This is a genomic window from Thioclava atlantica, assembly GCF_000737065.1.
Lineage (GTDB): Bacteria > Pseudomonadota > Alphaproteobacteria > Rhodobacterales > Rhodobacteraceae > Thioclava > Thioclava atlantica.
The window spans coordinates 166,712-220,932 of sequence record NZ_AQRC01000004.1 but is presented as its reverse complement, the minus strand read 5'-3'; the positions used below and the strand labels follow the sequence as shown (position 1 = coordinate 220,932).

The following is a 54,221-nucleotide window of genomic DNA, read 5'->3' as shown; positions in this document are numbered from 1 at the left end:
CCATTCCCATGCGGTCTTCGCCTGCTATCCGCTGCTGGTCGCCGCGCTCTCGGGGCCGGTTCTGGGCGAGAAGGTGGGCTGGCGCCGGCTCGTCGCGATCGGCGTGGGCTTCGTTGGGGTTCTGATCATCCTGCAGCCCGGGATCGGGGTCTTCACGCCCTATGCGCTGATCCCGCTCGCGGCCGCGCTCCTTTTCGCGCTCTACTCGCTGATGACGCGCTATGTGGGCCGGGTGGATCCCGCCTCGGTGTCGTTCTTCTATACCGGTGTCGTCGGGGCGGTGGTGATCACCGTCGTGGGGATCTGGCACTGGCAGAACATGACGCCGGGCGACTGGGGATGGATGGCGGTGCTGTGCCTAACCGCCGCGACCGGGCACTTCCTGCTGATCAAGGCCTATGAGGTGGCCGAGGCCTCGGCGATCCAGCCTTTCGCCTATCTCCAGCTCGTCTTCGCCTCGGCGCTCGGGGTGCTCGTCTTCCGCGAAGAGCTGGAGCTCAACGTGATGATCGGCGCCGCGGTGGTGGTGAGCGCGGGGCTGTTCACGCTCTGGCGGGCGCGGGTGGCGGCGCAGGGCTGAGACGCGCCGGCCGCCGGATCACTCCGCCTTGCCGCGCAGGATGTCGGTGAACTTGACCTCGGGCTTGCCCAGGCGCGCGCGATAGGGCGGGATCGCCTCGGCCACGCGCATCGTGTAGTTCCGGGTCTCGGTGAAGGGGATCATCTCGACCCAGTCGACCACGTCCACCGTCGCGATCCGTGGGTCGCCCTGTTCCTCGATCCAGCGCCGCGGACGGCCCGGGCCGGCATTGTAGCCCGTCGCGATCAGCACGACCGAGGGGCCGAACCGGTCACGCAGCGTCGAGAGGTACGCCCCGCCGAGCTTGAGGTTGTAGGTCGCATCGCTGGTCAGCCGGTCGTGCGAATAGCTCAGCCCGGTCTTCTCGGCCATCATCTTCGCGGTGCCGGGCATCAGCTGCATCAGGCCTTGCGCGCCCACGCCGCTGGCGACGCCGGTCGCGAACTGGCTCTCGCGCCGGGCGACGGCGAGGACGAGTTCCTCGGGAACGCCCAGATCGTGATTGGTCAGGCCCGGGATCGGCCAGAGCGCCTGGGGCAGCAATTCGCCCTTGATCGCGGCGCGCTTGCCCACGATCAGCGCGAGATAGTCGTCGCGCTGCGCAAGTGCATATTTCGCGAGCGCTCCGAAGTTGCCCGGCCCGAGGCTTTCCTCGAGATGCAGCACGAAGCGCGCCGCAAGATCGCTGTCGCCTGCCTCGTAGAGCAGTTGTGCCGCCTTGAAGACCGAACTGTTGGTGAATTTGTAGTCATGCCAGTCGGGCAGATCGACGCCCTTGGCGATTTGCGCGGGCAGCGGCAGGCCGAGGCGCTCTGCCGACAAGAGCCCGTAATACGCGTCCTGATTCTGCGCGCCCTTGGACCAGGCGGCCTTCGCCTCGGCGGTCTTGCCCATCACTTCGAGCGCGCGGCCCTGCCAGTACCATGCCCGCGAGGACGAGATCGGACCGTCCACGGATTTCTCGAGATCGCGGAAATGGCGCAGCGCGGTGGCGGCATCGCCGAGCTTCAACGCCGCGTAGCCCGCGACCCATTCGAGATCGGCGTAATCCGCGCCGCCCGGCGGCAGATGGTGGCGCGCGGCGAGCTTGTAGGCGCGTTGCGGGTTGTTGTCGCGCAGGTCCCAGCGGGCCTGTGCGCCGCGCAGATCGGCCCAGAGCTCGGGCGACTCGAGATCAGATGCGCTGTTCGAGCGTTCGAGGATCAGGTCCGCCGCCCCGTCCTCCAGCCCCTCGCGCCAGCGCCACCAGGCGCGGTCGCGCGCAAGACCGGCAGAGGCGCGCACCATGTATTCGGGCACCGCGGCGATCAGGTCGTCGACGCCGTTTTCGCGTGCCTGCAGCGCGATGCGGGCCGCGGCGACCGCCCGGGTGCCGGGCGTCACCAGATCGAGCATCCGGCGGGCATCGGTGAGATGGCCGTGATCGAGCATGTTCTGCATTCGCCCGCCGTGATGCGGCGCGACCAGATCGGAATAGTCGGAAAGGAACTTCGCCTGTTCGCTGCTGCTCAGCGTGAGGTGGCGCCAGGCGGTCTCGGCGACCTTCGCCGCGGCGCTCTTCTGCCCGAGCGCCAGATGCGCCCCGATCAGCGCCAGCGCCCCGGTTCCGGTCTGGGGCGGCCCGAGCCGGAAATAGGCGAGCACCTGTTCGGGGGCGATCCCGTCGAGCGTCGCCTCGCCCTTCTCGCGCAGGAAGGGCATGCCCGGCCAATTGTCGCGTCGGGTGGCGAAATCCATGTAATCGGCGAAGGTGCCTTCGCCGGACCGCAGGCGCTGCCACTCGATGATGTCGAAACCGAGCGGGCCGACCCGCCGCGCGAGGTTTTCGGCGGTGTCCCAGTTGCCGGATCGGGCGGAGGCGAGCGCATCGGCCAGCGCCCCGGACGCCGCGCGCAGAACCGTCGGGGACAGCGCGAAGGTCGAAGCGGCGAGCGCCGCGAGGAATTGGCGTCGGATCATCATCGCTGCTCTTCGTTATGCGCGGGATCGTGCCGCTGTGTTCTTGGGATACGAGGTCGCACAGATGTGGATGATTCACAAGTTGGCAAGGGCTGCGCGAGCGCCTATAACCCGGCCGATTTCCGCCGAGACGAATCCCGTTCCCGGCGCCCACAACACCAAGGAGCGTGTCATGTTCAAAGGGTCCCTGCCTGCACTCATCACGCCGTTCAAGAACGGCGAGCTGGATCTGGACACGCTCAAGAAACTCGTCGAATGGCACATCGAGCAGGGCAGCCACGGCCTCGTGCCGGTGGGCACCACGGGCGAAAGCCCCACGTTGAGCCATGACGAGCACATGACCGTCATCACCGAGGTGGTGAAGGCCGCGAAGGGCCGCATCCCGGTGATCGCCGGGGCCGGGTCGAACTCGACCGCCGAGGGGGTGGAGCTGATCCAGCACGCCGCCAAGACCGGTGCCGATGCCGCGCTTGTCGTGACGCCCTATTACAACAAGCCCACGCAGCGCGGTCTGGTGGCGCATTACACCGCGCTGCACGATGCCTGCGAGCTGCCGATCATCATCTACAACATCCCGGGCCGGTCGGTGATCGACATGATCCCCGAGACGATGGGCGTGCTGGCGAAGCTGGAACGGATCATCGGCGTGAAGGACGCGACGGGCAAGCTCGAGCGGGTCTCGATGCAGCGCGCGACCTGCGGTGCCGATTTCATCCAGCTCTCGGGCGAGGACGCGACCGCGCTCGGCTTCAACGCGCATGGCGGGGTGGGCTGCATCTCGGTTACCGCGAACGTGGCGCCCAAGCTTTGCGCCGAGTTCCAGGAGGCGACGCTCGCGGGCGATTACGCGAAGGCGCTCGGCTACCAGGACAAGCTGATGCCGCTGCACATGGCGATCTTCCTCGAGCCGGGCGTGGCAGGTGCGAAATACGCGATGTCGAAGCTCGGCCTGTGCTCGGCCGAAGTGCGCCTGCCGCTGACCGAGTTGCTGCCGGAGACCAAGGCGGCGATCGAAGCGGCGATGGAGCATGCCGGGCTGATCTGAAGCCGGACCTGCGGGCGCCGTGAGTGCGCCCGTCCCGGATGCGGGTGCGCGCAAGGGCGCTTTGCATCCGGCCCCGCTCCCGCCGTGATGTGCCGGTGATGTGAGCTGGACCTTCTGCGCTCGGCGGGACGGTCCGAGCGCCTATCCCTGTCTCCTGAAGACAAGCGAGCCGGCGCGCTCAGGGCTGCGCCGGCTAAGAAATCTTGGCGGTCGGGGTTACTGCAAGGCGCTACGCAGATCGTCGAGGGCGATGGAGCTGAACTTCTGCGGCTCATCGGCGGTTGCTTGCGTTGCAGGCGCGCCGGCGTCGGGGGCTTTCTGCTCGACCGCGGCGCTCTGCGGGGAGGGGATCGAAGCGTTCGCCTGAAGCTGCGTCGCGGGTGCGCCATTCTCCGGCTGGAGATAGGCGAGGGTGACCGTGATCCGCCGGTTCGAGGGATCGCGGGGATCCTGGGGCTTGAGCGGGTCCGTATCCGACAGGCCCGAGATCCGGGTGATGCGCTGCGAGGCGACACCGGCGGCGACAAGCGCCCGGCGCGTCGCATTGGCGCGATCGGAAGACAATTCCCAGTTTCCATAGGTGCCGTTCGCGTTCTGATAGGGCACCGAGTCGGTATGGCCTGCGATCAGCACGTCATTGGGAAGATCGGAAAGCGCGCGCCCGAGTTGGTCCATCAGGGCCAGCGTGGGGCCGTCGATCTTCGCGCTGCCCGAGGCGAACATGGCTTTTCCGGCCTGATCGACGACCTCGATATTCAGCCCGTCGGGCGTGCGCCGGAAGATGACGTTCTGCTGGAGCGGGCGCAGATCCGGGACACGCTGGATCGCCTGCGTGATGCGGGCCTGCAGCGCGTCGAAGCGAGCATCATCGAGAGCGCGCGGCGTGGCGGCGGCGGATTTCGCGCCGTTCTCCGCGTTGTCCTGGGTCGTGGCCTGACCCTGCGCCGTTGCCGCGACTTTCTCGATCTTCGCCTCGGGCGCGTTTGCATTGGAGCTGGCCGAGGCGTTCGCCATCGCGGTCGACGGATCGGTCGTAGCTCCGACGCCGGGATTGGCGGGAATCGCATCATTCGCGCGCGAGGCGTTCATGACCCCTTTCGGGCCGATGGTTTCGCCCGCGAGCGGACCGGTGCCGCCGGGGGCCTGCATCTCGACCTTCGCGGGTGCGAAGTAATCCGCGATTCCCGTGAGCTGGTTCTCATCGGAAATGGACAGGATCCACATCAGCATGAAGAAGGCCATCATCGCGGTCATGAAGTCGGCATAGGCGACTTTCCAAGCTCCGCCGTGATGCTCGGACTCGTGATCTTCATCTGTCCGCTTCAGTACAATCGGTGCCTGATTCGACCGTGCCATGCCTTGCCCTTTCCCAACCCGCTGGTTCTCCGGACCAGCTGTCTGCTCGCGGGAAATGCTTCTGCGGCACTCCCTACGTTGAGGGTTGTCGGCTCAAATGGTGGCCAAAAAAGGGCGATATTCGTTCATGATCTGGAAACAAAACCGCGAAACAGCGGCTTCGGATGCCTTTCCGTGCCGCGTTCTTGCCGGTCGCTGATACGGGGATCAGGCGTCGTGAGGGGACTTGTCGCCGTCCTCGCGGCTGTGTTTTCCCAGCCCGACCTTCTTCGCATAGGCCGCCTTTCGCGCCGAATAGCTGGGGGCGACAAGCGGCATGTCCGCGGGCAGGTTGAAGAGGGCGCGATACTCGTCTTCGCTCAGCCCGTGTTCCGAGCCGAGATGGCGTTTGAGCATCTTGAAGCCGCGCCCGCAGCACAGGCAGTAGACCTTGTCTTCGGTGACGGCCTCTTTCACCGGGATCGCGGGTTGCGGCCTCGCCGGGCTCGGGCCTGGTGCAGTCGCATCCGCGGCAAGCGAGGCCGTGGCGTCGTGAAGATCATCGCCGAACTGCGCGGAAAGCTTGGCCACGAGGTCGACCACCTGATCCGCCGTCACGTCCTGACGGGAGGCATAGGCTGCAGCGACTGTCGCGATAATGCTTGCTGCATCCGTGGGCCGTTCCTTGGGCATCTTGTCTCTCCGCTGCTTAAAATTTGCACTCACCCCGGATGAATAGGGAAAGGTAGGGTTAACCCGTTTTTCTGTCAATGAACGTGCATCTCTGTTCTTGGTTTTCCTGACGAGACGTATGTTCTGCGCAGAATTGGTCCGGATGGCGCTTCGGGCGCGCGGCTGGGCCTCAGTGCAATTTGCCCCGCGTCAGCCAGCGCTGTTTGGCGAGTTGATATTCGGGTGCGCTGGTCGGGTAATCCGCCGGAAGGCCCCATTTTGCACGGTATTCCTCGACCGTCATTCCGAGCAGGTTTTTCAGATGACGCTTCAGCATCTTGATGGACCGGCCGGTCTCCAGACAGATCAGGCGATCCGGAAGCACACTTTCGGAAACCGGCACCGCAGGGATGCGGGAAGCCCCGGGCTCACCGGCCCGGGGTGGGGGTTGATGCGTCATGTTTGCCCTCACACTCTTTTGTCTCTAGGGAAAGATTGAAGAAATTCTTAAAGTTAGGTCAAAGAATTCGGGCTTTTCGACAAAATGCCGCGGCCAAGCCGCGATCTGGGGCCCGCGCTCGGCTTGTCAGGCATAAAAACGTGAATTATCGCATATAGCAGGTAGGGAAATTCGAAAACGCGAACAATTCAGGCTAGGCGGATTTACGCTCCGTCACCGTGCCCGGCATCTCGCGCTATTCGAAATAAAAGAGCGCTGCAGGGATAAGGCGAGAGAATGAATGCTCGCCCGCAAGCGCCGAGGGATTCGGGAGTTGCCTCTTGTCCGGCATGGATGCCACGCGGAGACAGAACGTCATCATCGTCGCGGAAGAAGAGGCGAAGCAACAGCAGTTGGCCCGCTTCTTTCTCGAGTATTGCGGCTGGGAGGCCTTGCCCTTCGCGTGCGCGCGAGAGGCCGAACAACACCTCCTGTCGGGCGGCAATCCACGGGTCGTGCTGATCAGCCTTGCGCAGCCGGACGGTGCGGCGGATCTGATACGCACCGCACGCGTCGGCCCGATGGAGAGCCTTGTCATTTTCATCGAGCCCTCTCCGGGCGGGGATCTTGCCGCCGAGATGATCCTGGCGGGCGCCGATGACGTGATCCGAGAGCCCTATACCGAGAGGGAGCTGGCGGCGCGGCTCTGGCTCCGGGCGGGGGATGGTCTGCCCCTGAACCTGCCGGGCGAGGAGAAACGCGTCGCCCGCCTCAGGATCGACAAGGATAATCGGCTCACCGTGCCCGATGCGGCGGAGGCTGTGCAGCTCACGCCGATGGAAGCGGAGATCATGCGCGAACTCATCCGGAGCGGTGGACGCATCGTCACACGCGACGCGCTTTCCCGCCGGATCGACAAATGCCTGTGGGTCTATGGGGACCGGAAATTCGACGTTCATATCACGAAGATCCGCAAGAAACTGCGCGATGCCTTCGGCGAGAGGTACGTGGTCGAAACGGTGCGCGCCGCCGGGTATTCCTTCTACGAGATTCCCGCGGGAAAACGACAGGCGCTTGCAACCCAGGGTTGATACGCCGAGTCTGTGTAACAGGTTTTGCGGGTGCGGCTGTCAAGCATCGAATTGTTAACAACACCTTGATTGATCTTGAGACCACAAATTGTGGACGTTGCGTCAATAAGCTGTGGGAAGCCAGAGGCGTGCACACAACCATTAGGGCGCCAAGCGCTGAAAAATAGGTGTCTCGGAGCATCGATCGCCGCCGATGAGGCGCTGGTCCGGCGGTTCTGTCGCAAGGCGCGTCCCGGCGCGATCCGGACTCACTCGCCTTGCGGTTTAACAATCCTCAACCTTACCCGACGGTGAATCGCTGATAATCTGTCGCTGCTGCAAATGAGGGGGACTCAGGGGTCTAGGATGTCTATGAAAAACAACGATTTGTTGGCGCAGATTTGGGAAGGTTCCGTGACGTGCACGTCAAGTGGTTCGGGCTCCCAAGGGCGCTGGCTGGCGGCTGCGCTTCTGCCTGCGCAGACGGTGGTGCTCTGCTCGACGCGGGAAGATGCCCGCTTTCTGGTGCTGCCCGAGGCGGAAGAGCTTCTGCCCGGGATTTCGCTCGGCGATGTTCTCGTGGAGGAGCTCGGGATCGAGGTTCCCTATGGAAGCCTCATCGTCATCGAGCCCGCACATGGAGCGGAGGCGAAGCACGGAAACGGGGACCGTGCGATGGACCTCCGGCTGCCGGCGATGGCGTCGCGTGGGCGCGATGGCTTTGCTGTCCATGAGGATGGCCGGGATCGTGGTGGTGCCGCTGTGAGCGGTCGCCTCTGAAGACGAGGGCTGCGGGAAGCGGTCCGATACGAGTTCTTCCGTGTCTGGTTGGCGGACCAAACAATGGTGACGAAAAGCATGAGTTCGCCGCGCCGCCCTCCAGGCGGCGCGGCCTCATGGCCCGTTAACCCAAGATTAACCAGAAAACCTGCGGATTAATGTCCCTTTAATCAAGTAAAGCTTCCTCCAAAGCTTTGCCCATGATCTTCTGTTCTTTGATAAAAGAGTGGATAGAGGCGGGCTAATGTTTGCATTGAGTTTCCGTGCTGCACTTGATGCGCCATTTCTTGATGTCGAGGAAGAACGGCAAGCCATCTCGCGGTGGCAGGAACATGGAGACCGGGACTCGCTCGAGATTCTTCTCCGCTCTCACGTCCGTCAGGCATATGCCCAGGCCCGTCGCTGGGCGACCAACCCGGTCGAGCTCGAGGATCTGGTGGCCGAGGGGATCATCGGCCTGATGCGCGCCGCCGAGAAATTCGATCTCACGCAGGATGTCCGGTTTTCGACCTATTCGCATTGGTGGGTGATGACCTGCGTGCTCAACGCGCTCGCCCGGATCAAGACGGTGATCGACGTGCCGACCCGTGTCTATCTCGATGCCCGCATGGGGCGGCTCGACAATCCCGAGGCCGGTCAGGTCCTCACCGGAGTGGTCGCCCTTGATGCCCGGGCTTTCGACGACAGCGATGCCGAGATGATGGAGATGATGCGCAGCCCGGATCTCACGCCCGAGGAGCAGACCCTCGCCGCCTCTGCCGCGCGGATGGCGCGTGAGGTTCTCGGGGATGCGCTGGACGATCTCGAAGAACCGGATCGCGAGATCGTTCTGCGGCGCAAGTTGCAGACGCCCCCCGATTCAATCGACGATCTCGCCCGCGATCTCGAGATGAGCCGGGAGCGTGCCCGCCAGGTCGAAAAACGCGCGCTCACCCGGCTCAAGCGCCATCTCGAAAAGCGCGGATTCAGCCCCGCGATGCTGAATTGATGAGCGGGACCATGTCACGTCACCTCATGATCGCAGGATACGGGCGCGCGGGAACGACGCTTTTCTACAATATGCTGCGCGAGACCCTGAAAGGGTTTGAAATACCGCCCCGTGAGACGAGCGCACTAGCGACGATTGCGCGACCGGGAAATTGGGTGAGCAAGCGCCCGCTCGATATCTTCCAGGTTCCGAATGTTGCGCGCGCGAACCGTCGCGAGAAGCGGCTCGATCTGATCGTGCCGCTGCGCGACCCGCGCGACATCCTCGTGAGCCGTCACTCCGCGGTGCCGGATGACTACTTCATTTCGGCGGATCGGATGTATTTCATTGACGGCGACGACGCGCCCGCGCCGATCATGCCGGGACTGTTGCAGATCCATGAGGCAATCGGGACCGTGCTGAATTCCGGCATCTTCCCCCAGGGGGTCTTCCTTCTCAAATACGAAGATCTGGTCAATGACCCCGACAGAATTCAGACGAAGCTGGGTGATGCGTTCGATCTGCAATTCGAGGGGAGCTTCTCCGACTATGGCTCGACGAAAGTTCCGAGCGCCTTGCAGGGGCCTCTCAACGGCGTGCGGCCGGTCGAGAAGGCGCGCGCGAAATGGCGCGGCGAAGAGCACCGGGCGCGCATTTTCGATCAGTTCTCGCGCTTTCCGGTGCTGTTCGATCTGCTCGTGCAGCTTGGGTATGAAAAGGACCGGGAGTGGTATGCTCCGTTCATGGAGTGGCAGGCGGCCTTCTCGGACCGCCGGGGCGTTAGGGTGCGGTTTGGGTGACGAGGTCAAATACATGGACGCGAAAGCTGCGACATTGCTGAATACGACGACGCCGATCTCGGGAGCGGGGCGAAAGCCTGCGGGATCGGAGCAGACCGGGTTCGGGACGCTCCTGCAGGGGGCGCAAACGAGTTCGCTTGCGCAGGGAAAAGGGGGCGCCGTGCTGGCGGTTTCGGCGGGCGGTGCGGCAGGGGCCACGCTCCTTGCGGACATTCCCGCGCTTCAGACCGAGCTGGTCGGAAAGCTTCAGAAGGTTCGGGACGGAGCGCTTGCGGAGTTGGCAAATGGCAAGCCCGTAGGGGCCGTGTTGAGCGAGCTGGGCGCGTCGCTCGCGAAGGTGCTCGCCGGGTTCGATGCCGCACATGGCACGAAGCTTCGGGAGGTTCTGGTCCGTTCGCTGAATGGGATCAGCCCGCAGGCCGGAAGCACGGTGGAAAAACCGGCTTCGGGCAAGCCCGGCGGGGCAAGCGAAAGCATAGACGAGGTCTTTGCGAGCCTTCTGATGTCGCTCGGCCTGCCGGGGATGGCGCCTGAACGCGTGCCGCTCCAAAAGGGGGGCGCGGAGGTGCAATCGGCTGCGGCGCTTCTGCCTGCGAGATCGACCGGGGAAACGCCTCCTCTTGCTGTCCACCCCAAGCCTGAAGCGGCGCAGGCACCCGCCGCGACCCCGCTCCCGCAGGGTCCTGCGGACCCGGCGCCTAATCTTCCTGCCGCGGAGCTGCGAGAAAATGGCATGGATCCGCGGGTGCGCGCGGTTCTGGAAGCCGCCACGAAGGGCGCCGGGAAAACCGGCAAGTCTGACGCTCAGGCGGCTGGCCTGCCCGTGGAGCCGGGCAAGGGCGATCCCAAACCCGGCAGCCTGTTCGCCGAGGCCGCACGCGCCGGGGCGCTGCCCGATACGGCCGTGGCTCGGCTCACGCAGCATGACGGAGGCGCCACGCAGCGCAGCGAAGCAGTAGCCCAGTCGGGGCAGCCTGCGGCCCAGCCCTCGCCCCGGTTCGCGGCCTTTCTCGCGACGCAATTGCGGCGCGCCGACCTGCATGAGGGACGCACCCGCGTTGCTCTGACCCCGCGCGGGCTTGGCGATATCGAGATCGACGTGGAGCGCGACAAGCGCGGTCAGATCAACGTGGTCGTGCGCGCCGAGAGCCCGGCGGTGTTGAGCGCTCTGCGCGGCGATCGCGATACCCTGGCGAATATCCTGGCGGGGCAGGGTATCCAGATGGATAGCGGCACGCTCGATTTCGAGCAGTTCGGCGGTCATGGCGGGCAGGGGGAAGAGCGCTCTGCCGGCACGGGAGCGAATTTCGAGGATGACGTCCCCGTGCTTGGCGCCGACTGGCAGCCGACCATCCTCGACGGACAAGTGGATATCAGGACCTGAGGAGCCACCAATGAGCATCTCTCCGACAAGCACGAATGCAGCTTCGGCTGCGACCGACAACACGGCGAATACCGCGCAATCGAAGCTCTCGGCGGATTACAACAGTTTCCTGCAGCTTCTGACGGCGCAGATCCGAAATCAGGATCCGCTTCAGCCGATGGACTCGACGCAGTTCGTGTCGCAATTGGCGCAGCTCAGCCAGGTCGAGCAGTCCGTCCAGACCAACACCAATCTCAAGACCATCGACGCCAAGTTGAGCGCGCTGGGGGGGATGTCGGATGTCGCGCTGATGGGCAAGACGGTGACGCTCGCCTCCGACAGGTTCGAGTTGCGCAACGGGGAGGCAAGCACGAGCTACGAACTCGCCGCCCCTGCCGACAAGGTGACCGCGATCATCAAGACCGCCGACGGGACGGAACTGCGCCGGATCAACGGTCTGTCGACGCGCTCGGGCGAGAAGATCGCGCTCACCTGGGATGGTCGCGACTCTGCGGGGCTGCCGGTGCCCGATGACACGTTCCGCATCGAGATCGACGCAAGGGATGCCGACGGCAATCCGATTTCCTACGACACCTATCCGAGCACCCGGGTCGATCAGGTGCGCTTCACGGGGCAGGGGCAGTCGCTGGTTCTGCGCAACGGCGAGGAGATTCCGAGCTCGCTCGTCCTCGCCGTGTCGGGCTGAGGCGGCGTCACGCCGCCGCGCGCCGCAGCGGCGATTTCAGCCGTTCTGCCCTTGCCGGAAAGGCGTGGCGCGGTTCACCTTCACGGCCTGCAGGCCGGGTAGCCGATCCGACAGACCACGCTCGAGAAGGGTGGCGATCTGGTCGGGAGCATCCGAACCGGGATCGAGCAACCGGCTGTCTGCCAGGGTGGTCAGAAGATCGAGCGTCTCGTCGCGCAATTTCGGCACGAGCGCGGAGCCGTCGGGAAGACCGTCGGCCTTGAGCACCAGCGTCACATCGGCCGTCAGATAGCTGACATCGCGCGCCCTGTAGATCGGAACCGTGATGTTGCCCAGAGCGATCTCGCGCGGGGCGGGCTCCGCCGGCGTTGTGGGCGCATCGGGACGCGGCGCGATCTGGCTGCCGCCGAGATATCCCAGGCCCGCGGCGACGATCGGCACCACGACGATGAGCAGCACGAGGATCTTCAGAGGGGGCATCGGGCGAGGTCAGTAGGGAAGCACGACGTCAAGCGCGTCCTGCCCGTAACGAGGCTGTTGCACCTTGCTGATCTGCCCGCGGCCACCATAGGAGATCCGCGCCTCGGCGATCTTCTCGTAGGGAATGGTGTTGTCCATCCGGATGTCTTGCGGGCGGATGATCCCGGCGACGCGCAATTCGCGCAATTCGTGATTGACCTTCACCTCCTGGCGCCCGGCGATCACGAAATTCCCGTTCTGGAGTTTCTGGATGATCAGGGCGGCGACCTTGAGGTTGATCGTCTCGTTGCGCTTGATCGAGCCGCTGCCATTGGCGCTCGATTTCGAGTTCAGATCCACGATGCTGCTTCCCGAAGGCAGGTCCTTCTGGCTGACGCCGGGCAGGACCTTGTCGATCTTGCCGCCGTAGCCGAGAAATGTGGGGAAGCCGACATTCTCGCTGCCGTCTCGGCTGCGTTGGGACGCGTTCTGAAGCTGTGCTTGGTCGTTGATATCGATATCGACCGTGAGCAGATCGCCCACCTTGTCGGCGCGTTGATCGCCGAAGAAACCCGCCGACCCGGTCCGCCAGAGCGATGCGGCCTCGGCCCGTTGCGGAACATGCGGGGGTTCGAGCGGCGGCATCGGGACGCTGACGCGATTGACCTCGGGAATGGTGTCGCCATCGACGACCATGTTGCTCACATGCGGGTCGCGGTCGAAGGCCGTGCCGGGGCCGCAGGCGGCCAGCGCGAGCATCGGCAGGAAATAGAGTGAATGTTTCAATTCTGAATCTCCACTTTGCCGTCGGGCTTGGCGATCCCCGTGACGATCTTGTTGCTCACGAGATTGACCACGCGCACGGGCTGATCCGCATGAGCGTCAGAGATCGCCTTGCCGGGCGCGGTCAGCGACATCGCGCCTTTCGAATATTCGATCGAGACCGGGTCGCCGCGTGCGATGATCACCGGCTCGGTGATGGATTGGCTCATCACCGGACGCCCCCGGGCGAGCACGCGGCGGACCTGCATGCCCGCCAGATGGTCGAGGCTGGTCACGGCATAGGCCCCGACCTGGCCATAGGGGAGGTCGACCACCTGGAAGTCATCGCCGGAAAGGATCGTGCCGGGAAGTAGCTGCTCAGTGGGCACCGGTACGGGCACGTTGAGCAGCGCGAGCCCGGCGACCCGGCGCACGTCGCCGGATTTCTCGACGGCATTCGCGAGAAACTGGCCGGTGGAGCGGTCCATCCAGAAATCGCTGATCATTTCCGCCTCGCCGGGGTCGCTCTCTTGCAGCGTGATCTCGAAATGCCCGTTCGGCGGCATTTCGAGCCCCCAGGACTGTTCCGCTTTCTCGGCCACCAGAACCCGCACGGATTCGGCGCTCGCGGATGCGGCGAAGATCGCGGTGACGAGCGTGGCGAGAAGGGCTGTCGCTGAGGCGATTTTCGAGGTCATGACATCACTTGATCTGGTTCGAGGTGGACATCATCTGGTCGGCCGTCTCGATCGCCTTCGAATTCATCTCATAGGCGCGCTGCGCCGAGATGAGGTCGGTGATCTGCTGGATGATATTGACGTTGGAGCTTTCGAGGTAGCCTTGCCGGAGGATGCCGACACCCGGATCTCCGGGCAGCGCCTGGGTGGGTTCGCCCGACGCGGTCGTCGCCTGCAGGAGGTTGTTGCCGAGCGGCTTCATCCCCGCCTCGTTGACGAAGGTCGCCATCGTGAGCTGGCCGATCTGTACCGGCGTCGGGTCCTTGCCGACATAGGCCATCACGAGCCCCTGCTGGTTGATCTCGACATTGGTGGTATTGGCGGGGACGTTGATCCCGGGGGCGACTTCATAGCCGTCGAGGGATACGATCTGGCCCTCGGGGCTGAGCTGAAAGGTGCCCGCCCGCGTGTAGGCCTGGCTGCCATCCGGCAGGTTGAGGGTGAAATAGCCTTTCCCGTCGATCGCGAGATCGAGCTGGTTTTCGGTTTGCACGAGGCCGCCTTGCGTGTTGAGCCGGACCACGCCCGCGCTCTGCACCCCGAGGCCGATATCGACCCCGACCGGGCGCGCGGTTCCGTCGGCGGAGGTCAGGGAGCCCTCGCGCTGCAGCGACTGGTAGACCAGATCCTGAAAGGCTGCGCGCGTGCTCTTGTAGCCGGTGGTGTTCGCGTTCGCGATGTTGTTCGAGATCACGTCCACATTGGTCTGCTGTGCCAGCATCCCGGTGGCGGCAATTCCAAGTGCCCTCATGTTTCAGCTCCTTTCGTGCCGGTCAGGATCGGCCAAGCCTGCGCAATGTTTCCTGACGAAGGTTGTCCTGTTCATCCATCAATTTCACGGCCCGCTCGTAGGAGCGCTGGATGTCCATCATCCGGGTCATCTCGACGACCGGCTGGACATTGCTTTCCTCGATGAACCCCTGGGCGACCTGCGTGGTCTCGGCCGGGGTGAGGGCGGGGGCGGCATTCCCGGGTGCGGCGAAGAGCCCGCCTCCCAGACGGCTGAAGCTTTGGATATCGGGCACGGTGAACACGCCCAGAGTTCCGATCGTGCCGCTCTCAGCGCTCGAGATCGTCCCGTCGCGGGAGATGGTGATCTCCTCGCCCGGAGGAATGGCGATCGGCGCGCCCGCGCGATCAAGCACCCGGTTGCCCGAAAGGGTCACGAGGTTGCCCTGCGGGTCGACGGCCAGTCGGCCATCGCGCCCGAATGCGGTCTGGCCCGCGGGGGTGGTATAGGCGAGCCAGCCATCTCCGTTGAGGGCAACGTCGAGCGGGTTCGAGGTTCTGGTCAGCGATCCCTGGCGATTGTCGAGATAGGAGCCCCGGTCGAGGACGTAGCTCACGTCATTCGCGGCATCCCCGCCGCCCTTCGCATTGAAGCTCTCGGTCAGCGAACGTTCGGCCTTGAAGCCGGCCGTGTTGGCATTGGCCATGTTGTTGGCCGAGATATCAAGGCTGCGCCACAGCGTCGAGGCGAGAGACAGCGATACGTAGTTTGAGCTATCCATGAATTTCAGTCCGCGCGAATTGTGCTTGTGGCTTTGTGTTTGGATTGCTGCCGATTTCACGGCAATAATGTTTGCTCTTCTTGAAATAATCAATACTATTCTTTGGTAGAGGAAAGAATTCAATCCCATGCAGGCAAGAGGCGACGGGAATGCGACGCGGTTTCCCCTTCATGAGCGGTGTTTGGGTTCTTTGCCTTGTGTGCGGAGCCGCCCGGGCTGAGCCCGTCCCCGCGCCCCCCGCTTTCGATTTCGCGCAATACACCCAGGCCGGGTTTCTTGCCGACCGTGACAGGCTGAACGCGGATTTCGCTGCCGCAGAGCCAGGACCGGCGCGCGCGGTCGCGCGGCTCGATCTCGCCGAGTTCTATCTCGCGCATGTCATGTTGCCGGAGGGCCGGTCGATCCTCGGTGACGAAATGCCGGAAGGGCTGCCCCCGGCCGAGCGCGCCCGGTGGCGGGCGATTTCGGCGGGGTTCCGGATCATGGAGGGAGCGGGGGTTCCGCCGGGCGAGCTGCTGCCGAACGCGGAATGGGCGAACTGGCCCGAATATCATCTCTGGGCGGCACTGAACGCGATCACGCAGGGCGATGCGGTGGAGCTCGAGGGGAACCTTGCCGGGGCGACCGATCGGCTCGAGGCCTATCCACCCGTTTTCGTGGAGGCCTGCCTTCCCGCACTTCTGGAGGGCGCGATCGCGGTCGCGAAATGGCCGCTCGCGGAACGGCTGAGCAAGGCGTTCGACGACTATCCCGAATTGAAGGCCGAGCCGGTTTACAGCTTTCTTCTGGGGCGGGTGGCCGAGCGGTCGCATCATCCCGAAAAGGCCTATGCGGCCTATCGTGAGGCGGCCAAGGGACAGGACCGATATGCGCAGCGGGCGCGGCTCGCATCGGTCGATCTGGGCCTGAAACAAGGATGGTTGACGCCCGATCAGGCCTTGTCCCAGCTCGCGGAGGCCAATCTCGCATGGCGGGGGGACAGGTTCGATCTGCAGGCTCTCGAACGGCGCGCGGAGCTGGGAGAGAAGGCCGGCCGCGAGGCGGATGCGCTCGAGGCCTATGGCGAGATTCTCACCCGCTTTTCCGATCGCCCGCAGGCGCAAGCCACCGCCCAAGCGGCGGACCGGCTGCTCAAGACCTTTTATGCGCAGGGGGCAGAGGGGAAGATCCCGCTCGCCGAGTTCGCCGACGCGCATCAGCGGTTGGAGCCCTATTTCGAGTTCCGCCCGGATTTCCAGATCTATGCCGAGGAATTCGCCGACCGGCTGCTCGATCTCGGGGCGACGACCCAGGCGGCCGCCGAGTACCGAAAAATCCGCGAAGCCTCCGAAGCTCTGGACAAGAGCGATCCCGAGGCGGTGTCGCAGGACAGAGTGGCGCATCTGGCGCTGAAGGAGGCGGAGGCCCTCGCCCGCGGAGGCCAGTTCGAGCGTGCGGCCAAGGTTCTCGAGGTGTCCGAGAGGCCGACCGATGCGCAGGGGCGCGATCAGTTCAATGCGGTGCAAGCGCGGGTGCTGGCCGAGGCCGGGAATACCGATGCGGCCCTGATGACCAAGGTGACCTCGCACTCGGTCGAATATCTGCGGCTTCTGGCCCGGCTCTATTGGAAGAAGGGCGATTGGAAGGAGGCGGTCCGCTACTATCGCGAATTGTGGAAGCGCGCCTCGGACGGTTTCTCGGAGACGGATGCGGTCGAGCTGCTGCTTGCCGCCTATCGCTCGGGCGATCTGACCACGGCGCGCAGCGTCGCGGCGGTTCTTCCCCGTCTGGCGGGGCGGGACGATCTGAACAAGCTCGTCGAGAACCTTCTGGCGGAACCCGCGGCGCTGAGCCCGCTGAAGGATGCCGCGGCGCGTGACCGGCTGCGCAATGCCGATGATGCGCTCGAGGTGGTGGGGACGGAGGCCAAGGGGACGGGGGGCTAGATGTCCTTGCTATGCATTGGTGCTTTTCCCCCGCGTCCCAAGAAAAAGCCTGTCTATTTTTAACGTCAGTTAAACATCAGGCGCATATCTCTCAAATAAGAACCCTTTCTCTTCGGGCATGAGAGGATAAAGCCATGAGTATTTCGAGCGCGATGCAGACCGGCGTGAGCGGTCTTAACGCGAATTCTGTCGCAGTTGGCGAGATTTCCGAGAATATCGCGAACGCGAATACCACGGGCTACAAGCGCAGCTTCGCCCAGATGGTCACCATGACGCCGAGCGGCGGGCTCAACGCCCCTTCCGGGGTCAATGCCGTCGTCACCTCCGATCTGAAGAATGGCGGCGCGGTGATCCCCACCAGCTCTCCGACCGATCTTGCGGTGAACGGGGACGGGTTCTTCGTGGTCTCCAACACCCCCAATACGAGCGTGCAGTCCGATTACGTCATGACGCGCGCCGGATCGTTCCAAGCCAACGAGAATGGCGATCTCGTCAACTCGGCAGGATATTTCCTTTCGGGTTATCCCTATACCGACGGCAAGCTCGGCTCGATCGACGGTAACAGCTTCAACGGGTTGAAAACGGTGAACGTGACCGAGGCGACCCTGAGCGCGAAGGCGACCAGCACGATCGGCGTGCAGGGCAACCTGCCCTCGCAGGAAACCGGCAACGCGACGCCCGGCGCGCCCTTCAAGTCCTCGTCGCAATATTACACCCCGCTGGGCGCGGTGAAGCGCCTCGAATATTCCTGGCAGCCGACCTCGACCCCGAACCGCTGGGACATCACCGTCGCCGATCCCGACGGGACCCCTTACGGCACGGTCACGGTCGATTTCGCCGGCGGCGGTGCGAATGCGGGCGCTCCCGTGAGCTATTCCGGGGTGACCAGCCTCGCGACCGCTCCCGCGGCCTTCTCGATGGACACGACCACCGGCGTGATGACCCTGACCGTGGATGACGGCGGCACCACGCAACAGATCGATGTCGGGCTCGGTGCCCCGAACAGCTATGACGGGATCACCCAGTTCGCGGGCGATTTCACGCCGCAGAAATTCAGCGCGGACGGCTCTTCGGCCGGGGCGCTCACCCGCATCGAGATCGACAATAGCGGCACGATGTTCGGAATCTTCGACAATGGCCAGCGCCAGCCGCTCTACAAGATCCCGCTCGCCCATGTGGAGAACCCGAACGGGATGCAGGAAGTCGACGGCGACGCCTATCGGCTCACCCGCAACAGCGGAAGCTACACGATTCACAAGGCGAACGAGGGCCCCGTGGGCAATATCACGTCGGGCGCGCTCGAGGGCTCCAATGTCGATATCGCGCAGGAGCTGAGCGATCTGATCCGCACCCAGCGGGCCTATTCCACGAATGCGAAGATCGTCACCACCATGGACGAGATGCTCGACGAGACCACGCGTCTCAAACGCTGATCGCCGCGGCGCTGAGAACAAGGGAGCAAGCCGATGAGCCTGAGTGGCGCCCTCCTCGCGAGCACCAGCGGTCTGCGCGCGGCGCAGATGCAATCGGAAGCGACATCGCGAAATATCGCGAATGCGAGCACCGAGGGCTATGTGCGCAAGGAACTGCCGCAAGTCACTGCGGCGGGCGGCCTCGTGCAGACCGGCGAGGCGCGGCGCGAAGTCGACGCCTCGCTCAACCGCATGTACCGACAGCATTCGTCGGTGATGTCGCGCGAGCAGGCGATCTACGAGGCGGTGGGCGAATATACCGCGACTCTCGGTCAGCCCGGGGACGGGTTGTCGCCGGCGGACCGGCTCACCGATCTGCGCACCTCGATGATTGCGCTCGTCAACAATCCCGGCAGCAACGCCGCGCACAACGGGGTGGCTTCCGCAGCGCAGGAGATGGCGACCTCGCTGAACCAAAGCAGCGACATGCTCTCGCGTATCGGGGGCGAGGTCGACATGGAGATCAAGTACGACGTCTCCGATCTCAACGAGACCCTTCACAAGATCACCTCGCTCAACAAGCAGATCTCGGGCGCGCAACCCGGCTCGCTCGGAGCGGCCGATCTGAGCGACCAGATGGATGTGCTCGTGGAAGGGGCCTCGAAGCTGATGGACATGCAGGTGCGCCGGTCCGTCGACGGGCGCGCCACTCTCTACACCGCCGGGGGGACGCCGCTCGTCGATGGGGATCAGGCCAGCTACATTTCCTATGATCAGGTCGCAGGACGGCTTTTCGCGGGCAAGACGGATATCACCCCCGAGGCCACGGATGCGCGCGGCTTCCAGAATGGCAGCCTTGCCGGTCTCTTCGCGGTGAAGACGGATATCCTGCCGCGCTTCCAGCTTCAGCTCGACGAGATGGCGCGCGGTCTCGTGCAGGGGTTCGAGGGGGCTGACGCCTCGCTCGCTCCGGGCCAGGCCGGGCTTTTCACCGATGCGGGCGCCGCCTACGATCCGGCCAAGCTGGAGGGGCTCGCGGGGCGGATCTCGATCAATGCCGCGGTGGATCCGTCGCAGGGCGGCCAGCTTTCGCGTCTGCGCGACGGCATCGGAGCGACAACGCCGGGTGCGGCCGGGGACTCGACCCAGGTCGAGGCCTTCGTGTCCGTTTTCGACCAACCGCTTTCGGCCGCTTCGGGAACAGGGCTCGAGGCATCCTTGTCGCTCAGGGATTACGGAAGCAGCATGATCTCGGCGCAGGAGTTCGAGGGCACCCGCGCGCAGGAGCGCTTTGCCGCGGCACGAACCGCCGCGGAAACGGTGAACGGCACCCGGCAGGGAATCCAGGGCGTGAACATCGATGACGAGATGCAAAAGCTCATCACCATCCAGCAAAGCTACGCCGCCAATTCGAAAATGATGACCGCGGTCATGAAGATGATGGACACGCTGCTTGCCGCGGTCTGAGGAGGCTGAACGATGATCCCCCTTATCCGGAATTCGCTGTCGACCCTGCAGATGAGCCTGGTCTCGCGACGGTCCGTCGAACGCACCACCGCCGATTTGCAGCGGACGAGCCAAGAGGTCTCGACCGGGCGCAAGGCCGATCTCTATGCGGATATGGGGTCGAAATCGGCCTTCGTCCTCGCACTGGAGGATCGGGCGTCGTCCAATTCGCATTTTATCACCTCGAACAAGCTTCTCGGGAGCAAGCTCGAGATGATCTCTTCCGGGGCGGCTTCGGCGCGAGGGGCGGCGCAGGATGTGCTCGGGCTCGCTCTGGCCAATCTCGAACATTCGAGCAGCACCGCTTCGACCTTGCAGCAGCAGGCACGCGCCGCGCTGGACACGATCATGACGAGCCTCAACATCTCGCTCGACGGGGATCACCTGTTCTCCGGCGTGGCCTCCGACCGGCCCGCGCTGAGGGGGTATGACAGCGTCAATTCGGCGACGGGCCTGTCGCCGCAGGATGTCATCTCGGGGATCGTGGGCAGCGGCCCTGCCGACGGCACTCAGGCGACGTCGATGCTTGCCCAGATCGACAGCGTTTTCGACGAGACGAATGCCGACCCGGCGAAGCGCTTCAGCACGACCTTCTTCCAGGGAGATACGCCGAGCACGCCGGCGCCTCGGAAAACCGCGCTGATCGGCGATGGCGAGACACTGCAATACGGCATGCAGGCAGACGATCCCGAGTTCCGCAGCATCATAAAGGGGCTCACGCTGCTTGCTTCGGTCGATGTCTCGAAGATCCAGGATCAGAATGCCTACAAGAGCTGGATGGCAGCGGGGGTCGGCGCGCTCAGCGACGGCGTGGAGGGTCTGCGCAATTCGGAGACGGCACTGGGCGCGAAGCAGAAGCGGCTCGACGTGAAGCTGACCCAGCAGCAGTCGATGGACGCGGTTCTCAATAGCCGGCTGTCCGATTACGTGTCCGTGGATCCCTACGAGGCAGCAACCCGAATGACTGCGCTCCAGACCCAGCTCAACGCGAGCTATAGCGTGGCCGCGCAGATGTCGAAGCTCTCGATCCTGAATTATCTCTGAGCCGGAGGCTTATCTCGCGGCCACCGTGCCCAGGGGTTCGGCCTTCCCATATGCCGCAAGTTTCACCTTGCTGGACGTTTCCAGCTCGCTGAACTTGTAGCCCCGGCCGTAGACCGTCTCGATATATTGGTGGCCGCTGGGGGAGGCGTCGGCGATCTTCTTGCGCAGCTTGCAGATATAGACGTCGATCACCTTGTCGAAGGGCTGGTCGTCGCTCATCCCGTAGACCGCGTCGTAGATCGCCCCCTTCGAGATCACCTTGTTCGCATTCAGCGCCAGGTGCTGGAAGATCGCGTGTTCGCGGTTGGACAGCTTGAGCCGCGCCCCCGAGACCAGCGGATCGCGCCCGTCGAAGAAGGCGGTGATCTCACCCACGCTGATGCTTTCCGCCGCGTGGCCGTAGGCGCGCCGGATGATCGAATTGATCCGCGACAGCACCTCGATCCCCTTGATCGGGCTGACCATGACATCGTCGGCACCGGCATCGAGCGCTTCCGAGGCGTCGCGCGAGTTCTTGAAGTCGCGCATCACCAGAACCGGATTGCGACAGCCTGAGCTGCGGATGGCGCGGATATGCTCGGTAACCTCTGGGCAGTCCCCGATCAGGATTGCCCGCGTGTCGACGCCTTTCTGGTTCAGCGTGCTGAGATCGGAATAGAAGAAATGCGCGCCGATGATGACGGGTTGCAGCCCCACGCTCTCCAGCTCGCTGAGCAGGCCGCGAATGCGGCCATCGCGAGGCTCAAAGACGTAAATATGCATGCAAGCCTCCATCCCGGGCAAGTTTCTCGCACAAGCGGCAAGGCCACGCTAAGTTGATCAAAAGGATTAGTCAAGAATAGTAGGTATTGATATTGGACATTCTTTGACGTTTGCTTTATTTTAACGAGGAATGTGGACGGGGTGAGGGATCTATGCTTGCTGCTTTGCGCCGAAAGGGGCCCCGGGCGTTGTTTGGGTCCGCTGGATTTCGAGGGGTGCTTGCTTCGCTCTCGATCGTTGCGGGGGCGCTCTGCGCAGTCCCGGCATCCGCTCAGGTCCGCATCAAGGATATCGCCAGTTTCGAGGGTGTGCGAGAGAACCAGCTCGTCGGATATGGCCTCGTGGTCGGCCTGAACGGGAGCGGCGACAGTCTCAATGGCAGCCCGTTCACGAAGAAGTCGATCGAGGGGATGCTCGAGCGGCTCGGGGTCGGCAATCTCTCCGGCGATGCGATCAAGACGAAGAACACCGCGGCGGTGATGGTGACCGCCAAGCTGCCGCCCTTCGCCCGGCGCGGGTCGACGATCGACGTGACGGTGTCCTCTCTCGGCAATGCGAGCAGTCTGCGCGGCGGCACGCTCATCGTCACGCCCCTGGTGGGCGCGGATGGCGATATCTATGCCGTGGGGCAGGGCCCGATCTCGGTTGCGGGCTACAGTGCGAAAGGCAACGCCGCGAGCATCGTGGACGGTGTGCCGACGGTGGCGCGGATCGAGAATGGCGCGATCGTCGAGAAGGAGATCAATTTCGAGCTGAACTCGCTGAACTCGGTGCGACTGTCCTTGCGCGAGCCCGATTTCACGACCGCCTCGCGGGTTGCCGGTGTGATCAATGACAAGCTCGGGCATCACACAGCGGAGATGCTCGATCCCTCGACCATCGAGGTGCGTGCGAACGGCAAATATGGGGTGCCGGAAATGCTCGCGATGATCGAGAACCTCCCGGTCACGCCCGATACGGTCGCCAAGGTGGTGATCGACGAGAAATCCGGAACGATCGTGATCGGCTCCAAGGTGCGCATCGACCAGGTCGCGATCAGCCAGGGCGGGCTGACCGTCAAGGTCAAGGAAAGCTATGCCGTCAGTCAGCCGAAGCCGATCTCGATCGGGCAAACGGTCGTGGTGCCCGAGACCAGTGTTCAGGTCGAAGAGAGGAGCACCAAGTTCAGCTTGCTCAACGGCGGTGATGTGAGCCTTCAGGATCTTGTGGACGGCCTCAACGCGATCGGCGTCGGCGCCCGACAAACGATCTCGATCCTGCAGGCGATCAAGGCCGCCGGGGCGCTCCATGCCGATCTGGAAATCATCTGATGCACCCGCTCGATCCGTCAAAGCCCTCGACGCCCCTCTCTGCCGGCCCTTCGGCAGGGCAGTCCGCGACCGGCCCGAAAGAGGGGGACGCGAAGGCGATCGCCAAGGATTTCGAGGCGACGTTCCTGCAGCAGGCCGTGGGCGAGATGATGAAGACCGTCAAGATGGGTGGGCTGGATGGCGGGCATGGAGAGGAAATGTGGAAATCCTTCCTCGCCCGCGGCATCGCGGACGAGATCGCGGCTTCCGGCCGCACCGGGATTGCGCAAAGCGTCGAACGGATGATCCGCGCCTATGGCTCGAACGGAGGTGAGCATGGCTGATGCCACGACATCGCGTTTTCGCAAACGCATGCAGGCCCGGCGCGAGACGTCCGCATCGGGCCCCGTTCTTACCGAGGAGGACGACGCCAACCTCGCCGCCTTCGAGGCGAATATCGATGCGACGCTCGATCTGTTGCATGACGAGATCGCCGCGGTCGAAGCGGGGCATCTAGACCGGGTCACCGAGCTTTACGACCGCAAGGCGGATCTGCTCAAGCGGATCGAACTGAAGATACCCGTCGTCGAGCCGTTCCTGGCGGCGGCGGTCGATGCCGCGCCCGCTCTTCGCGAAAAGCTCAGGCGTCTGAAAGGGGCGGTGCAGGAAAACAGCGTGCTTCTGTCGCGGATGTCCGAGGCGACCCGCGACATCGTGCGCGAGATCGAAAAGATCAGAAACCGGCACAGTCTGGATGGTCTGTACGGCAAAAGTGGCAAACCCGTCACAGGCCAGGACGGACAGCAGCTGCGCATCGACAAGGAATTGTAGGTTTCCCGGAAACGTTAACCTTCCGTTAATTTCCGGCCCAAGATCACTCTTCACGGCTCAGGCCGTTTTTCTGTCAGAAGACGAAAATATAGATCTTTGCAGAATGAGGAGTGACCAGAAATGTCGTCCATTCTTACCAATACCTCCGCGATGAATGCCCTCGCTACCCTGCGTTCGGTGAACAAGGGGCTCGAGGACACGCAAAACCGCATCTCGACCGGCAAGAAGATCAATTCCGCCAAGGACAACGCCGCTTATTTCTCGATCTCGGAATCGATGAACAGCGACAGCGGGATGTACAAGTCGATCAACGAGGGCCTGACGCTGACCAAGAACTCGGTTTCGACCGCGCGTCTTGGTGCCGAGTCGGTGAAGGATCTCGCTCAGCAGTTCGTCGAGCGCGTCTCGTTCGCCCAGGGCGCTGCCGTGGATCACGATGCGGTCCAGAAGGAACTCAACAACATCGTGACCCAGATCGGGACCACGATCCAGCAGTCGACCTTCAACGGCGACAACATGGTGAACACCACCGGCTCGGTCTCGGTCGTGACCGGTATCAGCCGCGCGAGCGGGTCGTTCCAGACCACCTCGATCACCTTCAACGCCGTGGACCTGACGGCGATCAAGTCGGCTCTGGGTGCGATCGATATCTCCGACGCCACCGGTTCCGCGAACGCGCTGTCGAACGCGATGACGACCGCCGAAAACCAGCTTTCGACGGCGATCGACAATGCGACCTCGCTCGGCGTGGCGGAGAAGTCGCTGGAAACCCAGCAGAACTTCCTCGGCAAGCTGACCGACAAGCTCGACACCGGCGTCGGCAACATGGTTGACGCGGACATGGAGAAAGAGGCCGCGCGGCTTCAGTCCTACCAGGTCCAGCAGCAGCTCGCGACGCAGTCGCTCTCGATCGCGAACCAGGGTCCTCAGAACCTCCTGAGCCTGTTCCGCTGATCCGGGACGATCACATGAATGGAAAGGCCCCGTTCAACGCGGGGCCTTTTCTTCTGTCGTGCGTGTCTTGTCTTTGCCTGAGAAGTTTAAAAACGCCTTTAACCGGCGCATGGTAAGTTCGGCGCAAGAGAAGAAAAGAATATTGGTAGGAGAGCTTGCATGAGTGTCGCGGCCTATAAGCGAACCATTTCCGAAACCGAGTCTCCGAGGCAGATCGAGCGCCGTATCCTGTCCCGTGTCACCGGAGAGCTCGAGGCGCATATGGCCGAATATGACAGCGCGGCGAGCCATGAACGGGTGGGGCTTCTGGCGCAGGGCTTGCGCAACGCCTTGTGGGAGAACGAGCGGATCTGGATCGCCCTTCGCGACGACCTTTCCGAGCCGGAGAACCGGTTCCCGCCCGCGCTGAAGGCGGCGCTGATTTCGCTGGCGCTCTGGGTCGAGCGGCAGACGCAGATGGTCATGGGGGGCGGCGGCGAGGTGACGCCGCTCGTCGAGGTCAACCGCAACATCATCCGCGGCCTGAGCGGCGACGCCGGCGGGCCGCTGGCCGCGGAATAAGGGGGGGGCGCGCCATGGCATTGCGACTGACGCTGAAGCCGAACGAGCGGATCGTGGTCAATGGATGCGTGATCCGAAATGCCAACCGCCGCCAGATGCTTCTGATCGAAAGCACGGCCGACGTGATCCGGGCCGAGGATCTGCTCGACGAGGAGTGCGAGCCGACGCCGGTGAAGCAGGCCTATTTCCTGATCCAGACGGCTCTGATCAGGGCCGATACGCGCGAGACGCTGGTGCCGGTCATCCAGGAGAAGCTGGCCGATCTCGCCACGATCTTCAGTTCCGCCGTGGTCGGAGGCGTGTTCGAGGCGGCGAACTGGATTTCCCAAGGCGATTACTACAAAGCGCTGAGCGCCCTTCGCCCTGTCATGCGCCATGAGGAGGAGGTCCTCGCGCGTCTTTCCGGGCATGCGGCCCCCGTTTCGGCTTTCGAGGATGAGGGATGCTGACGATTTCGGGAATGAGCAGCCGCCTTGCGTTGAGCCTGATCGACCGGACCCAGGCCAAGCAGCTGCAACAACTGGCGCAGGAGCCTCAGCACGCCCGCGCGATTTCCCGCTTCCGCGAGAAGATCGCGGATATCCATACCGCATCCGACCTCGTGAATGATTACGATACCTATAGTTTCGTGATGAAAGCCTTCGATCTGGAAGACCAGATGTTCGGCAAGGCGATGATGCGCGAGATCCTCTCGAGCGACCCCGCCGACAAGTCTTCCCTCGTCAACAGGCTCACCGATCCGCGGTTTCGCAAGCTCTACAACGCGCTCGGCTTCACCGCTGGCGGGACGCAGAACACCAATACCGCCTCGACCGCGTGGCAGGACACGATCGTCGATCAATATGTCAGCCAGCAGTTCATCAATGGCGAACGCGAGCAGAATGCGACCGTCGGCTCGGTCCTGGAATTCCGCCAGAAGCTCGGGGGGGTGTCGTCGTGGTATTCGATCCTCAAGGACAAGGATATGGCGCAGTTCATGCGCACGGCCCTTGGAGTCCCCGATGACGTGATCCGCCTGGATGTCGAGCGGCAGAAGGAAATTTTCGAGGGCAAGTTCGATCTCGGAAAGCTCAAGGATCCGGCGGCGGTCGACAACCTGATCACCCATTTCGTCGCAGCGTCCGATGCGAAGGACTTCGCGAATAACGGGGGGGCGGGCAGCGCGGCGGTGACGCTGATGCAGAGCGCCATTCAGGGAGGCTCCGGCCAGTTCGTCCCCGCGACCTTCGACCTGACCGCGATCGCCACCTTCTCGGCCTCGCGGTACCGGTAAGGTGCCCCGCCGGCAGCGGTTGGGCCGCGAACCGCGGCTTTCGCATGGACCTCAGTCGATGATCACGTCGTCATCGTCGAGCGGGATGCGGATCTCGTCGTCGCGGGCCAGTTCGAGCGCATAATCCACGAGGGCCGATTGGGCGTCCTGCACCTCGCGCCCGCGCACCGGACCCATCGCGGTCATTTCCTCGTTCAGCATGTCCCGCGAACGAGCGGGCAGCGCGGCCAGGAAGTAATCGCGCACCTCCTTTTTCGCGCCGCGCAGCGCGAGCGGCAGCGTTTGCCCCTCGACCCCGCGCATGACTTTGACGAGGCTTTGCGGGTCGAGCTTGCACAGATCGTCGAAGGTGAACATCTTCGCCTTGATGGCGCCGAAGGCTTCCGGGATGCGCTGCTCGAGACGCTGCGTGATCTCGTCGAAAAGTTTGCTGTCGAGCTTGTTGAAGAGATCGGCCATGCGCTGCTGCGGATCGGGGCCGGTATGTCGTGTCGCAGAGCTCATGAACTCCTTTTGCAGCGTCTCCTCGATATTCTGGAACACGTAGCGGGGAACGGTCTCGATGCCGATCATCCGCTCGACCACTTCCATCATCCGCTCCTCGCCCAGAAGGGGCAGCACTTTCGATGCCACCTCCGGCTTCACCTTGCTGAGGATCGCCGCAACGGTCTGGTCATGCTCTTCCTTGAGGTAATTGGCGATGACCTGTTCGTTCAGGGCAGAGAAGTTTTCCCAGACATTGCGCCCCACCAGCGGGCCCTGGATCTCGCCCATGATGTCGGAAACCCGCTCTTCGGGCAGGAACCCCTTGAGCATGTTCTCCGCCATCTCCATCGAGCCGACGAGGCCGCCGCCCTGTCCGGCCGTCTCCATGAATTCGCTCATCACTTCCTCGACGAGATCGGCGGGGATCGTGCCTAAAGCCGAGATCGCGTGGGTGATCGAGTGAATGTCGTAATCGTCGAGCTTCTGCATCAGCCCGGCGCCATGTTTTTCGCCAAGGCAGAGAAAGAGGATCGCCGCCTTCTCGGGGCCCCGCAGTTTCTTGTAATCCCGGGAAGATTTCATTGTCGGCGCTCGATCTGTTCAGAGTTCTGTCCGAGGATATCAGTCTATCCTTTAGTTCTCAATCGAACTTCGCACTTGTTCTTTGGCGGCGGCGAAATTTCAAAGAATAAACGGCAGATGTCGGGGCTGGGAGGCAACGGGCGGCGCGACGCTCAGCCACCCCCGCCATAGGCGACATAGGATTGCATCATGCTGCCCGCCAGCATGTACCAGCCGTCGATCAGGACGAAGAAGATCACCTTGAAGGGCAGGGAGATCATGACCGGCGGCAGCATCATCATGCCCGCGCTCATCAGCACCGAGGCCACGATGAGGTCGATCGCGATGAAGGGCAGGTAGATCAGAAAGCCGATCGTGAAGGCGCGCCGCAACTCGGAGATCATGAAGGCGGGCACGAGGGTGCGCCAGCTCGCCTCCTCCGGCGTGGCGGGCAGGGCGGGCGCGGGCGATGGATCGGCGCTTGCGCCGTCCTTGCCCGTGGAGCGCACGATATCGGCGAACAGTTGCAGGTCCTTGGGGCGGGTATTGGCGAACATGAACGCCTTGAAGGGCGCGCCGATCCCGACAATCGCCTGCTCCTCGGTCACCGTATTGTTCAGCAGCGGCCTGAGCCCTCCGGTCCAGGCATCGTCGAAGACCGGCTGCATCACGAAGAACGTCATGAACAGGGCCATGGCGCTCAGCACCATGTTCGGGGGCGTCTGATTCAGCCCCAGAGCGGATCGGAGCATCGAGAAGACGATCACGAAGCGGGTGAAGCTCGTCATGACGACGAGGACGCCCGGCGCGATGCTGAGCACGGTCATCAGCGCGATAAGCTGAATGATGCGCCCGCTCAGGCTTGCGGCGGCGTCGCTGCCCGGGGCGGCGTTGTTCAGCCCGCGCGCGAGATCGCCCAGCAAGCCCCCGGCCTCCTGTGCCTGGGCGCTGCCGCTCAGGGCGAGCGAAGCGGCGAGGGTCAGGCCGATCAGGAGCGCAAGGCCGGGTTTTGCCACCGGAGATCGCTTCGCGAGACCCGTCATCGTTTGGGAACGTAGTCTTTGACGATCTCGGTCAGGGTGACCCCGAGACGGTTGTCGCCCACCTTCACGAGATCACCGCGGGCGACGAGGCGGTCATTGATCACGACGTCGATCGGCTCGCCGATCTTCTTCTCCAGTTCGATGACAGAACCGCGGCTCAGGTTGAGAAGCTGGGCGATCGGGATGCGGCTCTGGCCGAGCACGATCTGGACGGACAGCCCGACATTGAGCATCGCGTTCACGTTCTGACCGTCTCCCTCGCTCGCGGCGTGCTTGCCAGCAAGGCTGTGAAGCAGGGTCTCTTCGGCAGCGGCACGGGCTTCGGTTTGCGGCTCCTGAGGGTCGGTGTCGGAAACGTCAGGGGTCTGCGGGGGCTGGGGCGGCTCGATGTCGGACATTTACACGGCTTTCCTGATTGGTGTGGCTTGGGGGGCAAGGGTCTGGCGCAAGGCGAGGAGGATGCTCCTGCAGACCGTCTCGAAGCTGTAATCCATCACGCCATCCTCCCAGTCGGCATGGATGTCGCCATCGGCGAGGGCCGGGTCCGCGACGATGTCGAGGGAGGGGCTGTTCGAACCGGCGCTGGCCTCGATCACCGCTTTCAGCCCGGTGAAATTCGCGGGCGACAGGCGGATCGTCAGGCTCGGTTTGCGAAGGGCGATTTCCATCGCGCGCCGGATCTGCGTCTCGACGCGCGCGGTCGAGCATTTCTCGATGAATTCGGGAAACACCCTCTCGCAGACCCGGAGCGTGAAGCCGCATAGATGCCGCTCGAGCGCAGCCTGATGCGCAAGCTGGTTGTCCAGAAGCGCCGTGATCGCGGGGACGAGTTTTTCGAACGCCTCGGTCTGCCGCTGTTCGAGCGCGGCCTGCATCCCTGCCGTGGCTTCGACGCGCCCCCGGGTCAGTCCGCCTTCGAAGCCGGCGGCGCGGGCCGCCTCTGTCGCCGCATCGAGATCGGCCTGGGTGAATTTCTTCAGGCGCTCGGCCTCGATGCGGGCATCCTCCGCCTGCATCTCCTCGTCGAAGTCTCGCTGGAACACAGTCATGCTCATGCCTCGTTCAGGAGCCAGCCGCGCAGGACCTTGAGCGCCTCATGCGGTTCTTCCTCGACGATCTGCTGGATCGCGGAGACCTTGCGTTTCAGGATCGCGCCATTGATCGCGAGGTTGGTGACCAGTTCGTCGCCGTCATCCCGGGCGGGGTCGTAGCGCTGCGGACGCTGGACCGGCGCTGCGGTCTCGGGCGCGTCTCCTGCCGGCGCGGTCTGTGCCCGGGTGGCGACGGCAGTGGTGGGCGGGGCGGGCAGGCTGCCGCCTTCCGGCGCGCCGGCCTCCGGTCCGCCCTCGGGCGCCGCGAGCGCCCCTGCGCCAGTCGCTTCGCCCAACCGCGCGCGTTCGCGATCGGCCCGGTTCAGCAGCGGACGGAGCCCGAAGACAAGAACAGCGACCACGATCAGGAGGGCAAATAGCCAGCGCAGGATCGAGACGATATTGTTCGAGAGGCGCTGCATCAGGGTCGGGCCGGCCGGCCCGCCGACCTCCATCGAGTAGTCGATGAACCGCAGGCTGTCGACGGAGACGGTATCGCCGCGGTTCTGGTCGTAGCCGATTGCCGATTTCACCAATGCGGTGAGCCGCGCGATCTCCTCGGGGGAGCGCGGTTCGTATTTGAGGGAGCCATCCTTCTGCACGTTGTAGATGCCGTTCACCAAGACGGCGACTGAGACACGCTTGACCGCCCCCGCCTCGGTGGTGACCTCGCGCCGGGTATTGCCGATCTCGTAGCGTACCGTCTCGCCGTTCTTGCTGCGGCTGTCGGTGGTGTTTCCCGCCCCGGGCCCGCCGAGCGCGCCGGGAATGTTGTTGCCGGTGTTGACGCCGGCATCGCCGTTCTGGGTGCCCTGCTGCTGCTCGGTGTTGTTCTGGGTCGAGCGGATGACCTGCTGGTCGGGATCGAAGCTCTGTTCGACCACGACTTCGCGCTGGTTGGACAGATCGACATTCACCTGAACGCGCGCATTCCCCGCGCCGACGCGCGCCGTCAGGATCTGTTCGATCGAGCGCGCCATCCGGTCCTCGGTCGCGGCCTTGTTGGACTGAAGTGTAGCCTGGCCGGCAGTATCCGAATTCTCCGCGAGAATCGTCTCGCCGCTGGCCGAGAGGACGGTCACGCGGTTGCCGTCGAGATTGGGCACCGCCGCGGCGATCAGGTTGCGAATCGCGAGCGCCTCCTTGCGGCTGATCCCGCGGGTGGAGGCGGCGCGCACGATGACGCTGGCGCTCGGATCGGGACTGGTGCGCGAGAATGCCTCGCGTTCCGGCAGAACCAGGTGGACGCGGGCGCTTCGCACTCCGTCGATGGTCTGGATCGAGCGCGCCAGTTCGCCTTCCATCGCACGCAGCCGGTTCACATGCTGCATGAAGGTGTTCATGCCGAAGCCGCTCGTGTTGTCGAAGAGCTCCCAGCCCGGCTCGCCATCCACCGGCAGGTTCTTCTCGGCAAGCGCCATGCGCGCGCGTGCGATATCCGCTTCGGGAACCGAAACGGCGCTGCCATCTTCCGAGATCCGCGTCTTGAAGCCCGCCTGATCGAGGGCATCCACGATGCCGGCCGCGCTCGAGGGCGAAAGCTGGCTGTAGAGCAACTTGTAGCTCGGGGCCGTCACGACCGAGAGGCCGAAGACAAGCGCGAGAACGCTGACGACACCGACGGCTCCAAGCATGAGGAGCCTGCGCCGCCCCAGGGATTGAAGGTTCCTCAAGAATTGCTGCACGGTGAACACCAGTTATTCTTATTTCATGGCTTAGAAGCTATTCTATCTTTGTATTGCAAGTAAAGTGCGGATGTATATACTTCGGGGCATCCAGTGAAGAACAGGTTTTATCTTTAAATTCGTCGAAAAGAGGCGCGATTGCCGATGACAGATGCGGCCGTTGAGGGAGAAGAGGTTGGAGAGACGCCCGAAACGCGGTGGCGGTTCTTGCGCGATCACAAGCGTGTCGTGATCGCGGCCGGCGCCCTCGCTTTCGTCGCCATGCTCTGCGGCGGGCTTGTCGCGTTCGGCGGTGTCTCAGCGCTCACCGGAGGAAAAGCTGCGGATTCGGCGGGCCATGGCGCGTCGGGCGCCGAGGCATCGGCCGGTGCGGATGCGCTGCTGGATTTCGACGACATCGTGGTGAACATCACCGGGATGACCGCGACCGGCGCGCCGGCCGCGCGCTACCTCAAGATCCACCTGGCGCTGGTCTATCCCGAATCCCAGGACGCCGAAGCGGTCATGAGCGCGAAGAAACCCTTCATGCGCGACACCTTCACCGGGTTTCTGCGCCAGATGACGGAAGAGGACCTGCGCGGGAGCATCGGGCTGGTCAAGCTCAAGTCGGAACTGCTCAAGCGCGCCCGCGCGGTCGTGGGCAACGACACGCCCAAGGAAGTTCTCATCAGCGATCTGGTGGTGCAGTGACGATGGCGGGGCAGGCGGAAATGGCGACGACGACTGCGGAAATCGAAGACGAGATCATTCGCATGTCGATGCTCAATTACGAGCGTCTGCCGATGCTGGACGTGATCTTCGAGCGCTTCGTCCTGTCCTTTTCCAGTTCGCTCAAGTCGGTCACCGGATCGGTGCTCGACGTGTCGCTCGGCGAGGTCGAATACCTGCCGTTCTCCGAGGCGATGAAGAGCCTTCCGAAACATGGCCTGATCGCCGTCGCACAGGCCGATCCCTGGGACGACCAATTCGTCCTGTCGCTGGACTCCGTCTTCTTGTTCTCGGCGCTCGAGCTGATGCTCGGCGGGCAGCCGTCGGGCAGGGCGAAGGATGCGAAGCACGGCTTCACCACGATCGAGCGCCGGATGGGCGAGAAACTCGCCGAACTCATCCTTGCCGACATGGCGGTGGGATTCCGCCAGATCTGCGAGGTCGTCTTCCAGGTCGACCGGATGGAGAGCAACCCGCAATTCGCCAATATCGCCCAGCCCAGCAGTCCCACGGTGCGCGTGCCCCTGAAGATCAATCTCGACGGTCATGACGGCGAAGTATTCCTGGTCCTGCCCTATGCGACGCTCGAGCCGGTCCGGCCGCTTCTCACGAAGATCTTCTTTGGCGAGCGGCTCGGTGCGGACAATTCCTGGCGCGCGCAACTGACGCAGAAAATCGAGGGCTCTTCGGTGGTTCTCACCGCACAGCTGCACGAGGTCGTGTTGCCGATGCGCGAGATCCTGGAATGGAAAGTCGGGGATACGTTCGATCTCCGGATCGACGATACCCATCCCGTGCTCGTGCTCTGTGCCGGGAGCCCGGTTCTCGAGGGAGAGATGGGCAAGAAGCAAAACGGATCGGTGGCGCTGCGCGTGACGGCGAACCTCATGGGAAAGGACGAGTGGAGCAATGACGTCGATGCTGATTAACGCGATTATTCTCGTGTCCCTTGGCGGGCTGATGGCCTATGGCGTGCTGATCACGCGGCGGGTCAAGAAGCTCATGCTCGTTCTCGAGGAGATGGAGCCGCTCGTCACCGCCTTTTCCGCCGCCGTGGACAAGTCGCAGGAATCCGTCGACCGGATGAAGGACGCGGTGGCCGCAAGCCGCGAAGCGCCCTCGCCCGATCCGGCACCCTCGCAAGGAGCGGCGCCGACCCTGACCTTCAATTCGCGTCGCTCGGGGCCGAAATCGCCGATGGGTCTGACCCGGGTCACCGGCAAGGCCGAGCTGGTGAAAAGCTTCTTCGATCAGACGCGGGTGCGGCGGGAGGCGCAGGGGCAATGGTGAAGAGCCGCAGTCTGCAAGTTCTGGTCGGTGCGCTGCTGCTGTCGGGGGGCGCCAAGCTCGTGACCAGCCTTCCGTCGGGCATGATCCCGTTTCCGGATTCGCTGCTGCCGGCCGCTCTCGCAAGCGGCGCCGAAAAGGAAAGCGCCACCGCGGCGCTGGCATCGACTGGCAAGCTTTCCACCGCCCCGGGGGCCTGCAGCCCGACACCAGAAGAGCTGTTGATGTCGGTGCGGCAGGAGCGTGATCTCCTCGCGGATCAGAAGAAGAAACTCGACGCCCGCAGCGCCGAGATCGAACTCGCCAAGCAGGGGCTCGACACCCAGTCGAAGCATCTGACCGAGCTGAAGGACAAGGTCACCACGCTTCTCGACAAGGTGGAGAAATCCCATACCGAGGACGTGGATCGACTGGTGTCCATCTACAAGAACATGAAACCGGCGGCGGCGGCGGCGATCATGAACGATCTCGACATCGAGGTGACGGTCATGGTGCTGGCGACGATGAAGGAGCGCGAGGTCGCGCCGATCATGGCCGAGATGAACCCGGTGCGCGCACGCGCGGTCTCAAAGATCATCCTCGAGCGCTCGAAGCTGCCCGGCGACCAGAAGCTGGTCAACGTGAAGCTGAACTGAACCGCGCGGGCGTCTGAGCCACGCCCGGCCGCGGGAGCTTCTCTCTTGTCGCGAGGGGGAGAACCGCGCGGTCACCCCCGGCCCGTCACTCCTCATCGACCCGCAGCACGGAGCCCTTCGGCGGCGCGCGGCGAATATTGCGGCGCAGGTCCATGACATAGCCGATGATTTCCGCGACGGCCTGCCAGTGCTCGATCGGCACCATGTCATCCACCTCGATGGTGGCGTGAAGCGTGCGGGCGAGCGGCTTGTTCTCGACGATGGGCACCTCGTTGTCGCGCGCGATCTTGCGGATCCGCGCCGCCACCGCATCGGCCCCTTTCGCGACGCAGACCGGCGCGGCGTCGCTGCCCTGTTCGTATTTGAGCGCCACGGCGAAATGCGTCGGGTTCGTCACGACAACGCTGGCGGTCGGGACCGCTTGCGCCATGCGCTGGCGCGCCCGACGGCGCGCGATCTCGGCCCTGCGGCTCTTGATCTGCGGATCGCCCTCGGAATCCTTCATCTCGTCGCGGATCTCCTTGAGCGACATGCGCAGTTTCCGGCGCCACTCGAACCGCTTCCAGATGATGTCGCCGATGGTGACGGGCACGAGGAAGATCATCGCCGCGCCCAGCAGCCACCCGGCCCAATGCGCCGCGTAAACCGGTATCTGCTCGGGCAGGAAATTCTCGCCTTGCCAGATGCCGGTGACGGCGCGTTTCGCCACCCAGAGTGCCAGCACGCCGATGACGAGAACCTTCGCGATGCTTTTCGCGAATTCGACGAGAGCTGAGGGCGAGAACATCCGCTTGAGACCCGCGAGCGGCGAGAGTTTCGAGAGCTTCGGCGTCAGGCGCTCGGAGGCGACCACGGTTTCGCCCTGGATCAGAACCCCGAACAGCGCGGCGAGGATCATCACCCCGAAGATCGGGGCGGCCCAGACCACGATCTCGCGGATCAGGTTGCCCAGGATGCCGCCGATATCGCGCAATCCCGCTCCGCCCTGACCGATCTCGACCTGCCCCGCCCCGGAAAAGATCTGACCGAGCGAAGTGACGGCCTGGCCCGCCACGAGCGGGAGAACGAAGACCACGATGACCAGCAGGGAAAAGACCGACATCATGTTGCCGGTCTCGCGCGAGGCGGGAACGTCGCCCTTCTCGCGTGCCGATTTCAGCCGCTTGTCTGTCGGCTCTTCGGTCTTGGAGGATTTGTCCTGTTCGTCGCCTTCGGCCACACCCGGCTCCTTATGGAATGACGAAACTCCCGAGCCAGCCGGTAAACTGGCCCAGGAAGACGTGCAGCATGCTCGGGGTTGCGACCGCCAGGATCAGGAGGCCCGCCGCGATGAGCGTGGGGGCCGCCACGAAGAAGACCGGAAGCGCGGGCATCATCCGGTTTGCAAGCCCCATCCCGAGATTGAGGATGATGCCCATGACGAAGAAGGGCGCCGCGATGGCCGCACCGATGTAAAGGCTTGCCGAGGCGGCCTTGACGATCTGTCGGGCCATGTCGCCGAGCAGAAGCGTATCCGGCGGGAAGACCTCGTAGGAATAGAGCAGCGCCCGGATGATGACGTGATGCGTGTTCGTGACGAAGATCAGGGTGACGCCCGAAAGGAGGAGGAAACTCGCGACCATGGTGGAGCCCTCGAAAGAGCCGAGGCTGGGGGCGAAGGCATTTGCGAGCCCGGAGACCTGTCCGGCCTGATGACCTGCGAATTGCAGGGCGCTGAGCAGGACCCGCGCGGTCAGCCCGATCCACAGGCCCGTGGTAACCTCGAGGCCGAGGAGGATGGCGAAGGTCACGAGATTGTCGGGCTGGATCGGGGCCACCGGGGTCGCGGGATAGAGCGCGAGGCTGAAGACCAGCGCGATGGCGAGGCGCGTTCGTGTCGGCACCTGCATCTCCCCGAAGCCGGGCATGAACATCAGCGCGCTGCCCAGCCGGGCGAAGACGATGAGGTAGCCGAAAAGCTGGCCGTCGAGAAATGCGCCGAGCTCGCCCATGGGTCAGGCCCCGATCGTCCCGACCGTCTTCATGGCGGCCTTCCGATGCACCTCGTTATGCGAGATCACCTGCGTCATCGGGCTCACCCGCTCGAGCATCGAGCGAACATAGCCGCGCACTTCGGGCGCGACCATGAGCGCGGGCCATTCGTCGCGCGCGGCGTGGCGTTGAATTTCCTGCCGCGCTTCGAGGACGAATTCCTGAACGCGCTGCGGCGACATCAGGAAGGTCCGTTCCTTCCCGTTGATCTTCACGGCCTCGGCGAATTCGTGCTCCCAGGCCCCCGACATGGTGAGCACCGGCACGAAACCGGAGCCGTCCGCGAGCGCGCGGCAGATCTGGTTGGCAAGGCGCGCCCGGACCCGCTCGGTGATCACCGCGGGGTTCGTGCTCGAGGGGGCAGCCTCGGCGACGGCCTCGATGATCAGGGGCAGATTGCGGATCGAGATGCGCTCGGCCAGAAGCGATTGCAGGACTTGCTGGAGCAGGATCTCGGGGGCGGGGTTGGAAATGTCGCTCGCGAGTTTCTGGTAATCCCGGTCGAGCTCGGCGAGGAGTTTCTTCACCGCCCCATAGGTGAGCAGTTCGGACATGTGCTCCTTGATGATCTCGGTGAGATGGGTGGTGATCACGCTCTCGGGGTCGACGACGGTATGGCCCTGCTGTTCGGCCTCGGAGGCGCGCGAGGGGTCGATCCAGACCGCGCTCAGGCCGAATGTGGGCTCCTTGATCCGCTCTCCGGGAAGCTTCACCTGATCGCCGGCCGGGTCGATGACCATCACCAAGTTGGGACGAAGTTCGCCCCGCGCCGCTTCGACGCCCTGCACCAGAATCGAATAGGTGTTGGTCGGCAGCATCGGGTCGTCCTTGATGCGCACCGAGGGCAGGACGAAGCCGTAATCCTTCATGAACAGGTTGCGCAGGCTTTTCACCTTGCCGGGCAGGGCCGCATCCATGCTTGCGATCAGCGGCACCAGTCCCGCCCCGAGGCTGAGGCGCAACTCGTCGAGCTTGAGTTGCTGTTGCGCGCTCTCGGCCGCCGTTTCCTCGGACTGGGCTTCCTTCGCCTGGGCTGCAGCCTCGGCGCTGGCGCGGGTCGCGGCTTGGTCCTGCATCACCCAGCCGAGGCCTGCGAGCAATCCGGCAAGCGCGACGAAAACCACGATGGGGAAGCCGGGCAGCAGGCCGATCCCGAAAAGGAGGACCGCCGCCATGTAGAGGGCCTTGGGGAAGTTGCTGAGCTGCCCGAGCACCGCCTCGTTGGCCGCGCCCTCCGTGCCACCCTTCGTGACGATCAGGCCCGCGGCCAGCGAGACCACGAGCGCGGGGATCTGGGTCACGAGCCCGTCGCCGATCGTCAGCACGGTATAGTTGCCCGCGGCCTGGCTGACGCTCAGCCCATGCTGGACGACGCCGATCAGAATGCCGCCCACCACGTTGATCAGCGTGATGATGATGCCGGCCACCGCGTCGCCGCGCACGAATTTCGATGCTCCGTCCATCGCGCCGAAGAAGCCGCTTTCGTCTTCGAGCTCCTTTCGGCGGCGCTTGGCTTCCACCTCGTCGATCAGCCCCGCGCCGAGATCGGCGTCGATCGCCATCTGCTTGCCGGGCATCGCGTCGAGCGAGAACCGCGCGGAGACCTCGGCGATCCGGGTCGAGCCCTTCGTGATGACGACGAAATTGATCACGACGAGGATCGCGAAGATGACGATGCCGATCACGAAATCCCCGCCGACGATGAAGCGCGAGAAGCCCTCGATGACGCCGCCCGCCGCATCGGTCCCGGTATGGCCGTTGCTGAGAATGAGCCGGGTCGAGGAAATGTTGAGCGACAGCCGCAGCATCGTCACGACGAGCAGGAGAGTGGGGAAGGAGTTGAATTCGAGGGGCTTCGGAATCCAGAGCGCCACCATGAGGATCAGCACCGAGAGCGAGAGCGAGATCGCGAGGCCGAAATCCAGGATGATCGGCGGCAGCGGGACGAAGAGCATTCCAAGGATCAGCGTGACGCCGATCGCGAAGCCGACATCCCGGTTCCTGAAGCCGAACCCCGCGAGGGTGCTGCCGATGCTGGTCTGGTCTGGGTTCATCTGTCGCTCAATTCGTTCGCGTGAATTCGGGAAGCACGGGCTGCAGATCGTTGGTCGAATAGATCGAGAGCCGCATGTCCTGGTCTTCGGTCATCGCAGCCGACCAGAACACAGGGACTTTCCTTCCGTCGGCTTGCGGCAGGGTGTTCGGCTCGTGTGCAACCGCCGCGCCCGCGAGCTGGATGAAATAGGCGCTGCGCTTCTGCGCCACCGCGAGATTGCGTTTGAGCGTGTTCAGATAGGTCTCGCGCGCGTCGGGCGTGAAGGAATGATAGGACCCGGCCGCGAGCCACCAGTCCCCGGTCCGCCGGTGCAAATCGACGAGAAACCGCGCGGCATAATCCACATTCGCCGCCGGATCGAAGGACTGGGCGAGCGAGTCGAAGGCATCCGGATGCCATTTGCGGTTCACCTGCATGCAGCCCGTATCGATCGAGGAGACGCCCTCGGCCTGTTTCTGATGCACCCAGGCAAGGGCGGCCTCGCGGCTGTCGAAGACCCGCCCCTCGCCTGCGGCATTGACGCTCCAGGGCCAGACCGTCAGCCGACCCTCGTTGCGCAAGCCGGCCTCCTGAAGCCCGATCGCGAGCAGGAGGTTGTCGGGAATTCCATAGCGTTCCTGAGCGGCGAAGATCTCGCGCAGGCACCGCTGGTCATTGTCGATGGCGATGGCCTCCTCGGAGACGCTCGGACGGCTGGACGTGTAGAAGCCCGCCCAGCCCTCGGCCCGCGCCGGTCCGGCGGCGATGATGCCCGAGAGCACCAGAGCCGCGAGGCGCCGGAACCACCGCGGCTGCGCCATCACACGGGTCCGTTCATGATGAGATCGAAGACGGTTTGCGACAGATGGGAAAGCGTCGCGTAGATGAAGGGCAGGGCAAGCACGAGGCCCACGAAGATCGCGACGATCTTCGGGACGAAGGTGAGCGTCATCTCTTGCACCTGGGTCAGCGCCTGGAAGATGGCGATGCCGAGCCCCACGATGAGCGCGAGCGCCAGGATCGGGCCGGCCCCCAGCAGGACCGTCCAGATCGTGTCCGACATGATCGCGTAGACATCGGCTTCTTCCATGTCGCTCCCGCCCGGCTCAGATCGGCATCCGCATGATTTCCTGATAGGCTTCGACCAGCTTGTCGCGCATAGCCACGGTGACCTTGACTGTGGATTCCATCGCCATTGTCGCCTCGACGACCTGCTGCGTGCTGGCCTTGCCCACCAGACCGGCCTGCGCGGTCGAATCGGCGCTGCGCATGGTCTGCACCGCCTCTTCGGCGGCGCTCTTGAGCATGTCGCCGAAGCTCTGCCCGGCTTTCTCGCTTTCATGCGCGGCGGGGGCGCCGCTCAGGTTTCGGGCCGCGCCATAGGCACCGCGGATCGCCGCATTGGAGAGAACTGGATCGCTCATGCTTCACCTATTTCAGGAGATCGATCATCTCGCGCCGCATCTGGCGGCCGGTTTCGAGCATGTTGAGGTTGGCCTCGTAGCTGCGCGCGGCTTCGCGCATGTTGCTCATCTCGATGATCGGATTGACATTGGGCATCTTCACGAAGCCCTCGGCATTCGCGGCCGGATGGGACGGGTCGTATTTCAGCACGAAATCGGAGGTGTCGCGCCCGATCTCGGCGACGTCGACCATCGTGGCGCCCGTCGCGTCATCGACCATCTCGCCAAAGGAGATGGTCTTGCGGCGATACGGGTCGGCGCCCGGCGTCGACCCGGTCGAATCCGCATTCGCGACGTTCTCGGAGACGACCTTCAGCCGTTCGCCTTGCGCCCTGAGCCCGCTTGCGGCGATTTCACCGATTGATTTCAGAGGGTCCATGATGGGTTTTCCTCGCGTTATTCCTTGCCGCTGGCGGCATTGAGCAGTTGGTAGGCCTTGCGATAGAGGTTCGTCGCCAGCCGGTATTGCTCGGCGTTCTCGCTCGCCATCACGGATTGCTGTTCGAGCGTCACGTCATTGCCGTCGAGACTGCTGTCCCAAGCGCCGCCGGCGCGGACCGTTTCGACGGTGACCTCCTGTTGCGCTCCGCCCGCTGCGCGGGTTCCGGAGTTGCTCTTCTCGAGAAAGCTCTCGAAGTCGGTCACGTCGCGCGCGCGGTAATTCGGCGTGTCGGCATTGGCGATATTCTCGGCCAGAACCTTCTGGCGCGCCGCCAGCCACTGCATCCGATCCGAGGCGAGATTAAAAAAGGATATCGTATCAAGTTTCACGTTGGATCGCTCCGTTTTCATGGATAGTATAGCGTAGTGAGTATGGATTGATAGGCTTTATCCTTGTGAACACGATTTTTTCTTCCTTGAATTGCGCGGTCGACGAGGCCGACGGGGCAAGAATTGTCGGATATGTCCGCTCGGTGACCGGCCTGTCGCTGACCGTCGCCGGCCTCGAGCGCGCCATGGGGATCGGGCAGCGCTGCATCGTTCACGGCCGGCGTGGTCCGGTGCTTGCCGAGGCAGTGGGACTGGGCGAGGCGGGGACCCGCGTTCTGCCGTTCGGAAGCTGGGACGGCGTGTCGGTGGGCGACCGGGTGGAGCTCGATCAGCATGGCGATCTCATCCATCCCGACGAGAGCTGGATCGGCCAGGTCGTGGATGCGCTCGGCCGACCTGTCCGCAGCGGCACGTCCTGGACACCGGGCGAACATGCGCGCGATCTGAAGGCCTCGCCGCCGCGCGCCTTCGATCGCAAGCGGGTCGGGGCGAAGCTCGAGACGCAGATCAAGGTATTCGACATTTTCACCCCGATCTGCCGCGGCCAGCGCATGGGGGTCTTCGCGGGATCGGGCGTCGGGAAATCCACGCTGATGGCGATGCTCGCACGCAACACCGATACGGATGTGATCGTGATCGGACTGGTGGGCGAACGCGGCCGCGAGGTGCAGGACTTCATCCAGAACGATCTGGGTCCGGAGGGGATGGCGCGCGCGGTCGTCGTCGTGGCGACCGGGGACGAGCCGCCCCTGCTGCGCCGCCAGGCCGCCTGGACGGCCACGGCGGTGGCCGAGCATTTCCGCGATGAGGGCAAGCAGGTGCTGCTCCTGATCGACTCGGTGACGCGCTTTGCGATGGCGCAGCGCGAGATCGGCCTCTCCGGGGGGGAGCCCCCGACCACGCGAGGCTACCCGCCGACGGTCTTCGCGGAACTCCCGCATCTTCTCGAGCGGGCCGGCCCCGGGGTCGAAGGGAGCGGCGACATCACCGGGCTCTACACGGTGCTGGTGGATGGCGACGACATGAACGAGCCGATCGCCGATACCGTGCGCGGGATCGTGGACGGGCATATCGTGCTGGACCGGCACATCGCCGAACAGGACCGCTACCCCGCGGTGAACGTGCAAAAGAGCATCTCGCGGATGCTGCCCGACTGTCACACCGAAGCGGAGTATCGCATCATGCAGGCGGCCCGTCGTGCGCTCGGGAAATATGCCGATATGGAGGATCTGATCCGGGTGGGGGCCTATCGCCCCGGCGCCGATCCCGATACCGATGCGGCGATCCGGTTTCACCAGAGCGCGACGGTCTTCCTGTCACAACGCAAATCGGAGCGGCTCGGATCGATGCGGGCTTTCGCCGAGACCTACAGGTTGCTTCTGGAGGCAGGGTTCGACGTGCCCCTCCCCGAAGAGGCCGAAAGCGAAGGCGCCTGACCTCTCAGCGCGGTGACAGCGCGGCGATCTCAGACAGGGGAACGCTCCAGTCGCCAGGATGCGTCTGACGGTGAAGCGTGAGATTGCCGTACCAGCGATCAGGGCATCCCTCGCGCCCCCAATACCACATGCAAGCCGCGCCTTTCGGGATCAGCACATGGGCGTCGGGATGCGCCAAGGCACCGCAGATATGGGCCGTTGTGTTGTCGATGCTCACCACCCGGTCGAGCGCCATGATCTGCGCGGCAAAGCCGTCGAGATCGGCAAGCTGATCGATCTCGGGGTCGTCGAAAAGCGTCAGATCGGGGCGGGTGCGGGCGGCCTCGGCGAGCTCCGCGCCGCGGGCCCCGTATTGCAGGTTCACCGCGAGCATCCCGGCGGGCAGCGCCGCCAGCAGGGTCTCGAGCGCGATCGAGCGGTGCGCGCCGGTGATCGGGTCGCTGCTGTGCCAGGCGATACCCACGACCGGCCCGCCCTGCGCCCTCGCGCGATACCGGGCACGGATCGCATCGACGCGGTGAGTGTCCGGGCGCAGGTAGGCGCCCAACGGGTGATCCGCGAGGGCCTCGACGCTGAGATAGCGTGCCAAGTCACCCACGAAGATCATCTCTTCGGGCGCGACCCTCAGGGTTCCGGTCTCGAACTCGGCCGTCTCGGCGAACTCGACCTCAAGCCGGCTTCGCTCGAGCAAGGGCTTCAACCGCGGATCGCCGACAAAGGTGATCCGAGCTCCGGCAGGCAGGGGCGCGCGTTCGATGATCGGCAACAGGGCGAGCTGATCGCCGATCCCCTGTTCGTCCACCAGAAAGAGGCGCTGGCGCGTGGCGAGACGTTCGGGCGCGGAATTCTCGTAAGGGATGCGGCGGCGGTTGGCGTCGGGTTGGCGGCCTGCGTAATGAGATGCGCCCGACACGAAATCGCCCTGTCCCATCAGGAAGGTTCCATAGGCGCGCTGAACCCAGGGACCCGCCCCGTCGAGGACATGAAGCGCCTGGCGAAAGGCGATGCCGGCCTCATGCAGCTCGTTGCGATCGAGGTGGCACTGGGCGGCAAACCCAAGGGCGCGCTGATAGTAGACCGGGTCGCGGAAGCGGTGCGAAAGCGCGTCGAGGGCGCCCTTCGGGTCGCCATGCGCCCGCAGCGCGGCCATGCGCAGCGTGACGATTTCATCGCGATGCCCACTTTCTTCTTCCGTATCAGGCAAGAGCGCATCGGCGCCGGCAATCACGCCCGCATAGTCCTGTCGGAAGAGTTTCGCCTTGAGCAGGCCGATCCGATGAGGGATCGGCGTGGGCGCGAGGCGCGCGGCTTGCTCATAGGCGGGCGCGGCCTCGGCGTTGCTTTCGCCGCGTGCAAATGCCTCGGCGGTGATAAGCCAGAGCTCGGCTGTCTTCATGCGCTCGGCCATCTTGCGCAGACCTTGGCCGGCGGTGGTCGAGCGATCGAGCCGTCCCATCAGATCGGCGTAGAGGCGGGCCATCGCGACGTCTTCGCTGCCATGCTCGATCGCACGCGCGAAGAGATCGACCGCCCCGAAGATATCGGCTTGCAGAACCCGCGCCTTGCCCAGTCCCGCCAGGGCCACCGGATCGGCGGGCGCGATCAGGAGCGCGCGCTCGAAGAATTGCGCCCCTGCCGCGGCCTCGCGGCGATCGAGGGCCACGGTCCCGAGCACGATCCAGGGGTGACGATTGGAGGGGTGGGTCTGGCTCACCTCATGCGCCAGTCGCGCGGCTTGCAGGCCATCGGCTGCGGCCAGCGCCTCGTAGGCCCCGTGCATCGTCAGGGCCGCCGCCCCGTCGGAGATCCCGTAATGCTTCACCGCCCGGGCGGCGCGGGCACGCCGGTCTTTGCGGGAGAGGGTGGTCTGGGTCATGCGCGTTCCCTCGGAATGGCGAAGTAGTCGATCGAATGGACGTAGAACACGCTGTCGATCAGCACGTAGTCATGCCCGCGGCACCACTCCTGCGCGAAGGCGAGGAGGTTGTCGCGCCGTGTCTCGACCCAGATCAGGGGCCGGTCGCGCGCGATCAGCGCCTCCGCACCCGCGAGCACGTCAAGCTCCATCCCCTCGGCGTCGATCTTGAGAAAATCGGCCCGGGCGTCGGCCATGAGCGCGTCGAGCGGCACGACCTTCAGGTCGCCCGCGTCATCGGCGATCAGCGTCGTCGCGCCGAGGTTGTTCTCCTGCGTGGTCTCGGCGCGGAAACTACCTGCCTCGCGCCCGGCGCCGTACCCCATGCCGCGTCGGTCGATCAGCGCCTCGATCCCGTTCGCGGCGATGTTGCCTTCCAGGATCGCGAGCGCCTCGGGATTGGGCTCCACCGGATAGATGCGCGCGGGGTTCAGATGCTGGGCGTACCAGACGACGTGATTGCCGATATTCGCGCCCACCTCGACGATATGCGGCGCCTCCACCCCGATCAGACCGCGCAATTTCTCGAGCGAGCTGTCCTCGAAGAACCGTCCCTGAAGATGGGTGTTCTGGATGATGTCGAGCGGATTGGTGATCTGCATCTTCGCCGGCACGCCTTGGTGCTCGAGCCGGGCCCAGACCGGATTTCGTTCCACCGCCTCGGCCCACATCCTTTCAACCTGCCTCGACCAGTCCGCCCCGGTCGCGGAGCGCGGGCCGGAAGAATGCCGGTCGCGGCGATTGACGAAGAAGATCTCGGGGCGTTTCGCACAAGTCCCCGTCTGCCAGAGTTGCAGATAGAGCTTGTAGTCCTCTCCCGTGTCCATCTGTTCGTCGAAGCCGAAGCGCGACACCAGCGAGGTGCGGACGAAGCCCCCGATCTGGATGGCGAAGAAGGGCGGCGTGGCGAGGAACTCCGCATAGGTCGAGATCTCTGCGGGTTGGCTGTCGCGAAGTTGCGGCTCGCCAGCCGCATCGAATTCGCAGATCAAGCCCCAGAGCGCGTCGAGCTTCGGCTCTTCGGTGAGCCGCCGTCCGAAGGCTTCGAACGCGTTGGGTGTCATCACATCGTCCGCATCGAGGAAGAAGATCCATTCCACGCCCGCCTCCTGCGCCTGCCGGATCGCGGCATTGCGGCGCGCCGAGCGGCCATGAAGCCCTTGGGTGTCATCCATCGCATAGTGATGGATCCGGTCGAAGGACCCCTTGGAGAAGGCGATCGCGGTCTCGACGGAAGGCGCGCAGCTTTCCTCGAACAGGTCGCGGTGGCCGGGGCCGATCGGGGTGATGATGGCGCAATCCATGTCTCAGCGCTCCTTGCCGGTCTGTTGCTCCGCGAGCGATTGGAAGACGGATTCCCGGATCGTATCGAGGGAAACCTTGCGCGCCTCGCCGTGGCTGAGCGCAGGGGTGAGGCCGAGCTGAAGCGCCAGAGCCGAGAGAACGAGCAGCGCGGCGCCGCCCAGCATCGTGCGAAGCTGGGGCTTCGCGCCGGTGCGCCCTGCGGATAGTTTGCCGCGGGTCTCTCGGGGCGGGGCGGAGAGAGGCGTGGCGCGGACCTTGGCGGCTTCGGGCGCGATGAAGATGAAATGGTCGAGCGCGGTCAATCGCGCCGAGAGCGGCGCCCGGCGCAACGCCGCGAGAAGCGAGGCGGGGAAATACTCCCCCGATGCCAGGATCTGACCGGGGAGGGCCGTCGCGCCCTGTCGGGCCAGTTCCGCCACCGGAATGGCGAAGCTGCGAAGGTCATCGCGGAAATAGATGTCGTTGATCGAGTAGCTTTGCGCGTCCGTGCCTGCCTCCTCGATGCTGATCCGCACGGTCTCGCCAGCTACGAGTGCCAACTCGCAGGACGCCATGAGGGCCTCGGCCCGGTGGGTGTCGTTCAGCCGTCGAAAGCCCGGTGGCCCACCGTCCTCGCCGCCGATCCGCGCCGGCTCCTCCCGGACCCGCGAGACAGGCGGCACGGCCAGACTTGCGTGATGCGGATTTGGCGGCGCGGCCTGGGGCGGGTGCAGCTCCGACAGGAGGCGCTCGACCTCGCGCGCCTCGGGCGAGACCGACGCCGACCTGGCGTCGGTCAGCGATTCAGGGTCGAGCCCCTCATCGGCGGCGTAGGCATAATTGATCGCATAGTCGCGCGCGACCTCGGGGAGGTTTTCGGTCTCGTGAACGAGGGACAGGATCTTCTGCTCGTCGGAAAACAGCATCCGCCGGGTGTGGTATCCCTCGATCTTCGGGATGACGGCGAACTCATCGGCCCGCCACTCCATGCAGCGTGCGAGCCGGGGCAGGATGCGGTCGGCCTCAGTCGCGTGAAAGACCAGCATCGCACATCCGCCTGCCGGGTCGAGCCCGACGGCGAGGCGCATCTGCGGCGGCCACTGCTGGAACAGGTGGCGCAGGTCCTGCTCCTCGAGCAGAAAGGCTATGGCTTCCGCGCTGGCGTTCATAGGATGCCCTGAATGCAAGATGCGTTGTTGCGACGAGCCTATCTATTCTTGTTATTGCGGTCAAGTTTCCTTGGTTTTGTCCTGTTTTCTGGTGGTAATGCTTACTTTAATCCACGCGTTAACTATTTATACTTGACTTGATCCAAGCATGGCCGGAGATTTGTTCGGGATATGTGAGGAACGGCGGCCGCCGGTCGAAGGACCGCAGGGCGCGAAACACGCGGACAAAGATTAATGACGATCATTCTTGGCTTTTTGGCCGTAGTGGGCCTTGTTTTCGGCGGTTTCCTCCTCTCCGGGGGGAACATGGAGGTTCTGCTTCACGCCTTGCCTTTCGAGGGGATGATGATCGGCGGTGCTGCCCTGGGCTCATTCCTCATCGCGAACTCCTTCGGAATGATCCGGCAATCGGGCCGGGGGCTTCTGAAGGTGCTCAAGGGCAGCAAATGGAAGACCTCGGATTACACAGATCTGCTCAACCTGCTGTTCGAGCTTTCGCGGCTCTATCGCAACAAGGGGATCATCGCGCTCGACTCGCATATCGAGGCCCCCGCCGAGAGCGAGATCTTCAGCCGCTATCCGCGGATCCTGAAGGACCATTTCGCGATCCAGCTGGTGACCGACAGTTTCCGCATGCTGGCGATGAATTTCGATGACAAGTATCAGACCGAGGACGTGATCAACCGCAAGCTCAAGAAGCATCACCGCGAGGTCATGGCGCCCGCCTCGGCGCTCCAGACCGTCTCCGATGCGCTGCCGGCGATCGGCATCATCGCGGCGGTCCTCGGAGTGATCAAGACGATGGGCGCGATCGACCAGCCACCGGAAATCCTGGGCGGCATGATCGGCGGCGCGCTTGTCGGAACCTTCCTGGGCGTGTTTCTCGCCTATTGCTTCGTTCAGCCGATGTCCGGCCGCCTGCGTCAGATCGAAGAGGAAGACTCCGCCTTCTATTCGGTGATCCGCGATGTGTTCGTGGCGCTGGTGAGTGATCATCCGCCGAATATCTGCGTCGAGATCGGCCGCGGCAGCATCCCGAGCGTCCATCAGCCCGATTTCTACGCCGTCGAACAAGCGCAGAAAGAATTGCCGCAGGCGGCGTGAGCGGCTCATGGCGCGGGACCGGATCGCTGCGCTGGACGTGATCGGGCGGCTGCGTCGGCGCGAGCTCGAAGAGCAGGCCGCCGAACTCGCGACCCTGAATGCGCAGGTCGCGCGGCTTGAAGGTGAACGCGACACGCTGGTGGCACGCGCGCGCGACGAGCTTCATGTCACCTCCCTCGAGACCGCACCCTATGCGGCCGGGTTCCGGGAGGCGGTGCGCGAGACCGTGTCGTGGCTCGACACCGAGATCGGCGCCTTGAACCAGCGTCGCCAGCCGCTCGAGGACAGGATGCGGGCGCTGTTCCAGGACGCGAAAACCTACGACAAGCTTCTCGAGCAGGCACGCGCGAAGAAAGCTGCGGACCTGGCCCGGCGTGAACAGGCCCAGATCGAAGAGCGCACGCTGCAACGCTGGTTGCGGGACAGGGACGATCCGGAGTGACAGCCCCGGCGCGGCGCACTCGCGGGGCGAGGTGATGCGACGGGTCTCAGGCAGGTGCATTTCGGCTAGTGCGGCGAGCTCGGCTCATTTCTTCGGCAAATGAAAAGGGCACCCGATCGGGTGCCCTTTCTGTCTCTTGCCGTGGCGCTGCCCTCAATCGAGCGCCGCATCGCAGCGCTTGCAGGTGCCGGGATGGGCGTGGTTGCCGACATCGGGCAGGATCTTCCAGCAGCGTTCGCATTTCTCGCCATCGGCCTTTTCGAAGACCACCGCGATGCCCGGCAGTTCGGGAAGGCGGAACGCCTCCTGCGGGGCCGGATCGGCGGTCAGCGAGATATCCGAGGTGATGCAGACATCCTCGAAGGCCACGGATTTGAGCGCGGCCAGAAGCTCTGCTTCCTCGACATGCACCACGGGCGCGGCCTCGAGCGAGGCACCGATCACCTTCGCCGTCCGCTGCACTTCCAGCGCGGCGGTGACCACGCGGCGGGCGCGGCGGATGCCATCCCATTTCGCCGCGAGCTCGGCATCGGCCCAATCGGCCGGGGTCTCGGGGATGTCCTCGAGATGCACGGATGCGTCATCACCCGGGAAGCGCGACAGCCACACGTCTTCCATCGTGAAGACGAGGATCGGCGCGAGCCAGGTCGTCAGGCGGTGGAACAGCAGGTCGAGAACCGTGCGTGCCGCCCGGCGGCGCAGGCTGTCCTCGGCGTCGCAATAAAGAACATCCTTGCGGATATCGAAATAGAACGCCGACAGGTCCACCGTGCAGAAGTTGAAGAGCTGCTGGAACACGCCCTGGAAGTCGAAGGCGTCATAGCCCTTGCGGACCTCGGTATCGAGCTGCGCGAGACGATGCAGCACCCAACGCTCCAGCTCCGGCATCTCGGCGGGCGCGACACGCTCGGCTTCCGAGAACCCGTCGAGATTGCCCAGCATGAAGCGCAGCGTGTTGCGCAGCCGGCGATAGCTGTCGGCGACCCCTTTCAGGATCTCCGGGCCGATGCGCTGGTCCTCGGTGAAGTCGGTCTGCGCGACCCAGAGACGCAGGATATCCGCGCCGTATTGCTTGATGACTTCCTCGGGCACGATCGTGTTGCCGAGCGATTTGGACATCTTCATGCCCTTCTCGTCGAGCGTGAACCCGTGGGTCACCACGTTGCGATAGGGCGCGCGGCCCTTCGTGGCGCAGGCCTGCAGCAGCGAGGAATGGAACCAGCCGCGATGCTGGTCGGTCCCTTCGAGATAGACATCGGCGATGCCGTCCTCGGTCCCGTCCGCGCGGTCACGCAGCACGAAGGCATGGGTGGAGCCGCTGTCGAACCAGACGTCGAGCACGTCGAAGACCTGCTCGTAATCGTCGGGGTTCACCAGCCCGCTCAGAACCTTTTCCTTGAAGCCGTCCTGATACCAGACATCCGCGCCCTCGGTTTCGAAGGCCGCGGAGATGCGGGCGTTCACCTCGGCATTGCGCAGCAGGAAATCGTCGTCGGTGGGCTTGGCGCCTTTCTTGACGAAGCAGGTCAGCGGCACGCCCCAGGCGCGCTGGCGGCTGAGCACCCAGTCCGGGCGGTTCTCGATCATCGAATGCAGGCGGTTCTTGCCCTTCTCAGGCGTGAAGGTCACCAGCTCTTCGATCGAGGTCAGCGCGCGGGCGCGGATCGTGTCGCCATACTCGCCCATGCCATCGTCCAGCTTGTGGTCGATCGCGGCGAACCATTGCGGCGTGTTGCGATAGATCAGCGGGGCTTTGGAGCGCCAGCTATGCGGGTAGGAGTGCTTGATCTTGCCCTTCGCCAGCAGCGCTCCGGCCCAGGCCAGTTGCTTGATGTTCGATACGTTGGCCGGGCCGTCCTTGCCATCGGCCTCGATGATCGCCTCGCCGCCGAACAGCGGCAGGTCCTTGCGGTAGGTCCCGTCGGGCTCGACATTATAGGTCATCGGCAGGCCGAACTTGAGGCCCATCTGGTAGTCGTCGTCGCCATGCGAAGGGGCGGTATGGACAAAGCCCGTCCCGGCCTCGTCGGTGACGTGATCGCCCGGCAGGCAGGGGACGTCGAAATCCCATTCGCCATTCGCGCCCTCGACCCCGGCATAGGGATGGGCGAGCGTGAGCCCTTCCAGTTCCGTCGCGCCGACATCGCGGGTGCGGGTGAAGCCGGAGACCTTGGCCTGATCCATCACCGACTGCGCGAGCGCATCGGCCATCAGCAGAAGCTCGCCCTCGGTCGCGGTCGATTTCTCCTCGACCGCGTCGACGCGATAGAGGCCGTAGGCGATCGACGGGTGGAACGAGACCGCGCGGTTTTGCGGGATCGTCCAGGGGGTGGTGGTCCAGATCACCACCGCCGCCTGATGAAGCTGATCGGCCAGCAGCGCCTGATCCGCATCGTCATATTCCACCGGGTCTTCGGTGGGCATCGGGGCGTTGCCGCCGCGGCGTACCCGGAAGCGCACCCAGATCGTGTGGCTGGTATGGTCGTGATACTCGACCTCGGCCTCGGCCAGCGCGGTCTTCTCGACAGGCGACCACATCACCGGCTTCGAGCCCTGATAGAGGGTGCCGTTCATCAGGAACTTCATGAATTCCTCGGCGATCACCGCCTCGGCATGATAGTTCATCGTCAGGTAGGGATCGGCCCAGTTGCCGTAGACGCCGAGGCGCTGGAACTCCTCGCGCTGGATATCGACCCATTTGTCGGCGAAGGCGCGGCATTCGCGGCGGAAGGCCACCACGTCCACCTCGTCCTTGTCGAGGCCCTTGGCGCGATACTGTTCCTCGATCTTCCATTCGATCGGAAGCCCGTGGCAATCCCAGCCCGGCACATAGCGCGCATCGCGCCCCATCATCTGCTGCGAACGGGTGATGAAATCCTTCAGGATCTTGTTGAGCGCGTGACCGATATGGAGATGGCCATTGGCATAGGGCGGGCCGTCATGCAGCGTGAAGGGCGCGCGGTTGCCCTCGCGCGCGGCCTTCTCGCGCAGCCGGTCGTAGATGCCGATTTTCTCCCAACGCGCGAGCCATTCGGGCTCGCGGGCGGGCAGGCCCGCACGCATCGGGAATTCGGTCTTGGGCAGGAAGACGGTGCCGCGATAATCGGGGGCGCTCGTCTCGGTGGTCTGGTCGGAACTCATGGATATGTCGTCCTCGGGGAAAGGGTGGGCGCGCGACGGAGCGCGCCTAAGGCGTGGGCTCAATATCCCGGCTACCCTGACGCGTCAGAGCGCCGGGCAAATAATTCGCGGGGAGTGGGCCAGCCAGAACATGCCGCCCTTATAGGCGTGACCCGCGAAGGCGGCAAGCGCAGATCACCGGGGCTCGGCCCCGAGACCGGTCGTTATTGGCCTCGCGCCACGAGCATCGTCGGCAGGTCGGATATCACAAGAAAACGCCAGACCGAACTTGGCAGGTTGGTCATTCTGCCTTCTTTCCGGTGCTGGAGATGGAGGCGCCATGCCTCGGGGTTGAGACAGATGCGCAAATATCACGTGGAGGGGGCGCGATCCGTCGCGGTTGTCGCCAGATGGAGGGGAAGACGGAGGCGGTTTTCAGCGCCTCATTGCACGAACAATCGCGAGGTGCCGCGACGTGGCAGGCTGCCCAAGTTCATCGAAGCGTACCGCACGAGCGGCAATCGCGCGCTGCGCATCGGTATGCAGGATCGCAGGGGGGGCGGTCGCAGGATTGGCGCGGCGAGCAGCAATTTCGGTATTCGAGAGTCTGCACAGGCCTCGAGGGTGGGCGCGAATGGTTTGTCAGGTTGCGCTCGGCCCGGGGGGCTGCTGGTTCATCCGCGCAAGTTCTTTTTGGGGAAACGGATAACCTCTGCAGGCTCCCGTGCGCCGCGGCTTCCGCCATCGGACACTGCAGGTTCATCCGCGACCTTGCCGCTCGCCAGCGCGGGCGCGATTTCCTCGATAGCGGCGATCAGGGGATCCGCCACTGCATCCAGGCGATGAGCCTCGGAATATTCGACGATCTCAGCGAGGATACGAACGATCCATTGATGTGACGCGAGCTCGCTGGAGGCGTCTATACGCTCCGCCGCTGCATAGGGTTTCGGGAATTTGGAGTAGACTGTCATGGCCTGGTTTCCTCCAGAGCGGTAACGCTGAAGACGTCGTGATGGATGCCCGAAAACTCGCGGATCTGAGCGATGCGTTTTTCCGAACAATCCATGAGAGCGGCGAGCGCCGTGACCTTGCCCATGGGATGGGGCGAACCGAGGTAGCCATAAGGCGCGTTGCCCGAGCGTTTCATCACGCGGTTCATGACAGGGTCGATGACGGCGACAGCATCCGTGATGCCCGCGGCCATGCCGTATTCAAACGCGCCGATCATCACTTCGCTCGTGACGTAGGAGATCGAGTTCCGCGCCGCCCCACGGACGAGCACATTGGTGTCGACGCAGAAGCGGGTAGCTTCCCAGACCAGCGGGCTGCGAATGGGGGGCTCCCCATCGAGAAGGCAGGAAAAGACGTCGGAGAGCATGTGAGGACCGGTGGTCTGCAGAAGCCTCATGCAGCCGACAACGCGGCCTTCGTCATCGATGCTGATGACGTGGGCAGGATCCAACTCGTCGAAAGCATCGCGTTCCATGCCATCGACAACCTTGACGTCCCAGCCGAGCCTTCCGCTGAAGACCCGCGCTCTGAGCTCGTGCATCTGTTTGAGAAGGTCCGGATATTCGTGAGCATTGAGAGAGTCGACGATGATGATCATTGTGATAGCCCCGATTGCGTTATGGTTAAGATTTATAATTCTCGATGCCGGGAGCTGGAAATAAGGGAAATCCCTAAGTGCTTGCTTGGGGGCGGGCCTGATGGATTTGGAAAGCTTGGCGGAACACAACCATTGCGTGTAAATGTTATTCGGGCGTCTGCTTTTTTCGACCGAAAATCATCGTACGAGCGTGTGCCAAACGAATGGCAGGGAGGCTCAGTTTTTGGAAGCGCGCGGAAAGGCGAAAGCGGCACAAAGGGCGTCGATTTTCGCCGTCAGTCCGAAATCAACGGGCCAGTTTCTTAATCTCGCGCGTGATGTTTTTCGCGCCCTTGGTGCTGCATGAATGCGCGAGGTCAGCGCAATTCCCCGCAGTTTCGGATGTAAAACAATTCCGGATTCACGCCGTTAAACCCATCGAATTGGTTGCAACCTTGAGTGGCAGAAACGCTCACATTGCGTGCGCTCAACTCGGGTGGATCAGCCCCATTCCGATGGCTCGGCCTACCGCTTGGACGGTGGTGACTGCGCCAAGTTTGTATCGTGCTGATCGCAAATGGATTTCGACAGTGCGATACGAAATCGACAATATATCGCCGATTTCCTGCTGAAGTTTTCCCGCCGCGGTCCACTGCAAAATCTCTTTTTCCCGGGACGAGAGTGCCGGATATCCCAAGGCGCCAATGAGACCGGTCGAACGCATAATCGAGTCGTGCAGATGGACAGCCGCGGTCTGAAGATTGCCCATAATATGGCGCTTGAGCTTTTCCCATTCCTCTTGCGAGCAGTTCCGCGTCACCGAGAGCAAGCCACGATCGCCATAGGGGCCGCGAATTGGGACCGTCAAACCCTGAGCCGTGATCCCGAAATCCTCCGCCGCAAAGAATACCGACTTGAATTTCTGGTCCCTTTCGAACCGCTGCCAATCCACTGGTGCGATGCTCAAGCTTGCTTTTTGCAGGGTGGGATCCACCCGATGCAAATTGCGAGTCATGTAGTGGGTTTTCCACGGGTCCGGGTAGTTGGCGTACCCGACGACTGCCCCCGTCACGGGGTTTACAGACGCGTAGGAGCCGAAATCGAGGCCCAGAGTGTCGCACATTTGTTCAATGTAGCAAACGTAGTTCTCCGAACTCGACGGCACAGAGCCCAGGTCGATGATATCCATTCACGCGTCCTGCCCAAATGGACGAGGTCCAACTCGTTCGTCCACCAAAAAGGATTTGCAGATTGCCATGCGCAATCTCCCATCCGATGTCTATCACAAGTTCAAGGGGTATCCTAACGCGACGCGTCAGAGAAGCCCTCGGCTTGCGGCAATGTGGGCGGCTTCCCTCAGCGTCCTGGCCTCGAGGCGGTCCGCACCGCCCCGGAGCCGCGCTTTGACCGCACCGACGGAGATCTGCAATTTGTAGGCAATCTCTTTCTGGAGATAGCCCCTGGAATAGAGTTGAAGTGCTTCCAGTTGCGCATCCGTCAGCGCCTTGGGTTCGTAGGCATGGATGCGCGAGAGGCTCTTCTGGATTTCCTCCATCTCGGAATCCAGCAGGTCCCGGTCAGAGCGCGCGAAGATCCCCAGGCTCCGCTTGGGCATCGAAAGCGTC

The 54,221-nt window shown here is 63.9% G+C and carries 57 protein-coding genes (2 of these 57 running past the window's edge); 26 read left to right on the top strand and 31 right to left on the bottom strand.

Annotation, left to right across the window (positions count from 1 at the left end; genetic code table 11):
• Window positions 1–580, top strand: partial view of a DMT family transporter gene (locus DW2_RS07095; RefSeq protein ID WP_038144927.1) — the 3' portion only. The gene continues 293 nt to the left of window position 1, outside the view; 580 of the gene's 873 nt are visible here — the last part of the coding sequence; its start codon lies beyond the left edge, outside the window; its stop codon occupies window positions 578–580.
• An 18-nt stretch (window positions 581–598) separates the two neighbouring features.
• Here DW2_RS07095 and DW2_RS07090 read toward each other — a convergent pair whose 3' ends face one another.
• Window positions 599–2,539 carry a lytic transglycosylase domain-containing protein gene (locus DW2_RS07090; RefSeq protein WP_162178891.1) on the bottom strand — a complete coding sequence of 647 codons (1,941 nt, stop codon included), beginning with the start codon at window positions 2,537–2,539 and terminating at the stop codon, window positions 599–601.
• 172 nt (window positions 2,540–2,711) lie between these two features.
• Between DW2_RS07090 and dapA the strand changes: the two genes are divergently transcribed.
• A complete protein-coding gene (dapA, locus tag DW2_RS07085) occupies window positions 2,712–3,584 on the top strand; it encodes a 4-hydroxy-tetrahydrodipicolinate synthase (protein ID WP_038144923.1) in 873 nt (290 codons plus the stop codon).
• 216 nt (window positions 3,585–3,800) lie between these two features.
• On the opposite strand, the gene DW2_RS07080 is transcribed toward dapA, so the two are convergent.
• The 3 genes from DW2_RS07080 to DW2_RS07070 all read right to left on the bottom strand — a co-directional run bounded on the left by DW2_RS07080 (window position 3,801) and on the right by DW2_RS07070 (window position 6,051).
• On the bottom strand, window positions 3,801–4,940 hold the full coding sequence (locus DW2_RS07080) for a flagellar motor protein MotB (RefSeq protein ID WP_051855585.1): 1,140 nt from the start codon (window positions 4,938–4,940) through the stop codon (window positions 3,801–3,803).
• Window positions 4,941–5,147: 207 nt separating this feature from the next.
• Complete coding sequence (locus tag DW2_RS07075) at window positions 5,148–5,612, bottom strand: Ros/MucR family transcriptional regulator (RefSeq protein ID WP_038144921.1); 465 nt, start codon at window positions 5,610–5,612, stop codon at window positions 5,148–5,150.
• A gap of 169 nt (window positions 5,613–5,781) precedes the next feature.
• On the bottom strand, window positions 5,782–6,051 hold the full coding sequence (locus tag DW2_RS07070; RefSeq protein ID WP_038145130.1) for a MucR family transcriptional regulator: 270 nt from the start codon (window positions 6,049–6,051) through the stop codon (window positions 5,782–5,784).
• A gap of 329 nt (window positions 6,052–6,380) precedes the next feature.
• Here DW2_RS07070 and DW2_RS19035 point away from each other — a divergent pair, with 329 nt between their 5' ends.
• The 6 genes from DW2_RS19035 (at window position 6,381) to DW2_RS07040 (ending at window position 11,716) form a co-directional block, all read left to right on the top strand.
• The gene (locus DW2_RS19035) at window positions 6,381–7,121 is read left to right on the top strand and encodes a response regulator transcription factor (protein WP_051855581.1); all 741 of its coding nucleotides are present in this window, start codon (window positions 6,381–6,383) and stop codon (window positions 7,119–7,121) included.
• A 393-nt stretch (window positions 7,122–7,514) separates the two neighbouring features.
• Window positions 7,515–7,880 carry a hypothetical protein gene (locus tag DW2_RS07060; RefSeq protein WP_156102909.1) on the top strand — a complete coding sequence of 122 codons (366 nt, stop codon included), beginning with the start codon at window positions 7,515–7,517 and terminating at the stop codon, window positions 7,878–7,880.
• Between the two features lie 244 nt (window positions 7,881–8,124).
• On the top strand, window positions 8,125–8,868 hold the full coding sequence (locus DW2_RS07055) for a sigma-70 family RNA polymerase sigma factor (RefSeq protein WP_038144919.1): 744 nt from the start codon (window positions 8,125–8,127) through the stop codon (window positions 8,866–8,868).
• Window positions 8,869–9,023: 155 nt separating this feature from the next.
• Window positions 9,024–9,647 carry a hypothetical protein gene (locus tag DW2_RS19690; RefSeq protein ID WP_038144918.1) on the top strand — a complete coding sequence of 208 codons (624 nt, stop codon included), beginning with the start codon at window positions 9,024–9,026 and terminating at the stop codon, window positions 9,645–9,647.
• 13 nt (window positions 9,648–9,660) lie between these two features.
• Window positions 9,661–11,031 (top strand): flagellar hook-length control protein FliK, encoded by a 1,371-nt coding sequence (locus DW2_RS07045; protein WP_038144916.1) that lies wholly within the window; start codon window positions 9,661–9,663, stop codon window positions 11,029–11,031.
• A 10-nt stretch (window positions 11,032–11,041) separates the two neighbouring features.
• Complete coding sequence (locus DW2_RS07040) at window positions 11,042–11,716, top strand: flagellar hook assembly protein FlgD (RefSeq protein WP_038144913.1); 675 nt, start codon at window positions 11,042–11,044, stop codon at window positions 11,714–11,716.
• 36 nt (window positions 11,717–11,752) lie between these two features.
• On the opposite strand, the gene DW2_RS07035 is transcribed toward DW2_RS07040, so the two are convergent.
• The 5 genes from DW2_RS07035 to flgF are packed head-to-tail and all read right to left on the bottom strand — an operon-like array spanning window position 11,753 to window position 15,185.
• Window positions 11,753–12,196 (bottom strand): hypothetical protein, encoded by a 444-nt coding sequence (locus DW2_RS07035; protein WP_038144910.1) that lies wholly within the window; start codon window positions 12,194–12,196, stop codon window positions 11,753–11,755.
• A 9-nt stretch (window positions 12,197–12,205) separates the two neighbouring features.
• Complete coding sequence (flgH, locus tag DW2_RS07030; RefSeq protein WP_038144908.1) at window positions 12,206–12,961, bottom strand: flagellar basal body L-ring protein FlgH; 756 nt, start codon at window positions 12,959–12,961, stop codon at window positions 12,206–12,208.
• On the bottom strand, window positions 12,958–13,635 hold the full coding sequence (gene flgA, locus DW2_RS07025) for a flagellar basal body P-ring formation chaperone FlgA (RefSeq protein WP_038144906.1): 678 nt from the start codon (window positions 13,633–13,635) through the stop codon (window positions 12,958–12,960). The genes flgH and flgA overlap by 4 nt, the downstream gene beginning before the upstream one ends.
• Window positions 13,636–13,639: 4 nt before the next feature.
• A complete protein-coding gene (gene flgG / locus DW2_RS07020) occupies window positions 13,640–14,425 on the bottom strand; it encodes a flagellar basal-body rod protein FlgG (protein WP_038144905.1) in 786 nt (261 codons plus the stop codon).
• Window positions 14,426–14,447: 22 nt separating this feature from the next.
• Window positions 14,448–15,185 (bottom strand): flagellar basal-body rod protein FlgF, encoded by a 738-nt coding sequence (gene flgF / locus DW2_RS07015; protein ID WP_038144904.1) that lies wholly within the window; start codon window positions 15,183–15,185, stop codon window positions 14,448–14,450.
• A gap of 149 nt (window positions 15,186–15,334) precedes the next feature.
• Between flgF and DW2_RS07010 the strand changes: the two genes are divergently transcribed.
• The 4 genes from DW2_RS07010 (at window position 15,335) to DW2_RS06995 (ending at window position 21,072) form a co-directional block, all read left to right on the top strand.
• A complete protein-coding gene (locus DW2_RS07010) occupies window positions 15,335–17,110 on the top strand; it encodes a hypothetical protein (protein WP_038144902.1) in 1,776 nt (591 codons plus the stop codon).
• A gap of 134 nt (window positions 17,111–17,244) precedes the next feature.
• Complete coding sequence (locus tag DW2_RS07005; RefSeq protein WP_038144900.1) at window positions 17,245–18,543, top strand: flagellar hook protein FlgE; 1,299 nt, start codon at window positions 17,245–17,247, stop codon at window positions 18,541–18,543.
• Between the two features lie 33 nt (window positions 18,544–18,576).
• Window positions 18,577–19,989: a flagellar hook-associated protein FlgK gene (gene flgK / locus DW2_RS07000; protein WP_038144898.1), complete on the top strand. Its 1,413-nt coding sequence runs from the start codon at window positions 18,577–18,579 to the stop codon at window positions 19,987–19,989.
• A gap of 12 nt (window positions 19,990–20,001) precedes the next feature.
• A complete protein-coding gene (locus DW2_RS06995; protein WP_051855579.1) occupies window positions 20,002–21,072 on the top strand; it encodes a flagellin in 1,071 nt (356 codons plus the stop codon).
• A gap of 9 nt (window positions 21,073–21,081) precedes the next feature.
• Here the strand turns inward: DW2_RS06995 and DW2_RS06990 are convergent, their stop codons facing one another.
• The gene (locus DW2_RS06990) at window positions 21,082–21,834 is read right to left on the bottom strand and encodes a response regulator transcription factor (RefSeq protein WP_038144896.1); all 753 of its coding nucleotides are present in this window, start codon (window positions 21,832–21,834) and stop codon (window positions 21,082–21,084) included.
• A gap of 215 nt (window positions 21,835–22,049) precedes the next feature.
• On the opposite strand from DW2_RS06990, the gene DW2_RS06985 reads away from it, so the two are divergent.
• The 7 genes from DW2_RS06985 to DW2_RS06955 all read left to right on the top strand — a co-directional run bounded on the left by DW2_RS06985 (window position 22,050) and on the right by DW2_RS06955 (window position 26,742).
• Window positions 22,050–23,144, top strand: coding sequence for a flagellar basal body P-ring protein FlgI (locus DW2_RS06985; protein WP_051855577.1), 1,095 nt, complete (start codon window positions 22,050–22,052; stop codon window positions 23,142–23,144).
• Complete coding sequence (locus DW2_RS06980; protein ID WP_081874889.1) at window positions 23,144–23,467, top strand: rod-binding protein; 324 nt, start codon at window positions 23,144–23,146, stop codon at window positions 23,465–23,467. The genes DW2_RS06985 and DW2_RS06980 overlap by 1 nt, the downstream gene beginning before the upstream one ends.
• Window positions 23,460–23,954 carry a hypothetical protein gene (locus DW2_RS06975; RefSeq protein WP_051855574.1) on the top strand — a complete coding sequence of 165 codons (495 nt, stop codon included), beginning with the start codon at window positions 23,460–23,462 and terminating at the stop codon, window positions 23,952–23,954. The genes DW2_RS06980 and DW2_RS06975 overlap by 8 nt, the downstream gene beginning before the upstream one ends.
• A gap of 120 nt (window positions 23,955–24,074) precedes the next feature.
• Window positions 24,075–24,908: a flagellin N-terminal helical domain-containing protein gene (locus tag DW2_RS06970; protein WP_038144893.1), complete on the top strand. Its 834-nt coding sequence runs from the start codon at window positions 24,075–24,077 to the stop codon at window positions 24,906–24,908.
• A 159-nt stretch (window positions 24,909–25,067) separates the two neighbouring features.
• Entirely contained in the window at window positions 25,068–25,469 is a 402-nt protein-coding gene (locus tag DW2_RS06965) for a flagellar biosynthesis regulator FlaF (RefSeq protein ID WP_038144891.1), read from the top strand.
• Between the two features lie 14 nt (window positions 25,470–25,483).
• Complete coding sequence (locus tag DW2_RS06960; RefSeq protein ID WP_038144889.1) at window positions 25,484–25,918, top strand: flagellar biosynthesis repressor FlbT; 435 nt, start codon at window positions 25,484–25,486, stop codon at window positions 25,916–25,918.
• Complete coding sequence (locus DW2_RS06955; RefSeq protein ID WP_038144888.1) at window positions 25,912–26,742, top strand: DUF1217 domain-containing protein; 831 nt, start codon at window positions 25,912–25,914, stop codon at window positions 26,740–26,742. Before DW2_RS06960 ends, DW2_RS06955 begins: the two co-directional genes overlap by 7 nt.
• A gap of 51 nt (window positions 26,743–26,793) precedes the next feature.
• Here the strand turns inward: DW2_RS06955 and DW2_RS06950 are convergent, their stop codons facing one another.
• From DW2_RS06950 to fliF, 5 genes are all read right to left on the bottom strand, one after another.
• Complete coding sequence (locus DW2_RS06950) at window positions 26,794–27,810, bottom strand: flagellar motor switch protein FliG (protein ID WP_038144887.1); 1,017 nt, start codon at window positions 27,808–27,810, stop codon at window positions 26,794–26,796.
• 152 nt (window positions 27,811–27,962) lie between these two features.
• Window positions 27,963–28,832 (bottom strand): flagellar type III secretion system pore protein FliP, encoded by an 870-nt coding sequence (gene fliP, locus DW2_RS06945; protein WP_038144886.1) that lies wholly within the window; start codon window positions 28,830–28,832, stop codon window positions 27,963–27,965.
• Complete coding sequence (locus tag DW2_RS06940) at window positions 28,829–29,230, bottom strand: FliM/FliN family flagellar motor switch protein (protein WP_038144884.1); 402 nt, start codon at window positions 29,228–29,230, stop codon at window positions 28,829–28,831. The genes fliP and DW2_RS06940 overlap by 4 nt, the downstream gene beginning before the upstream one ends.
• Window positions 29,231–29,881 (bottom strand): FliH/SctL family protein, encoded by a 651-nt coding sequence (locus DW2_RS06935; protein WP_038144883.1) that lies wholly within the window; start codon window positions 29,879–29,881, stop codon window positions 29,231–29,233.
• A gap of 2 nt (window positions 29,882–29,883) precedes the next feature.
• Complete coding sequence (fliF, locus tag DW2_RS06930) at window positions 29,884–31,557, bottom strand: flagellar basal-body MS-ring/collar protein FliF (protein ID WP_238321279.1); 1,674 nt, start codon at window positions 31,555–31,557, stop codon at window positions 29,884–29,886.
• A 195-nt stretch (window positions 31,558–31,752) separates the two neighbouring features.
• Between fliF and DW2_RS06925 the strand changes: the two genes are divergently transcribed.
• From DW2_RS06925 to DW2_RS06910, 4 genes are read left to right on the top strand one after another with little or no spacing between them, the layout of a single operon-like run.
• The gene (locus DW2_RS06925; protein ID WP_051855571.1) at window positions 31,753–32,298 is read left to right on the top strand and encodes a flagellar basal body-associated FliL family protein; all 546 of its coding nucleotides are present in this window, start codon (window positions 31,753–31,755) and stop codon (window positions 32,296–32,298) included.
• 20 nt (window positions 32,299–32,318) lie between these two features.
• Complete coding sequence (locus DW2_RS06920) at window positions 32,319–33,245, top strand: flagellar motor switch protein FliM (protein ID WP_162178890.1); 927 nt, start codon at window positions 32,319–32,321, stop codon at window positions 33,243–33,245.
• On the top strand, window positions 33,226–33,606 hold the full coding sequence (locus tag DW2_RS06915; RefSeq protein WP_038144881.1) for a hypothetical protein: 381 nt from the start codon (window positions 33,226–33,228) through the stop codon (window positions 33,604–33,606). The genes DW2_RS06920 and DW2_RS06915 overlap by 20 nt, the downstream gene beginning before the upstream one ends.
• Window positions 33,600–34,238, top strand: coding sequence for a MotE family protein (locus DW2_RS06910; RefSeq protein ID WP_038144877.1), 639 nt, complete (start codon window positions 33,600–33,602; stop codon window positions 34,236–34,238). Before DW2_RS06915 ends, DW2_RS06910 begins: the two co-directional genes overlap by 7 nt.
• A gap of 85 nt (window positions 34,239–34,323) precedes the next feature.
• Here the strand turns inward: DW2_RS06910 and flhB are convergent, their stop codons facing one another.
• Genes flhB through DW2_RS06870 form a run of 8 tightly spaced genes read right to left on the bottom strand, consistent with a single transcriptional unit; the run spans window position 34,324 to window position 40,538 of the window.
• Entirely contained in the window at window positions 34,324–35,457 is a 1,134-nt protein-coding gene (flhB, locus tag DW2_RS06905; RefSeq protein ID WP_038144874.1) for a flagellar biosynthesis protein FlhB, read from the bottom strand.
• Window positions 35,458–35,467: 10 nt separating this feature from the next.
• On the bottom strand, window positions 35,468–36,229 hold the full coding sequence (locus tag DW2_RS06900; protein ID WP_038144871.1) for a flagellar biosynthetic protein FliR: 762 nt from the start codon (window positions 36,227–36,229) through the stop codon (window positions 35,468–35,470).
• 3 nt (window positions 36,230–36,232) lie between these two features.
• Complete coding sequence (gene flhA / locus DW2_RS06895) at window positions 36,233–38,323, bottom strand: flagellar biosynthesis protein FlhA (RefSeq protein ID WP_051855566.1); 2,091 nt, start codon at window positions 38,321–38,323, stop codon at window positions 36,233–36,235.
• Between the two features lie 7 nt (window positions 38,324–38,330).
• Window positions 38,331–39,125, bottom strand: a complete 795-nt coding sequence (locus DW2_RS06890; RefSeq protein ID WP_038144869.1) for a transglycosylase SLT domain-containing protein — start codon at window positions 39,123–39,125, stop codon at window positions 38,331–38,333.
• Window positions 39,125–39,394, bottom strand: coding sequence for a flagellar biosynthesis protein FliQ (fliQ, locus tag DW2_RS06885; RefSeq protein ID WP_038144867.1), 270 nt, complete (start codon window positions 39,392–39,394; stop codon window positions 39,125–39,127). Before fliQ ends, DW2_RS06890 begins: the two co-directional genes overlap by 1 nt.
• A gap of 16 nt (window positions 39,395–39,410) precedes the next feature.
• The gene (gene fliE / locus DW2_RS06880; protein WP_038144865.1) at window positions 39,411–39,728 is read right to left on the bottom strand and encodes a flagellar hook-basal body complex protein FliE; all 318 of its coding nucleotides are present in this window, start codon (window positions 39,726–39,728) and stop codon (window positions 39,411–39,413) included.
• Between the two features lie 7 nt (window positions 39,729–39,735).
• Window positions 39,736–40,146 (bottom strand): flagellar basal body rod protein FlgC, encoded by a 411-nt coding sequence (flgC, locus tag DW2_RS06875; protein ID WP_038144863.1) that lies wholly within the window; start codon window positions 40,144–40,146, stop codon window positions 39,736–39,738.
• Window positions 40,147–40,163: 17 nt separating this feature from the next.
• Window positions 40,164–40,538, bottom strand: coding sequence for a flagellar basal body rod protein FlgB (locus DW2_RS06870; RefSeq protein ID WP_038144861.1), 375 nt, complete (start codon window positions 40,536–40,538; stop codon window positions 40,164–40,166).
• Between the two features lie 86 nt (window positions 40,539–40,624).
• On the opposite strand from DW2_RS06870, the gene DW2_RS06865 reads away from it, so the two are divergent.
• On the top strand, window positions 40,625–41,974 hold the full coding sequence (locus DW2_RS06865; protein WP_238321278.1) for a FliI/YscN family ATPase: 1,350 nt from the start codon (window positions 40,625–40,627) through the stop codon (window positions 41,972–41,974).
• 4 nt (window positions 41,975–41,978) lie between these two features.
• Here the strand turns inward: DW2_RS06865 and DW2_RS06860 are convergent, their stop codons facing one another.
• Genes DW2_RS06860 through DW2_RS06850 form a run of 3 tightly spaced genes read right to left on the bottom strand, consistent with a single transcriptional unit; the run spans window position 41,979 to window position 46,342 of the window.
• Window positions 41,979–43,850: a tetratricopeptide repeat protein gene (locus DW2_RS06860; RefSeq protein ID WP_038144856.1), complete on the bottom strand. Its 1,872-nt coding sequence runs from the start codon at window positions 43,848–43,850 to the stop codon at window positions 41,979–41,981.
• Entirely contained in the window at window positions 43,847–45,193 is a 1,347-nt protein-coding gene (locus tag DW2_RS19030; protein WP_051855564.1) for an FkbM family methyltransferase, read from the bottom strand. Before DW2_RS19030 ends, DW2_RS06860 begins: the two co-directional genes overlap by 4 nt.
• Window positions 45,194–45,196: 3 nt before the next feature.
• The gene (locus DW2_RS06850) at window positions 45,197–46,342 is read right to left on the bottom strand and encodes a hypothetical protein (protein ID WP_038144853.1); all 1,146 of its coding nucleotides are present in this window, start codon (window positions 46,340–46,342) and stop codon (window positions 45,197–45,199) included.
• A gap of 234 nt (window positions 46,343–46,576) precedes the next feature.
• Between DW2_RS06850 and motA the strand changes: the two genes are divergently transcribed.
• Both motA and DW2_RS06840 read left to right on the top strand, forming a co-directional pair.
• The gene (gene motA / locus DW2_RS06845) at window positions 46,577–47,446 is read left to right on the top strand and encodes a flagellar motor stator protein MotA (protein ID WP_038144851.1); all 870 of its coding nucleotides are present in this window, start codon (window positions 46,577–46,579) and stop codon (window positions 47,444–47,446) included.
• 7 nt (window positions 47,447–47,453) lie between these two features.
• Window positions 47,454–47,888, top strand: coding sequence for a flagellar export protein FliJ (locus DW2_RS06840; RefSeq protein ID WP_038144849.1), 435 nt, complete (start codon window positions 47,454–47,456; stop codon window positions 47,886–47,888).
• A 153-nt stretch (window positions 47,889–48,041) separates the two neighbouring features.
• Here DW2_RS06840 and ileS read toward each other — a convergent pair whose 3' ends face one another.
• From ileS to DW2_RS06815, 5 genes are all read right to left on the bottom strand, one after another.
• On the bottom strand, window positions 48,042–51,029 hold the full coding sequence (gene ileS, locus DW2_RS06835; protein ID WP_038144848.1) for an isoleucine--tRNA ligase: 2,988 nt from the start codon (window positions 51,027–51,029) through the stop codon (window positions 48,042–48,044).
• A gap of 653 nt (window positions 51,030–51,682) precedes the next feature.
• The gene (locus DW2_RS06830; RefSeq protein ID WP_038144846.1) at window positions 51,683–51,979 is read right to left on the bottom strand and encodes a hypothetical protein; all 297 of its coding nucleotides are present in this window, start codon (window positions 51,977–51,979) and stop codon (window positions 51,683–51,685) included.
• Window positions 51,976–52,617 carry an acyl-homoserine-lactone synthase gene (locus DW2_RS06825; RefSeq protein WP_038144844.1) on the bottom strand — a complete coding sequence of 214 codons (642 nt, stop codon included), beginning with the start codon at window positions 52,615–52,617 and terminating at the stop codon, window positions 51,976–51,978. The genes DW2_RS06830 and DW2_RS06825 overlap by 4 nt, the downstream gene beginning before the upstream one ends.
• Before the next feature lie 466 nt (window positions 52,618–53,083).
• Window positions 53,084–53,785 (bottom strand): autoinducer binding domain-containing protein, encoded by a 702-nt coding sequence (locus tag DW2_RS06820; protein ID WP_038144841.1) that lies wholly within the window; start codon window positions 53,783–53,785, stop codon window positions 53,084–53,086.
• A 126-nt stretch (window positions 53,786–53,911) separates the two neighbouring features.
• Window positions 53,912–54,221 carry the 3' portion of a helix-turn-helix transcriptional regulator gene (locus DW2_RS06815; RefSeq protein WP_051855562.1) on the bottom strand. It continues 293 nt past the right edge of the window, so 310 of the gene's 603 nt are visible here — the last part of the coding sequence; its start codon lies beyond the right edge, outside the window — the gene reads right to left on this strand; the stop codon is at window positions 53,912–53,914.

What these genes read in the sequence shown, in the direction of transcription:
- DW2_RS06840 (WP_038144849.1), top strand. Translation starts at nt 47,454, where the DNA reads ATGGCGCGGGACCGGATCGCTGCGCTGGACGTGATCGGGCGGCTGCGT.
- DW2_RS07010 (WP_038144902.1), top strand. Translation starts at nt 15,335, where the DNA reads ATGCGACGCGGTTTCCCCTTCATGAGCGGTGTTTGGGTTCTTTGCCTT.
- DW2_RS06920 (WP_162178890.1), top strand. Translation starts at nt 32,319, where the DNA reads ATGGCGACGACGACTGCGGAAATCGAAGACGAGATCATTCGCATGTCG.
- DW2_RS06935 (WP_038144883.1), bottom strand. Translation starts at nt 29,881, where the DNA reads ATGACTGTGTTCCAGCGAGACTTCGACGAGGAGATGCAGGCGGAGGAT.
- DW2_RS06900 (WP_038144871.1), bottom strand. Translation starts at nt 36,229, where the DNA reads ATGGGCGAGCTCGGCGCATTTCTCGACGGCCAGCTTTTCGGCTACCTC.
- DW2_RS06950 (WP_038144887.1), bottom strand. Translation starts at nt 27,810, where the DNA reads ATGAAATCTTCCCGGGATTACAAGAAACTGCGGGGCCCCGAGAAGGCG.
- fliE (WP_038144865.1), bottom strand. Translation starts at nt 39,728, where the DNA reads ATGAGCGATCCAGTTCTCTCCAATGCGGCGATCCGCGGTGCCTATGGC.
- DW2_RS06910 (WP_038144877.1), top strand. Translation starts at nt 33,600, where the DNA reads ATGGTGAAGAGCCGCAGTCTGCAAGTTCTGGTCGGTGCGCTGCTGCTG.
- fliF (WP_238321279.1), bottom strand. Translation starts at nt 31,557, where the DNA reads ATGCTTGGAGCCGTCGGTGTCGTCAGCGTTCTCGCGCTTGTCTTCGGC.
- DW2_RS07080 (WP_051855585.1), bottom strand. Translation starts at nt 4,940, where the DNA reads ATGGCACGGTCGAATCAGGCACCGATTGTACTGAAGCGGACAGATGAA.
- DW2_RS06960 (WP_038144889.1), top strand. Translation starts at nt 25,484, where the DNA reads ATGGCATTGCGACTGACGCTGAAGCCGAACGAGCGGATCGTGGTCAAT.
- DW2_RS06850 (WP_038144853.1), bottom strand. Translation starts at nt 46,342, where the DNA reads ATGAACGCCAGCGCGGAAGCCATAGCCTTTCTGCTCGAGGAGCAGGAC.
- DW2_RS19035 (WP_051855581.1), top strand. Translation starts at nt 6,381, where the DNA reads ATGGATGCCACGCGGAGACAGAACGTCATCATCGTCGCGGAAGAAGAG.
- DW2_RS07005 (WP_038144900.1), top strand. Translation starts at nt 17,245, where the DNA reads ATGAGTATTTCGAGCGCGATGCAGACCGGCGTGAGCGGTCTTAACGCG.
- flgC (WP_038144863.1), bottom strand. Translation starts at nt 40,146, where the DNA reads ATGGACCCTCTGAAATCAATCGGTGAAATCGCCGCAAGCGGGCTCAGG.
- DW2_RS07035 (WP_038144910.1), bottom strand. Translation starts at nt 12,196, where the DNA reads ATGCCCCCTCTGAAGATCCTCGTGCTGCTCATCGTCGTGGTGCCGATC.
- DW2_RS07090 (WP_162178891.1), bottom strand. Translation starts at nt 2,539, where the DNA reads ATGATCCGACGCCAATTCCTCGCGGCGCTCGCCGCTTCGACCTTCGCG.
- flgG (WP_038144905.1), bottom strand. Translation starts at nt 14,425, where the DNA reads ATGAGGGCACTTGGAATTGCCGCCACCGGGATGCTGGCACAGCAGACC.
- DW2_RS06825 (WP_038144844.1), bottom strand. Translation starts at nt 52,617, where the DNA reads ATGATCATCATCGTCGACTCTCTCAATGCTCACGAATATCCGGACCTT.
- DW2_RS07075 (WP_038144921.1), bottom strand. Translation starts at nt 5,612, where the DNA reads ATGCCCAAGGAACGGCCCACGGATGCAGCAAGCATTATCGCGACAGTC.
- DW2_RS06995 (WP_051855579.1), top strand. Translation starts at nt 20,002, where the DNA reads ATGATCCCCCTTATCCGGAATTCGCTGTCGACCCTGCAGATGAGCCTG.
- flgA (WP_038144906.1), bottom strand. Translation starts at nt 13,635, where the DNA reads ATGACCTCGAAAATCGCCTCAGCGACAGCCCTTCTCGCCACGCTCGTC.
- fliQ (WP_038144867.1), bottom strand. Translation starts at nt 39,394, where the DNA reads ATGGAAGAAGCCGATGTCTACGCGATCATGTCGGACACGATCTGGACG.
- DW2_RS06940 (WP_038144884.1), bottom strand. Translation starts at nt 29,230, where the DNA reads ATGTCCGACATCGAGCCGCCCCAGCCCCCGCAGACCCCTGACGTTTCC.
- DW2_RS06915 (WP_038144881.1), top strand. Translation starts at nt 33,226, where the DNA reads ATGACGTCGATGCTGATTAACGCGATTATTCTCGTGTCCCTTGGCGGG.
- DW2_RS07045 (WP_038144916.1), top strand. Translation starts at nt 9,661, where the DNA reads ATGGACGCGAAAGCTGCGACATTGCTGAATACGACGACGCCGATCTCG.
- ileS (WP_038144848.1), bottom strand. Translation starts at nt 51,029, where the DNA reads ATGAGTTCCGACCAGACCACCGAGACGAGCGCCCCCGATTATCGCGGC.
- flgK (WP_038144898.1), top strand. Translation starts at nt 18,577, where the DNA reads ATGAGCCTGAGTGGCGCCCTCCTCGCGAGCACCAGCGGTCTGCGCGCG.
- DW2_RS06890 (WP_038144869.1), bottom strand. Translation starts at nt 39,125, where the DNA reads ATGGCGCAGCCGCGGTGGTTCCGGCGCCTCGCGGCTCTGGTGCTCTCG.
- flhA (WP_051855566.1), bottom strand. Translation starts at nt 38,323, where the DNA reads ATGAACCCAGACCAGACCAGCATCGGCAGCACCCTCGCGGGGTTCGGC.
- DW2_RS06860 (WP_038144856.1), bottom strand. Translation starts at nt 43,850, where the DNA reads ATGACCCAGACCACCCTCTCCCGCAAAGACCGGCGTGCCCGCGCCGCC.
- dapA (WP_038144923.1), top strand. Translation starts at nt 2,712, where the DNA reads ATGTTCAAAGGGTCCCTGCCTGCACTCATCACGCCGTTCAAGAACGGC.
- DW2_RS06990 (WP_038144896.1), bottom strand. Translation starts at nt 21,834, where the DNA reads ATGCATATTTACGTCTTTGAGCCTCGCGATGGCCGCATTCGCGGCCTG.
- DW2_RS06820 (WP_038144841.1), bottom strand. Translation starts at nt 53,785, where the DNA reads ATGGATATCATCGACCTGGGCTCTGTGCCGTCGAGTTCGGAGAACTAC.
- DW2_RS06955 (WP_038144888.1), top strand. Translation starts at nt 25,912, where the DNA reads ATGCTGACGATTTCGGGAATGAGCAGCCGCCTTGCGTTGAGCCTGATC.
- fliP (WP_038144886.1), bottom strand. Translation starts at nt 28,832, where the DNA reads ATGACGGGTCTCGCGAAGCGATCTCCGGTGGCAAAACCCGGCCTTGCG.
- DW2_RS06925 (WP_051855571.1), top strand. Translation starts at nt 31,753, where the DNA reads ATGACAGATGCGGCCGTTGAGGGAGAAGAGGTTGGAGAGACGCCCGAA.
- DW2_RS07055 (WP_038144919.1), top strand. Translation starts at nt 8,125, where the DNA reads ATGTTTGCATTGAGTTTCCGTGCTGCACTTGATGCGCCATTTCTTGAT.
- DW2_RS06975 (WP_051855574.1), top strand. Translation starts at nt 23,460, where the DNA reads ATGGCTGATGCCACGACATCGCGTTTTCGCAAACGCATGCAGGCCCGG.
- DW2_RS07070 (WP_038145130.1), bottom strand. Translation starts at nt 6,051, where the DNA reads ATGACGCATCAACCCCCACCCCGGGCCGGTGAGCCCGGGGCTTCCCGC.
- DW2_RS06980 (WP_081874889.1), top strand. Translation starts at nt 23,144, where the DNA reads ATGCACCCGCTCGATCCGTCAAAGCCCTCGACGCCCCTCTCTGCCGGC.
- DW2_RS06965 (WP_038144891.1), top strand. Translation starts at nt 25,068, where the DNA reads ATGAGTGTCGCGGCCTATAAGCGAACCATTTCCGAAACCGAGTCTCCG.
- DW2_RS06830 (WP_038144846.1), bottom strand. Translation starts at nt 51,979, where the DNA reads ATGACAGTCTACTCCAAATTCCCGAAACCCTATGCAGCGGCGGAGCGT.
- DW2_RS19030 (WP_051855564.1), bottom strand. Translation starts at nt 45,193, where the DNA reads ATGGATTGCGCCATCATCACCCCGATCGGCCCCGGCCACCGCGACCTG.
- motA (WP_038144851.1), top strand. Translation starts at nt 46,577, where the DNA reads ATGACGATCATTCTTGGCTTTTTGGCCGTAGTGGGCCTTGTTTTCGGC.
- flgF (WP_038144904.1), bottom strand. Translation starts at nt 15,185, where the DNA reads ATGGATAGCTCAAACTACGTATCGCTGTCTCTCGCCTCGACGCTGTGG.
- DW2_RS07040 (WP_038144913.1), top strand. Translation starts at nt 11,042, where the DNA reads ATGAGCATCTCTCCGACAAGCACGAATGCAGCTTCGGCTGCGACCGAC.
- DW2_RS06970 (WP_038144893.1), top strand. Translation starts at nt 24,075, where the DNA reads ATGTCGTCCATTCTTACCAATACCTCCGCGATGAATGCCCTCGCTACC.